Source organism: Haemophilus sp. UMB1048, from assembly GCF_030218125.1.
Taxonomy (GTDB): Bacteria; Pseudomonadota; Gammaproteobacteria; order Enterobacterales; family Pasteurellaceae; genus Haemophilus_D.
In genome coordinates this window covers 57672-115342 of the sequence record NZ_JASOPB010000007.1, presented here as the reverse complement: position 1 = coordinate 115342, position 57671 = coordinate 57672, and the positions used below count along the sequence as shown (strand labels likewise).

The following is a 57671-nucleotide window of genomic DNA, read 5'->3' as shown; positions in this document are numbered from 1 at the left end:
GCGCTCATAAGTATGTGCACCGAAGTAGTCACGTTGTGCTTGCAATAAGTTTGCCGGTAAACGTGCTGAAGTATAGCCATCTAAGAAGGTAATCGCAGAGGCCATACAAGGCATTGGGATACCCACTTCGATCGATTTTGCCACCACTTTACGCCAGTCGCTTAATGCGTTTTCTAAAATGCCTTTGAAGTAGCTATCTGAACCTAAGAAGATTAAATCTGGGTTCGCTTCGTATGCATCACGAATGTTACCTAAGAAACGGCTACGGATAATACAACCTTCACGCCATAATAACGCCGTTGCGCCGTAGTTGATGTTCCAGCCAAATTGTTCAGAGGCTTCACGAATCAGCATAAAGCCTTGTGCGTAAGAAATGATTTTAGACGCCAATAAGGCTTTACGTACCGCTTCAATCCACACTTTTTTATCGCCTTCAACCGGTTGAATTGTTTTGCCAAATAATTGATTAGCGGCAACACGTTGATCTTTAAATGAAGAGACACAACGAGCAAAGACGGATTCAGTGATTAAGGTTAATGGAATACCAAAATCTAATGCGTTGATACCCGTCCATTTACCAGTCCCTTTTTGGCCTGCCGTATCTAAGATTTTTTCAACTAATGGTTCACCATCAGCATCTTTATAACCAAGAATATCGGTGGTGATATCGATTAAGTAGCTATCCAGTTCAGTTTTTTTCCATTCTGCGAAGATAGCTTGCATTTCTTCATAGCTTAAGCCTAAACCTTCTTTTAAGAATTGGTAAGCTTCACAGATTAATTGCATATCGCCATATTCGATACCATTGTGAACCATTTTCACGAAGTGGCCAGCACCTTCACCGCCAACCCAGTCACAGCAAGGCTCACCTTGTTCGGTTTTAGCAGAGATTGCTTGGAAGATTGGTTTAACATATGGCCATGCTTCTTGGTTACCACCTGGCATGATAGATGGCCCGTGGCGCGCGCCTTCTTCACCGCCCGAAACACCCGAACCGATAAAGCGAATACCTTTTTCAGCCAATGCTTTTACACGACGGTTAGTATCTGGATAGTTTGAGTTACCACCATCAATAATGATGTCGCCTTCTTCTAAGTGCGGTAATAATGCCTCAATGAATTGATCCACCACATCACCCGCGCGTACCATTAACATTACTTTGCGTGGTTTTTCCAATTTAGAAGCTAAATCTTCTAAAGAGTATGCACCGATAATATTCGTGCCTTTTGCCGCACCTTGTAAAAATTCATCCACTTTTGAAGTGGTACGGTTATACGCCACCACTTTAAAGCCATGATCATTCATATTTAAAATGAGGTTTTGCCCCATTACGGCTAAGCCGATAACACCGATGTCGCCTTTTACTGACATTGTTTTCTCCTGTTGTAGGGTGAGATTGTCTCACCGTAATAAATTTTTCATACTGTGGATGTAAAATGCAAATATTTCACATGCATTTCTCACTAAAATAATGTAAACATAAAATTTGTATTTTTTATTTCTTGTGTAAAGACATATTTATGATTTATATCTAGTTTTTCATCAATTAACTTAAATAAATAATCTTGTTCTACTTTACGATGTATACCTATAAGCCATAGGTCTCTTTCACTAGGTAACTCAAGTTGTCTGATATTATTATATTTATCTAAATCTTTGATCATATTTCTGATACAAGCAGCTGCCTCCATATTTTGTTTTACTTCTATAGGAATAAAGCTATGGGCACCTTTCTCTCGAACGATAAAATCAATGGCACATAAAGATTTTAATTTCTCTTTTCTTTGATCTATAAAGCATCGTTCTTCACGATAAGCTTCTTGAACATTATCTTGTGCACAGAGAAAAATAAGCATTTCAACTTGTAACCAGATTTCCCATCCTGAAATATTTAATCGTTCAATGTCATTTAAACGATTAATAATATGTTTTTGCTGAAAAAACTTCAAAAAAATCTTTTTAAGAAAATCAAAATCTTTATTTATTTTAAACATTCGTAATATTCTCATTATATCATTAGCAAACGCTATGAAGCGTGTGCTATCAGTAATCCATCTTCTCGCTACACAAAAGTGCGGTTACTTTTCCAAACGTTTTTTAACTCTTCGTCCATGCACTCATATGCTGCGTAAATCCAATATACGGATAATAATCTACAGCTTGTGGAGCCGATAAAAGCACAATTTTAGCTTGTGGATGTAATGCCTGTTTGGTGTGTTCAATTAACTGCAAGCCGATACCTTGTTTCTGATATTCTATAACAAAATTTCTTTTAAATTTCTCTAATTAAAGAGCTGCCTTGCTCTAACGTGTCTAGCCACTGCCATTTTTCATGACCGACGAGTTTACTTTTTTCTAAAGAAAATGTTGTACAGCAACGCCCCAAACGATTTTCTAGAGATTGATTTAAATGTTGATACGTAAATTCAATTTGAGTATCGTCAATCCATTTTCCAATTAAAAAGCCTTTTAAAATTTCACCGCCACCATATTCTGCCCAAATCATTTTACCTTGTTGATGGTAATGAAATTCTGTTTGACTACTGACCTCACCATTTGCGGTATTTTCAACAGCAACAAATTTTTTATTATCTAAATTCAACATTAAAGTCACTCCGCATCTAATGTATCTATATCTTATTTTTGCATAATGTAATGCATTTCTACATTTTTCGCTTTTGCGGCTTTTTCTAGATCTGCTTTATCACTTTGACTATCTCCAACAAGGTATAAAGATACATCCTTACCGACCTTTTCTGCATTATTTAGTCCATACATAGCAACTGCTTTATTCACAGATTGACTGTTCCCTGCAATTCCAATGTGTAAATTATCTGTAGCTAAAAGAGATACGAGTCGTTTTCCTGAAGTACCACCTGCGGTTCTAATCGTTGCTACAAGCATTCCATTTGAAACTGGGTTTCCTGCTTCTGGAACTTGAAGCATTACTGAGCGATTATCTTTTGGCATTTGTGCCGCTAACTGATCTAAAGATGGACCAGATGAACAAGCAAATAACAAAGTTGAAGTAAGTAGTACAAACAGTTTTTTCATTTTTGTCACCATATCATTCTAATAAATTAACTCTTCGTCCACGCACTCATATGTTGAGTAAATCCAATATGTGGATAATAATCCACGGCTTGCGGAGCCGATAAAAGCACAATTTTAGCTTGTGGATGTAACGCCTGTTTGGTGTGTTCAATTAACTGCAAGCCGATACCTTGTTTTTGATATTGTTCATTAACCGCTAAATCAGATAAATAACAGCAGTAGGCAAAATCTGTCACAGAACGTGCCACGCCCACTAATTGTTCACCATCCCAAGCGGTGACTAATAAATTGGCATGATGTAACATCGCCGCCACACGTTTTTCATCTTCTAATGGACGACGTGCTCCTAACGTAGTTTTATTAAGCAGTTCAATAAATTGCTTAACTGAAATAGGACAGTTTATTTTATAGTCAATCATTTGTTACTCCAGGTTTTAAAGGTTAAATAGATAAATTATTTAACCGTTCTATGACTCACAAAAGTCGGTAATCCACCCCATGCACCACCAATAAAGCCTTTACCAGAACCAGAAGTATATTCCGCTGTAGTGATGAAAGTTTTGCCATTCCATGCTGCTTCGTAGCCATACCAGCTCTCAGCAAGGCCACTAGATTTATATGATCCTTCTACAATTAAAGCATTAAGCTTCTCATCATAATATGCAAAGGTGTATTGATCTTCCAATACTTGTTCTACTTTGCTCAATTTATTGTCCATGACCGCATAATAGCCGGTGTAAGCTGCACTACCACTGATACACACTGCCTCAGCTAACACTTTTCCCTGCGTAAGTGAATAAAGTGTAATTGTCTTCTGTTCAGAATCATCATGAAGAGACAAACAGTAATCAATTGCACTACTATCAGCACTTTTACGCAATAATGCTAATACAGCATCAAATTGTTTTTCGCCTCGTTTTAATTCTGTTTTGCTAGGGTTTTTAATATAGGCAACTTGAATTTTGGGTGCGGTTTGTGGTGCTAATACCGCATGTTTCTCTTGTCCCTGACGAATTAACGCTGATGGCGTATTTAAACGCTGTTGGAATTCATCCATCTTAAGCATCGCGGCTTTTGCCCCTTCATTCGACAATTTGCCTTTAAATTGACCAGAAATGAATTCAATATTGGCATTATCTTTTAAAGCAGTTAATAACGCAGCTGTTTGTTTATCATCGAGTGCAGCGATTTGTTTATCATTAGAGTCAATATCGATCATTTTAGGTACGACACTGAGTAATTTGCCATTGATCATAATTTCTACAGGCTTGCCCTTATCGCTCTCATTATTTACCGATATTGCTAAAGAAGATTTTACTGCTGCTTTCTCACCAGCTTCTCGCCTAAATAAAAGTGAAACCAAATCTGAACCATCTTGATAACCCGCCATATTACAAGTACCGGTATTATCACAAATCAAATCCCAGTCTTGATAAGTCTTTTCAAACCCTTTTAACGATGGCGCAGCCATTGCAGTGAGTGGTAATAGTGAGAGAAGAATAATTTTTTTCATGTTATAAATTCCTAAAAGAAAATTTGCAAAAAATTCATCAAATCTAACCGCTTGTATTAAGCGTTGTTTGTTTATTTGACGATGACGTTACTAACAAAAATAGGTAACTGCCACGTACCTCCGGGAAGCCCTTTACAAGAGCCTGTTGTCCACTCTGAAGTACGGATAAAGATTTTGCCATTCCAAACAGCTTCTTGCCCAGCCCAACAATCACCTAATGCCCGACCTTTGTAAGAACCTCTTACAAACGCATAACCTTGTTTTTCATCATAGCCTGCTTCGTTGTACTGCTCCGCTAAGACTTGTTCTACGTTGCTCAGTTTGTCATCGAGTACAGCATAGTAGTTGGTGCTTTGATAAGCACCTTTAAAACAAAGCGCTTCAGCTAATACCTTATTATGCGTTAACGGATAAATCGTTATATCTTGGCTTTCTAAGTCTTCATCAACGCAGCCATCGTGAGCTTTACGTAACAGTGCGAGCACGTTATCGTATTGTTTTTCACCGAGTTTTAATTCTATTGTTTTGCGGTTTTTCACACTTACAGCATCAATTTTGGGTTCAACTTTTGGCGCTAATACAGCATGTTTTTCTTGACCTTGACGAATAAGTGCGGAAGGCGTATTTAACCGCTGTTGGAATTCATCCATTTTGAGCATGGCTGCCGCTGCGCCTTTATCTGATACTTTAAGCGTAGTTTTCCCATAGGTGAGACGAATTTCGCTCTCTTTTTTCAATCCGCTAAGTAATGCCTTAGTTTGCTCTTCAGTCAGCTTATCTGGCGCGTCGTCAGAAATATGCTTGACTGTGCCTAATGATTTGCCATTTAACCAAATTTCAATATCTTGACCGACTTGAACATCACGGTCGGCTTCTCCGAATGGTAAAATAGTGAACTTTCCTTCCACTGCAGCATTTTCGCCTGCCGCACGAGTAAATAAAATAGAAACTGGGTCACTACTTTCATCCTGATAACCTGCCATACGACAAGTGCCCGTGTTATCACATACTAAATCCCAATCTTGGTAGTTTCCAATACCTTTGATTGATGTTGAAGCTGCCATTGCAGTAAATGGTAATAATGAAAGAAGAATAACTTTCTTCATGTTATAAATTCCTAAAAGAAAATTTGCAAAAAAATCGTCAAATCTAATTACTTGTAGTAATCGTGAGTTTTTATTTTACGATAACGTTACTAACAAAAATAGGCAATTGCCATGCACCACCAGTAAAACCTTTACAAGAGCCGGTTGTCCATTCTGAAGTACGGATAAATATTTTGCCATTCCAGGAAGCTTCTTTCCTAATCCAACAATCACCAATCCCCCGCGACTTAAATGAACCTATTACAGCTAAGACGGGGTTTCTATTATCATACATAACATCGTTATATTGACTTGCTAGTACTTGTTCTACTTTGCTGAGTTTTTCATCCATAACAGCATAATAATTAGAGTATTGATAAGGGCCACTCCAACATATTGACTCTGCTAACACTTTGCCATTGGTAAGAGTATGAATTGTTATATCGTCACGCCAAGTATCATCTTTATGCAACTCAGGGCAGTAATTCTCTGAATTTTCATTCGTCCCATTACTTTTACGCAATAACGCTAATACAGCATCAAACTGTTTTTCGCCACGCTTTAACTCTGTTGTTTGGAGATTTTTCACGCTGACAGCATCAATTTGGGGTGCAGCCTGTGGCGCTAATACCGCATGTTTTTCTTGACCTTGACGAATAAGTGCAGAAGGCGTATTTAAACGTTGTTGAAACTCATCCATTTTGAGCATCGCAGCGGCTGCACCTTTATCAGAGACTTTTTCCTTGAACTCACCAAACACCACTTCAATATCTGCATTACCTTTTAGCGCTGTGAGTAATTCTGTTGTTTGTTTTTCACTTAATTTTGCAATTCCCTCTTCTGAGAAATTTTGGATCGTACCGAGTGATTGACCATTTAAGATAATTTCAGCCGTTTTATTACCCAGTTCATCGGGTAATAATGCCAATTGCGCCGTCACAGGTGTTTGCTCCCCCGCACTTCGGGTAAATAAAATCGAAACAGGATGTTCGGAACCATCTCCTTCTTGATAGCCCGCCATATTGCAAGTGCCGGTATTATCACAAATCAAATCCCAGTCTTGATAATTCTTTTCAAACCCTTTTAACGATGGCGCAGCCATTGCAGTGAGTGGTAATAGTGAGAGAAGAATAATTTTTTTCATGTTATAAATTCCTAAAAGAAAATTTGCAAAAAATTCATCAAATCTAACCGCTTGTATTAAGCGTTGTTTGTTTATTTGACGATGACGTTACTAACAAAAATAGGTAACTGCCACGTACCTCCGGGAAGCCCTTTACAAGAGCCTGTTGTCCACTCTGAAGTACGGATAAAGATTTTGCCATTCCAAACAGCTTCTTGCCCAGCCCAACAATCACCTAATGCCCGACCTTTGTAAGAACCTCTTACAAACGCATAACCTTGTTTTTCATCATAGCCTGCTTCGTTGTACTGCTCCGCTAAGACTTGTTCTACGTTGCTCAGTTTGTCATCGAGTACAGCATAGTAGTTGGTGCTTTGATAAGCACCTTTAAAACAAAGCGCTTCAGCTAATACCTTATTATGCGTTAACGGATAAATCGTTATATCTTGGCTTTCTAAGTCTTCATCAACGCAGCCATCGTGAGCTTTACGTAACAGTGCGAGCACGTTATCGTATTGTTTTTCACCGAGTTTTAATTCTATTGTTTTGCGGTTTTTCACACTTACAGCATCAATTTTGGGTTCAACTTTTGGCGCTAATACAGCATGTTTTTCTTGACCTTGACGAATAAGTGCGGAAGGCGTATTTAACCGCTGTTGGAATTCATCCATTTTGAGCATGGCTGCCGCTGCGCCTTTATCTGATACTTTAAGCGTAGTTTTCCCATAGGTGAGACGAATTTCGCTCTCTTTTTTCAATCCGCTAAGTAATGCCTTAGTTTGCTCTTCAGTCAGCTTATCTGGCGCGTCGTCAGAAATATGCTTGACTGTGCCTAATGATTTGCCATTTAACCAAATTTCAATATCTTGACCGACTTGAACATCACGGTCGGCTTCTCCGAATGGTAAAATAGTGAACTTTCCTTCCACTGCAGCATTTTCGCCTGCCGCACGAGTAAATAAAATAGAAACTGGGTCACTACTTTCATCCTGATAACCTGCCATACGACAAGTGCCCGTGTTATCACATACTAAATCCCAATCTTGGTAGTTTTCTCCAATAGCTTTGATTGAGGTGGCCATTGCAGCTACAGGCAATAAAGTTAATAACAATACTTTTTTCATCTCGAAGTTCCTTTTTGGATGGGCGTATTACAATAATGCTGCCGCCACTTTATCCAAATACCATTCCGTCACCCCATTTTTTGCTTTAATTTTGGCAGCAGGGTAAGGCAGATTTTCTGCAGGAGTCGTTTGGATTTCTTTTAAAATATCCGCTTTGCTTTCGCCGGTGACCAAATAGGTAATGCGTTTGGCTTGTTCAATTAGTTTGGCTGTTTTAGAAATGCGGATTTGACCGCTTTCAGGGTGTTTTGCAATGACAGTAAGGTTTTCATCATCAAAATTGGTTTGATGTGGGAAAAGAGATGCGGTATGACCATCAGTTCCCATACCTAAAATGATCCAATCAAAAACACCGTTTGGAATGATCGCACTTAATTCTTCTTCGAAGCGTTTTAATTCAAAGTGCGGTTCATTTTCGCCACGAATTCTGTGGATGTTTTCCGTTGGAATTTGAATATGATCGAATAAGAGTTTTTGCACTTCGCCATAGTTGCTTTCTGAATCGGTTGGTGGAACCATGCGATCATCACCCCACCAAAAATGCAGATTTTTCCAGTTAATTTGTTCCGCATAAGGCGTTTTGGCTAAGGTTTTAAATAACAACTTAGGTGTTGAACCACCAGAAAGGGAAATATGCACAGGATGATTTAATTGGCTATAAATCACAAATTCTTGGGCGATCTTTTCAACCGCGTGTTGAGCCGTTGGGAAGGTGATGGTGTTCATGTTTGCTTCTCTTTATATTGGATATAAGCCTTCTTCCGCTTGTAGGGAAGAAGGCTTGCGATTAATGATTAAACCTTTTTCTTCATTTTGCCGCTTGGTTTACGCCATACGCGACCACTTTTCGCGATAAGTTTTTCCGCCGCAACTGGTCCCCAAGTGCCCGCTTCATATTCATGAACTCGGCCGCCAGCTTCCTTGTAGTCTAAAATTGGTTGAACGAATTTCCATGCAGCATGAACGGCATCGGTACGAGCAAAGAGTGTGGCATCACCTTTCATGGCATCGAGCAATAAGCGCTCATAAGCCGTCAGGACTTGGTCATCGGCTAAATCAGCATAACGGAAATCCATTGAGACTTCTTTGGCTTCAAAGCCTGCCCCAGGTTTTTTCAAGCCGAAACGCATTGAAATCGCTTCATCAGGTTGAATGCGAATGATCAATTTATTTTCTGGTGCATTTTGACTGAATACAGGGTGTGGAGTAGTTTTGAAATGAATCACAATTTCCGTCACACGTGCCGGTAAGCGTTTACCGGTACGTACATAGAAAGGTACGCCCGCCCAACGCCAGTTTTCGATTTCGCAACGTAATGCCATAAAGGTTTCAGTGCGAGAGTTAGAAGGCACGCCTTTTTCTTGTAAATAGCCTTTCACTTCTTTTCCATCAATTTCTGCTGCAGTGTATTGACCAAGTACTAGGTTGTGTTCAACGTCATCTTGCGTTAATGGACGTAAAGAGTGCATGACTTTGGCCACTTCATCACGCATTGAGTTCGCATTAATGATAGCAGGTGGTTCCATGGCAACCATGGCGAGAACTTGTAGTAAGTGGTTTTGGAACATGTCACGCATTGCACCGGAACCATCATAATAGCCGCCACGTTCTTCTACACCAATGGCTTCGGCTCCCGTAATTTCGACATAATCAATGTAATTACGGTTCCAAAGTGGTTCGAATAAGCCATTTGAGAAGCGTAAAACAAGTAGGTTTTGTACGGTTTCTTTACCTAGATAATGGTCGATACGATAGATTTGATGTTCTTCAAAGAAACGATGAATTTGAACGTCGAGTTCTTGTGCTGTTTTTTCATCGTAACCAAAAGGTTTTTCGACGATAATACGTTTCCAACCCTCTTCTTCTGTGTTTAAACCATGAGCTGCAAGACATTCTGGAATCACACCATATAAACTTGGTGGCGTAGACATATAGTAAAGGGTGTTGCCATTCGTTTGATATTTAGTATGTAATTCTTCTAAACGTGGGACTAATTTTCCGTAATCGGCCGCATCAGATGTGTTTACCGCTTGGTAATAGAGATGGCTACAAAAAGCGTCTAGCGTTTCGGGTGTGGTTTCTTCTGTTTCAAGTAACGCTTCACGCATTTTTTCACGGAAAGTCTCATCGTTTAATTCTGTGCGAGCAACACCCAATACAGAAAATTGGTTTAAACGCCCAAATTTGAAAAGATTATAAAGTGCTGGAATGAGTTTGCGGTGTGTTAAATCACCAGAAGCACCAAAAATTACGATACAGTTATTATTTGTTTGCATATTATTCCTTATTGTTCCGAGTAGCGTTTTTAAATAATGCAATATATTACTGCACTTTACCAATCGAACCAATCAATTAAATTGAAAGACAGATGCCCAATTTTGTGTATTATCTGACACCATCACAAAGTTTGGATTAATTAAACTTTCACGCTGGTTATAGGTGAGTGGCTGAAAGTGTGGATCGAAAATTCCCCCATTGATTTCAGCTAATAAGATTTCAGCGCCCGCGGTGTCCCATTCGCCGGTTTTACCGAGACGAACATAGCAATCAACCGCCCCTTCTGCGACCAAACCGCTTTTCAAACTACTCGAACCGACCACCGTAAATTCGCATACCAAATTCTTCGCCAAAATTGACCGCACTTTTTCTTGTGAAGTGGTGGCGCCTACGGCGATTTTTAACGGCTTCGTGAGATCGATTTTTTGTGGTTGTAAGGCTTTTATCTCTTTGTCACTCTGTTTGAATGCCCCAAAACCTTTCATGGCGTAATAGGTGGTATTCAAAATAGGGAAGTGAATGACCCCCAGTACAGGTTGATGATTTTGTACGAGTGTGATCAACACTGAAAATTGATCCGTGCGATCAATAAATTGCTGTGTGCCATCAAGGGGATCGATCAACCAATAGGTTTGCCAAGTTTGGCGTTGTTCAAAGGGAATATTGCAGTTTTCCTCTGAAAGAACAGGGATATTGGGGAAAAGTGCGGTCAGTTTTTCAATTAAAAACTGGCTGACAAATAAATCCGCTTCTGTGACAGGTGTGTTATCCGATTTGGTTTGTATTGCCACATCCCGTTGGTAAAAACGAGCCAAATGTTTTCCCGCTTCATTGGCAAGCGAGCGGACTTGATCGAGAAGAGATTGAGATAATTGCATATTTATTCTCTACTTTGATTTCGGTAATAACAAGGAGAGGAAAATTGTCGTATAGATTGCCATGATAGCAGAGCCGCCTAAGATGAAGGATATACGGTCAGTGAGGTATTTCGTATTCGGTGCGATCGCGACATTACCGATACTCCAATAACAAAAAATAATGATAAATGAAAAAAGGAGAATTTTCTTCCAATGATGGCGTAGATAGCCTCGGCATTTGGCAACGTAAGCATTGATTATTGCCGGAACAGTAAGTGGCCAAAATGTCAGCAAGAAACCAAATAACGCAGAGTCGAAATAACCTTCTCTGTAGTCGTCTAGGTCGAAAAGGACATAAGCGATAACACTGCCTATCAGCTGCGTAACTAGTGGGAAGATAATAATCGCTTTTAAATAAGGGGATTGAGTTGACACCTTTAACTCCTAGAAAAATAGGCTATCCGAGGACAGCCTATTTTCATCCATTATTTCGATTTCTTCGCACGCAATACACGAGAAACGAAAATAAAGACACCGAAGATAAACACGGCAAGACCGAGTAATTCGCCTATATTATCCCAGTTTTCTAACGCTAAGGCTAATGGTGCTTCAGATCCGCCAGATGTTACAGATGCCGCGATAATGAAGGCTAAGATAACGCCCATTAAGCTTTCACCGACAATTAAACCTGCCGCGAAAAGTGTACCGAAACGTTCTGCTTTTTTCTCTACTTCAGTATCGTTAGTGCGTTTTGCATAGCGCTTAATATTGCGTGTGAGAAGCCATGTCATCACCGCACCGACCACAACCGGCATATTGATTGATGGTGGAAGGTAAATACCAATACCAACCGCTAATACTGGTAGCGCGAAGCGGCTGTTACTCGTTTTACGCATAAGCGCATCAATAATGATTAATACTACACCCAAACCTACACCACTTAAAATGTAAGTCCATTCTAATTGATTGGTGAAAATACCTTTTGAAATGGTGGTCATAATGGTTGCTTGTGGCGCTGAAAGTGCTTGTGTTGGATCCATGTCTGGACGTGGTAATGCACCCGTGAAACCATAAGCATGGTATAAAATTTCTAATACCGGCGCAATCACTAATGCACCAACGAAACAACCAATGATTAACGCAACCTGTTGTCTCCAAGGTGTTGCCTCAACTAAAAGACCGGTTTTTAAATCTTGTAAGTTATCGTTTGAAATAGTAGCTGTGGTTAATACGATAGATGCAGTGAACAAGGTCAATGCGGTTAAGAATTTTTGACCGTCTGCCGTTTCAAATAAGCCACTGCTTTTACCAATGGTCACTAAAACAAGTGAAATGACGATAACGGAAATAATCCCGATACCTGAAATTGGGCTGGAAGATGAACCAACTAATCCCGCCATATAACCAGATGCCGCTGCAACGAAGAAGCCAATTAACACCGCAAGCAGAGTACAAACCACGACTAATAACACGGCAAGTTCAGCAGAAATTGGTGCGGCTGCAACGAAGTGATATAAGGAAATCACGATTAACCCAACAGTCGCCAATAAAATATAAATAATGGTTTTTGGTGATAAGTCGATATCAATACGATTTTCTGATTCAGCTTGTGAGCCTTTTAACATACGGAAAGAATGAACCATCCCTTCAATCATAGGTTTGAGAAGGATTAATAATGTCCAAATCGCTGCAATACCGATAGTGCCCACACCAATAAAGCGCACTTTGGTTTTCCATTCGGTCATCGCGTAGCTCACGATGGACGCATCGGTTGGCATATCACCGGTTGCGGTGAAATAAGGTACAGCCACACCCCAAGCGAGGAATGTACCGAATAACATTGCAAGACCGCCTACGATACCAATTAAGTAACCCGCACCGACTAATGCAAGAGAGAATCCCATCGGTAATTGGAAAACGGCTTTACCGTTAGAGAACCATGCACTTGCGCTATCAGACATGACACGTAATGCGTTGGTTAGGAACGCAACGGTTCCTGCAAAAATACCGCCATAAGCGATATCTTTTACACCACTGTCACTTTCGTCATTATTACCCGCTTTTAAGATTTCGGCTGCAGCCACACCCTCAGGGTAAGGTAAGTCGCTGTTTACCACCATCGCACGACGTAGTGGAATAGTGAATAGTACGCCCAACGTACCGCCAGAGGCACAGATAAGCACAGTTTGCCAGAATGGGAATTCCTGCCAGTAACCCATCATTAATAGACCTGGAAGAACGAAAATCACAGAAGACAATGTCCCCGCTGATGAAGCTTGGGTTTGCACCATGTTGTTTTCTAAGATACTGGAATCCTTGAAGAATTTTAAAATTGCCATAGAAATTACGGCAGCTGGAATGGAGGAGGCGAAAGTCATCCCCACTTTAAGACCCAAATAAACGTTAGATGCAGTGAAGATCACTGTAATTAACGCCCCAAGGAACATTCCTCGGAAGGTCAATTCTTTTAAATTATCATGAGACATAAATTTTCCTATTTATTTTTGAAAAATGACTATACATTCTCAAAAAAAGAATAATTATTCAAGTTTTATTTAAAGTTAATCGCTTACAATTAGAATTTATCTAAATTTTTTCGATTTATTTACGTTTTTTTAAATAATCTCGTAAGGTATAAAGTGCGGTTAAGTTTCTTGCCTCATTAAATTCATCACTATCCAACAGGGCGTCAAGTTGAGATAAAGGGTAACGCACGATTTCTAGTGGTTCGGGTTCATCCCCTTCCTGTTGATTTGGGTATAGATCTTCACCTAATAAAACGTGCATTTTATGCCCCATGATTTGTGGATTGATCTTCATCGTGCGTAAAAACGTCCATTTTTTTGCCTCAAAGCCAATTTCTTCCTGCAATTCGCGATTCGCACTTTGTTCGGGCGTTTCTCCTGTATCCATTCCACCTTTTACAAAGCCTAATTCATATTGTTCCGTTCCGACGGCATATTCACGAACCAGGAGGAGAGCCTCTCCATCAATTGCGATCACCATGACAGAATCGCGATTAAAAGGGCGGAAACGTTCGTAAGTGCGGTCAATGCCATTAGAGAATTTGAGATCGACAGCTTGAATTTCAAACAAGCGGGATTTTGCCACCGTGGAAAGGGAGAGAATGTGTGGAAGTTGTTTTTTCATGATATTAGCCCTATTATCTTGTTATTGGCTCATCATACGCAAAGTGAGAGAAATAGGAAGAGTTATGGCTGAAAATAACGAAGTACGGTTAGATAAATGGCTTTGGGCAGCACGTTTTTACAAAACCCGTAGCATTGCGAAAGCAATGATTGAAGGAGGGAAAGTACATTACAACGGTCAGCGTGCTAAAGTAAGCAAAAATGTAGAAGTCGGCGCTATGATTAAGCTTCGTCAAGGTAGCGATGAAAAAGAAATTGAAGTGATAGCTTTGAGTGACCAACGCCGTGGCGCCCCTGAAGCCCAACTGCTTTACCGAGAAACGACTCAGAGTGTGAAAAAACGCGAAGAAATGGCATGGGCAAGAAAAAATAATGCACTTTCGATGCCACATCCTGATCGTCGTCCAAACAAAAAAGAACGTCGAGATTTATTGAAATTTAAACACCAAGATGAATTCTAGAAAACAAAAGTGCGGTCAAATTTGACCGCACTTTTTTGTGATTAATGATTTTTGTGACTTGTACTGTATAAGATTTTATCGGTATAAGCCATTGCAATCGCTGAAATCAAGAAAGAAAAATGAATAATCACTTCCCACATAATCGTTTTTTCAGGAATTTTTGAGGCATTCACAAAGGTTTGCAATAAGTGGATAGACGAAATACTGATAATTGACATAGAAAGTTTGACTTTCAGCACTGTCGCATTCACATGGCTCATCCATTCAGGTTGATCAGGATGATTTTTCGTACGCAGTTTTGAAACAAAAATCTCATAACCGCCTAATGTTACCATTACTAATAAGTTAGCAATCATTACCACATCAATGAGATTGAGTACGGCGAGCATAATGGTATCTGCATCCATTTCATTGACATTAGTTATGAGATACCACAAGTTTTTCATAAACTTGTAGGCATAGATGCCTTGTACAACAATTAAACCTAAATAAATAGGCACTTGTAACCAACGACTTGCAAAAATCGTTTTGCTTAGAAAGTTAGTCTGTTCATTATATTTTGCACATGGATCCGAGATTTCTTTTTGTTCCGTTGCCATAAAATTCCTCATAAATAAAAATTCAAATAAAAAAGCGGCAAGAAAATAGCCACTTTTAAAGAAAAATTCAACCAATGTTTTTTATTTTACCTCATTCTCGGTAGTGATAAGGGATAGGCGCGTTAAATCCACGTCATTATTGAGCAATTCAACGTTTGGCATGCTCTTGTTAGCTTTCGCTGACAAGTCTTTAAAGCGTTCCACTTTCCCCACTAAACCTTGTTGCCCCACAAGGGCAGTAACGGTGCTGTTGTATTGATTGCTCACTGTGGAAAGGGTGTTGCCCAGTTTGTTCAAGCGTTCTGCCACCAAGCAAATTTGGTTGTAAATTTCACCTGCTTTTTCTGCGATTTCTTTGGCTTCGGCATTGCCTCGTTCGATACGCCATAAATTTGCCACTGTGCGTAAAATTGGCATGAGGGTCGTGTGCGAAACCATAATCACATTTTTCTCATAACCATAATTAAACAGGCTTGGGTCTAATTTTAAGGCTTCAATATAAGCCGGTTCTACGGCAATGAACATCAAGACAAAATTAGGACTGCGCATGCCAATCAAATTGCTGTAATCCTTGCGGTGCAAGTCATCAATGTGATTTTTCAGGGCTTTAATATGCTCCCTTAGTAAACGCTCACGTTCAAATTCATCCTCAGAATTGACCGCACTTTCGTAAGCATTCAATGACATTTTGCTATCGATGATAATATTTTTCTCATCAGGTAAATTGAGCACAAAATCAGGATAGTTTCGTCCGCCCTGCTCATCTTTAAAATGGGCCTGCGCACTGTAATGCACGTTTTCAATCAAGCCTGCCAACTGGAGTGCGCGCTCAAGTTGTACTTCTCCCCAGTTGCCTAGGGTTTTCTTTTCACCTTTTAAAGCTGAAGTTAAATTATTGGCCTCTTGTGACATATTTAAGCCAATTTCCAACACCTTTTTGATTTCTGCTTCTAAGCCCGCATTGCCTTTTACGGATTCCGAATGGATTTCATTCACTCGTTTTTGGAAGCCTTCGATTTGTTCTCGGAAAGGCTTCAACAAGGTTTCCAATGCAGTTTGATTGGTTTGATTAAAGGATTGGCTTTTTTCTTCCAAAATGCGGTTGGCCAGATTTTGGAATTCCACGCCTAGCTGTTGTTTGGATTGCTCAATATGCTGTTGCTGTTCAGCAAAATGTTTTTCTTTTTCGGAAAGGGTGGTTTTGAGCTCCGTTAATTCTTGTGAAAGTACGGTCAATTTTTCCTGCGTTTTTTGCTGCTCTTGTTCTTTTCTAAGTACATTTTCTTGCGCTTGTTGTAATTGACCTTGCAAACTGTCGGCTTGTGCTGACGCTATCCCAAATCGTTCTTTTAATGCCGTAATTTGCCCGCCAATTTGATCGTGGCGAAGTTGTTCTTCATCCAATTCTTTTTCTAAATATTGGATTTTTTCATCACGTTCATTAAGGCGAGTTTGCAAACCTTCTGCATGAGTTTGTGCTTTAACGGCTTGTTGTTCTAATTGATTTTTGACCGCACTTAAGGAATCAAAACGCTCCGCTAATTGATTGTAATCTTCGATAGTTTTATTGAGATCTTGTTGTAATTCTTGCGTATCTCGTTTGCTGCGGCTTAATAGAAAAAGCATCACAATGCTGATAAAAACCAGCACGGCAATGATGATTAAATATTGATTAGACGTGAGTTCTGACATAAATAGGCTCCTGGAAACAGAAAAATTTTAGCATATTCCCAGAAACTTTTTAAAAATTAAGATTGTTAATTAGATAAGAAAAGTGCGGTCAAAAATAACCGCACTTTTTTAGGAAGATTAGTAGTTTGAGTTAATCAATACTTCTTCACCGTAGCCACCAAGGGTTGGCATCGGTTGGTAAGTTGAGTTTGCTGCACGCATTAAGCGGATGCCGCGAATACCCGCTTCTTTTGCGGCTAGAATATCGTCATCACTGTCACCATAGTGAATACTCACTTTGTGCTCAATAATACCCGGTGTTTTGTTATATTTAGTTGGAAGTTTGCGACCGCCCATGAATTCTACAGGGTGCATATCTTTAATATTAAAGGCTTTTTGTAGCACAGGTGTCACACCATCTTTATCGCCCGCTGTACGACCGGTAATAAAATAAATTTGGTCACCACGTGCTTGGTGCATATTAATTAAATCCACCGCAATTTGTTTTGGAATGGAATATTGGTCACAACCTGCATTCACTTCATTCCAGAAATCTTGATTTTTTAAGTAATCATTTTTACCTGGAGAGTATTTTTCTTGGCCGTGATAGAAACAAGGGCTACTGAAAAGTACAGTATCGTCAATGTCGAAGCTCACATTAATTGGTGCTTTGCCTTCTAATTCTTTTTTCAACTGCTCAACAGAGATCCAGTGAATTGGTTTTTGCTCTGTCATTTCACGAGCATTCGTACCTTGTTCAGTGTAAGGTTCTTTGTTTGATGCAAAAGTAGAGACTGCGCTTGCCGCTAAAATTGCAATGGCAGAAAGTTTAAGTAAATTTTTCATGTTTTCCTCATTAAGTAGTTTGTTTTATTTGTAACAAATCATATTCCTTTAAAATTTTGGAGTAAAACTTTGGCAAACGTTTGCTATTTTGATTTATGATCTTTGTCACATTTTTTTTAACTGATTGTCTAATAAATCATCAAAGAAAAAATTCCCCTTGAATTTGTCGGAATCGATCGCCATATAACGAGTAACTTTTCTTAAAAGAAGGATAAAAAGAATGACAACAATTGTAAGCGTACGTCGTAATGGCCAAGTGGTTGTTGGGGGCGATGGACAGGTTTCATTAGGCAACACCGTCATGAAAGGGAATGCCCGTAAAGTACGCCGTTTATATAATGGCAAAGTTCTAGCCGGTTTCGCAGGTGGTACAGCCGATGCGTTCACCTTATTTGAATTATTTGAGCGTAAATTAGAAATGCATCAAGGGCATTTGTTAAAAGCCGCCGTGGAATTAGCCAAAGATTGGCGAACCGATCGTGCGTTACGCAAGTTAGAAGCGATGCTGATTGTGGCGGATGAAAAAGAAAGTTTAATCATTACCGGTATTGGTGATGTAGTTCAACCAGAAGCTGATCAGATTTTAGCCATTGGTTCAGGCGGTAATTATGCATTATCGGCAGCCCGTGCGTTGGTAGAAAATACCGATTTATCAGCTCGTGAAATTGTAGAAAAATCTTTAAAAATTGCGGGTGATATTTGCGTGTTCACCAATACGAATTTCACTATCGAAGAATTACCGAATAAATAAGGAAGAATTATGTCTGAAATGACCCCTCGTGAAATTGTTTCCGAATTAGATCAACATATTATCGGTCAAAAAGAGGCGAAAAGAGCGGTTGCGATCGCGTTGCGTAACCGTTGGAGAAGAATGCAGTTGCAAGAGCCACTTCGTCATGAAGTGACCCCTAAAAATATTTTAATGATTGGGCCAACGGGTGTGGGTAAAACCGAGATTGCGCGTCGTCTTGCAAAATTAGCCAATGCACCTTTCATTAAAGTGGAAGCGACGAAGTTCACCGAAGTGGGCTATGTGGGAAAAGAAGTGGACTCCATTATCCGTGATTTAACGGACAGTGCGATGAAATTAGTTCGCCAACAAGAAATTGCGAAAAATCGTGCGAAAGCAGAAGATGCGGCGGAAGATCGTATTTTAGATGCGTTGCTACCACCACCAAAAAATCAATGGGATGAAGTGGAAAACCACGATACCAACAGCAGCACTCGCCAAGCGTTCCGTAAAAAATTACGTGAAGGGCAATTAGACGATAAAGAAATCGAAATTGATGTGTCGGCGGGCGTGTCAATGGGTGTGGAAATCATGGCACCTCCAGGCATGGAAGAAATGACCAATCAGTTGCAATCCATGTTCCAAAGTTTAGGTTCGGATAAAACCAAAAAACGCAAAATGAAAATTAAGGATGCGTTAAAAACCTTAATTGACGATGAAGCAGCCAAATTGATCAATCCAGAGGAATTGAAACAAAAAGCCATTGATGCAGTTGAGCAAAATGGTATCGTGTTTATTGATGAGATTGACAAGATTTGTAAAAAAGGTGAATACAGTGGTGCGGATGTTTCACGTGAGGGTGTGCAACGTGACTTATTGCCATTAGTGGAAGGTTCAACGGTTAATACCAAACACGGAATGGTGAAAACCGATCATATTCTCTTTATTGCATCGGGTGCATTCCAAGTGGCGCGTCCATCGGATTTAATCCCAGAGTTGCAAGGTCGTTTGCCAATTCGTGTTGAATTGTCTGCATTAACGGCAGAAGATTTTGAGCGTATTTTAACTGAGCCAAATGCCTCTTTAACGGAGCAATATAAAGCGCTCATGGCAACAGAAGGTGTGAGCATTGAATTTACACAAGATGCGATTAAGAAAATTGCCGAAGCCGCTTTCCGTGTGAATGAGAAAACGGAGAATATCGGTGCAAGACGCTTACATACCGTTATGGAACGTTTAATGGATAAAATCTCATTTGATGCGAGTGAAATGGACGGACAAACCGTGAATATCGATGCCGCTTATGTGATTGATGCTTTAGGCGAAGTGATTGAAAATGAAGATTTAAGTCGATTCATTCTGTAATTAAGTATCAGATAAAGAAAAAGTGCGGTTATTTTTAACCGCACTTTTTTTGTCTCTAGATTAAGATTAGTGACCGCCACAACCACAGCCGCCATGACCGTGTCCGTGATCATGACCGTGTTTATGACCGCCGCCACAGCAACCGCCGTGTCCATGATCGTGATCATGGTCATGGTGATGATGACCGTGACCACCACAACCGCAGCCGTGACCACCTTCATCATCGTGATGATGGTGATGATCATGTTCACCATGCACGTGACCGTGAGCAATTTCTTCTAATGTTGCTTCACGAGTACCAACAACTTCAACAGTGAAGTGTAATTCTTGACCCGCTAACATGTGGTTACCATCAACCACCACTTCATCGCTATCCACTTCAGTGATCACAACAGGAACTGGGCCGATATCTGTATCTGCTAAGAAACGCATACCAACCACCACTTCATCAACGCCTTGGAATACTTCTTTAGGTACACGTTGAACCATGTTTTCATTGTATTCGCCGTAGCCTTCTTCTGGTTGAACACGAACTTCAAATTTGTCGCCAACTTCTTTACCTTCTAAGGCATTTTCAAGACCAATGATTAAGTTATTGTGGCCTTGTAAATATTCTAATGGTTGATTTGCTGGTGCTTCATCAACTAATACACCGTCTTGAGTACGTACTTGGTAAGCGATACTCACAACCGTATTTTTTGCTACTTTCATATTGTTTTCCTTATTAAAAAAATCGTCGTTCATTGTATAGAAAATTATTCTTTAAGCAATGCAATTCGTGCATTCACACTGACTTTAATTTTCTCTTTGCCACTTTGAGTGTAAGTTTCATCTTTCCCACTCGAGTATAAACTTTTAGAGCTTAGTTCGGCTGCAGCATAAGGGCGGAAATCAGCGACTGAATCATTAGCTGAGGAAATTTCAAGGTTCTGTATGCGATAACCTTTCACCTGCAAGGATTCTTGAACTAAGAGTGCTTTATCTTTAAGTTTTGCTAAAGCTTCTTTGGTTAATTCATTTTCTAAACTACTTAATTTTTCACGAGAAACAGAGGCATTGACCTGAGCAATGGCCAATACGCCATCTAGTTCATTTACTAATGTTGATAATGCTTGAGAGTCTTTACTTTCTAAAGTTAATCCTGCATGCGCAATCCAACCTTGCTGTTTGCCTTTATTATCGTAACGAACCATGGTATTACGAGAATTATCAGTAATTTCGACCGAGCTCTGTGCTTTCGCTAATTCAATGGCTTTATTCATTTTTTCTGCCATGGTTTTATTGAGCGCGGATAGATCATTGCCTTCCGCTTGGTAAAAAAGGGAGACTTGCAATAAATCACGTTCTACTACTTTTTCTGCTTCAACAGTAAAGGTTACATCAGCTGGATAATTCGGTACGGGTTCTTCTGCAAAAGAAGCGATAGGTAAGGCAAGTAATGCCAAAGAAAGTGCTTTGAGTTTCATTTTTTCATTCCTATTTGGGTAAGATAAAAATTAAGGGCGATTAACTCCCCCCACATTATTAATGATTAATGTAAACGTTCGTTGTCGTCTTCGACATCTTCATCGTCAAAAAATTCGCCGTCATCGCCGTATTCATCGTCCTCTGCATTCGGATCTTCAAAATACGTGCCCCAGCCATCATAAATACCTTTGTATTTTTCGACTAATGGTAAAATTTCTTTTTGTTGTGCATCGATAATTTCAGGCTTTAATTCCACTTCACTGATGATGTCAAAACAGAAAATGACCTTGCCATTTTCATCTTCAAATTCTTCTGCTTCTGACACTTCATAGCCTGCTTTGAAAGCATCCACGGCAATTTTTTCTAAGGTATCAAAATCATAATGGGCGATGTGATGTTCGATAATATAAAGCGCATCCGGATCGCTGCCGTCATTTAATAAATCCGTAATGATTTCACGGGTTTCTTCTTGAAGTTCGTTAAAGTTCGTCATAAGGCATTCCTTTTGTCAGAAAAAGTGCGGTCATTGTAGGGGATAAAGATGAAAATGTCGCTAAAAATTTATGCTCATTTCAGTTTGCCTTGAAGGGGCGGAAAGGTTAAAATTCTGCGCGAATAAATTGTGCTTAACATGCCCAGCTGATCACGCTATTTATTGCAGCGAAAAAAGTTGGGCTTTCTTATTTTAGAACGAAAAAAATGGTCAAACATCTCCCTTATTTCACCTTAAAAACACCGCCAAAAACAACCGCACTTTTAAAGCAAGAATTTGCTGATTTTATTGTTAAAGAAGATCTTGGCTATGAAATGTCAGGCGAAGGCGAATTTGTGGCGGTAAAAATCCGTAAAACGGATTGCAATACATTGTTTGTGGGCGAAAAACTTGCCAAGTTTGCGGGTATTTCTGATCGAAATATGGGGTATGCCGGTTTGAAAGATCGTCATGGTATTACAGAACAATGGTTTTGTTTGCAAATGCCGGGGAAAGAAACGCCTGATTTTAGCCAATTTCAATTAGAAGGCATCGAGATTTTAGAAGTGACTCGCCACAATCGTAAAATTCGTACAGGTAGTCTTCAGGGGAATGCTTTTGAGATTTTATTGCGCGGAGCAAAAGAAAGTGACGAGTTAAATGAACGCTTAAATTTTGTGGAGAAATACGGTTTCCCTAATTACTTCACTGAACAACGTTTTGGGCGTGATGGTCATAATCTGACTCAAGCGATTCGTTGGGCGAAAGGGGAGATTAAGGTCAAAGATCGTAAAAAACGCAGTTTTTACCTTTCAGCGGCTCGCAGTGAAATTTTTAATTTAGTTGTGGCAGAACGAATTGAACAAAATGTGGCAGATCGGGTTCTAAGAGACGATATTGTGCAATTAAACGGATCGCACAGTTGGTTTAAAGCCGATGAAAATGAAGATTTAGCGGTCTTACAGCAACGTTTGAACGCGCAAGATATTTTATTGACTGCGCCTTTAATTGGCGAAGAAAATTTATCTGCAAGTGCGGTCGAAAATCAAGTGGTTTTGGAACATCAGGTTTTCCAAGAATTAATGAAACAAGAAAGAATGAAAGCCGCTCGCCGCCCTTTATTGATGCAGGCAAAAGATTTCCATTGGACGTTTGTTGAAGAAGGATTAAAGCTCTCATTTTATTTGCCGGCGGGGAGTTACGCGACCGCATTAGTGCGAGAGTTAGTGAATATTAAGGAAGAAGAATAATGCGAATTTTAGTCAGCAATGATGACGGTTTTCACGCCGAAGGGATTCAAGTTTTAGCAAAAGAATTACGAAAAATTGCCGATGTGGTGATTGTAGCGCCTGATCGGAATCGCAGCGCAGCATCAAGCTCATTAACGCTTGTTGAGCCGCTTCGCCCTCGTCATTTAGATTGCGGTGATTACTGCGTGAATGGCACACCGGCTGATTGTGTGCATTTGGCCTTAAATGGTTTTTTATCTGGTCAAGTGGATCTTGTGGTATCAGGTATTAATGCGGGTTGTAATATGGGGGATGATACGATTTATTCCGGTACTTTGGCCGCTGCATTAGAAGGGCGTCATTTAGGATTACCAGCCATTGCCGTCTCTTTAGATGGTCGTCAGCATTATGAAACAGCCGCTCGCGTGGTGTGTGATTTAATTCCGAAATTACATCCTCAATTATTGAACAAACGCGAAGTGATCAATATCAATGTGCCAGACTTGCCTTACGAAGAACTCAAAGGCATTAAAGTCTGTCATTTAGGCTATCGCACATCTGCAGCTGAAGTGATTAAACAAGAAGATCCTCGTGGCGAAAATATCTATTGGATTGGACCATCAGGCTTGCCGGAATATGATGGTGAAGGCACCGATTTCCATGCAGTAAAAAATGGTTATGTTTCCATTACGCCAATTCAGGCAGATCTTACGGCTCATCAGTCAATTGCTGCTTTACAAGATTGGCTGGAAAGTGAATAATGTGCCATTTTGAAACGAATTTTTCCCCATTGAACCCATGAAGGATAAGTGAATGAATATTTTTGGTGCGATGTACGATAAAACGATGCAATGGTCAAAACATCGCTTTGCCGTGTTTTGGTTATCCTTTGTGAGTTTTATTGAGGCTATTTTTTTTCCAATTCCACCCGATGTGATGTTGATTCCAATGTCAATGTCAAAGCCCAAAAGTGCGTTTCGTTTTGCGCTTTATACAGCGGTCGCTTCTGTAGTGGGGGGAATGATTGGTTATGCTATCGGCTATTATGCCTTTGATTGGGTTCAAGGTTATATTCAACAATGGGGCTACCAAGCCGCTTGGGAACAAGCTATGGCGTGGTTTAAAGAATGGGGCGTGTTAGTGGTCTTTGTCGCTGGTTTTAGCCCGATTCCTTATAAAGTTTTCACCATTTGCGCGGGCGTGATGCAAATGGCGTTTATCCCCTTTGTGATTACCGCGTTTGTGTCGCGTTTTGCTCGTTTTATTTTAGTGGCGAAACTCGCCGCATGGGGCGGAGAAAAATTCGCCGCGAAATTACGTAAATCCATTGAAGTCATTGGTTGGAGTGTCGTTGCTTTAGCTGTGATTATTTATATTATTTTAAAATAACAGGATGACCTTTTTTATGAATAAATTACTCTTTATTATCTCGAGTGCATTGCTGGTTTCAGCTTGTACGGGAGAGCCGAAAAAACAAGATCCCGACGCATTGCCAGATGGTATTATGCAACCAGTAGAAGGAACGGGAGCTGTTGCCGGTGGTAGCTTTATGCCGGAAATTGAAAAGAATTCAATGCCAAATCAAATGAAATAAATTTAATTTTAAAGGAAGAATAAATGAAAAAATCGTTTTTATTGCTCCCTGTGAGTATCGCTATTTTAACGGCTTGTAGTTCAAATAGCCCTGCACCAATCGAAAATGTGGATGGCACACTTTCTCCAGGTGTAATGCAACCTGTTGATAATAACTCTAGCGGTACATGGCAGCCAGAAATCCAACAAAATACCATGCCAAGTACAATGGGCAGCAGCGTGCCAACGGGAACTCAAACACCACAGCCAAGTTTCCAACCGACTTATCAACCAGTACAACAGCCAGCAGCAACTCAACCACAGCCCGCTCCTGCACCGGTTCAGCCGCAAACTAAGACGGTAACTAAAACAGTTTCTGATTGTACCAGCTCAGGTGCAATCAACGTGCCACGTAATCCAAATACCAATGCACCAGATTACAGCCAAATTCAAAAAGGTTCATACAAAGGAAACACCTATAAAGTAAACAAAGGCGATACCATGTTCTTAATCGCTTACTTGACGGGTATGGACGTAAAAGATTTAGCGAGCATGAACAATATGAAAGAGCCTTACAGCTTAAGTGTGGGTCAAACATTAAAAATTTCAAATTGTTCAACCAAAACAATCACCACAACAGTTCCAGTGAAAACTACCGCACCAGCGGCACCTGCTGAGCCAGAAGTGACTTATACACCAGGTGCAAATGGCACACAAATTGGTTCTGATGGTACAGTAATTGGCCCTATTAAATCAGGTGTGGGTAACGGTGAACCTTCAAAACCAGTTTTCACAAACAATACGCCTAGCACACCAGCAACGACGACAACACAAGTAGAAACTACAAACAATACACCAGTTAATGCAAATGTTGTGGCACCAGTTGCGTCGAATATTGCATGGCAATGGCCAACCCAAGGTAACGTGATCCAAGGTTTCTCTAATACCGATGGTGGTAACAAAGGGGTTGATATCAGTGGTTCACGCGGCCAAGCAGTTAAAGCTGCTGCGAATGGTCGTGTTGTGTATGCGGGTAACGCATTACGTGGCTATGGTAACTTAATCATCATCAAACATAACGATGATTTCTTAAGTGCTTATGCGCACAACGACAAGATCCTTGTGAGCGATCAACAAGAAGTGAAAGCGGGTCAAGAGATTGCGAAAATGGGTAGCACAGGAACCAATGCTGTGAAACTTCACTTTGAGATCCGTTATAAAGGTAAATCTGTCGATCCAGTTAGATACTTACCGAGAAGATAATCTTTTCTCAGAAAAAAGTGCGGTTAAAAATGACCGCACTTTTTGTTATACTCTCACCAATTTTTTCTCAATGCTTAGAATCTAAGGTTAATTTAATGCGTACAAGTCAATATTTATTCTCAACACTAAAAGAAACCCCGGCTGAAGCGGCCATTGTGAGCCATCAATTAATGCTTCGTGCGGGGATGATTCGTCCTCTTGCTTCAGGTCTTTATAACTGGATGCCAACAGGCTGGCGTGTGCTTCGTAAAGTAGAAAAAATCATTCGTGAAGAAATGGATAAAAGTGGCGCACTTGAAATCAAAATGCCAGTAGTGCAACCAGCAGAATTATGGGAAGAATCAGGTCGTTGGGAACAATATGGCCCAGAATTACTACGTTTTGTGGATCGCGGAAACCGTAACTTTGTATTAGGTCCAACACATGAAGAAGTGATTACGGATTTAGTTCGTCGCGAAGTGTCATCATACAAACAACTTCCGATCAATTTATACCAAATTCAAACCAAATTCCGTGATGAAGTGCGTCCTCGTTTTGGTGTAATGCGTTCGCGTGAATTTATCATGAAAGATGCGTATTCTTTCCATGCGGATCATGCTAGCTTGCAACAAACTTATGATGTGATGTACCAAACTTATAGCAATATTTTCAATCGCTTAGGTTTAGATTTTCGTGCAGTACAAGCGGACACTGGTTCTATCGGTGGTAGCGCCTCACATGAATTCCAAGTGTTAGCAAACAGTGGTGAAGATGATGTGATTTTCTCTACGGAATCTGATTACGCAGCAAACATTGAATTAGCGGAAGCGGTGGCAATTGGTGAACGTGCCGCGCCAACGAAAGCGATGGAATTAGTTGATACTCCAAATGCAAAAACGATTGCAGAGTTGGTGGAACAATTTAATTTACCAATTGAGAAAACAGTTAAAACCTTAATTGTAAAAGGGGTAAGTGAAGAACAACCGTTAGTGGCATTAGTCATTCGTGGTGACCATGAATTAAACGAAATCAAAGCGGAAAAATTACCGGAAGTGGCTTCACCATTTGAGTTTGCGGATGAAGCTGTTATTAAAGCAAAAATTGGTGCAGGTGTGGGCTCATTAGGTCCTGTTAATCTCAATATTCCAGTGATTATTGATCGTTCAGTGGCATTAGTGTCTGATTTCAGTGCGGGTGCAAACATTGATGGTAAACATTACTTCAATATCAACTGGGAACGTGATGTAGCGTTACCAAAAGTAGCCGATATTCGTAACGTAGTTGAAGGTGACCCAAGCCCAGATGGTAAAGGTACCTTATTGATTAAACGTGGTATCGAAGTCGGCCATATCTTCCAATTAGGTAAAAAATACTCAGAAGCGATGAACGCGACTGTTCAAGGTGAAGATGGTCGTCCAATGGTCGTAACCATGGGATGTTACGGTATTGGTGTAACGCGTGTGGTCGCTGCGGCGATTGAACAACATTTTGATGATCGCGGTATTGTATGGCCAACAGATGAAATTGCGCCATTCACCGTAGCTGTCGTGCCTATGAATATGCATAAATCTGAAAGCGTTCAAGAATATGCCGAAGAATTGTATCGCACTTTACAAGCACAAGGTGTAGAAGTGATCTTTGATGATCGTAAAGAACGCCCAGGTGTGATGTTTGCAGATATGGAACTTATCGGCGTGCCACACATGGTAGTGATTGGTGAGAAAAATCTCGCAAACGGCGAAATCGAATACAAAAATCGCCGCACTGGTGAAAAACAAATGATTGCAAAAGAGCAGTTGTTAGATTTCTTGAAAGGACAAATTAAAGCTTAATCGAAAGCTAAAATTCATGGCATAGCTTTAATGGCTATGCCAAGGATGTATTTAATTTATAATAAACAAAAAGGTTGTTGAGTTTGTCTCAGCAACCGTTTTTTGTGGTTAAAATGTTTTACTCATTTCTAAGAATACACGATTTTTATCGTAACCATAGAAAGGATGATTACTTTTCACTTTTTGATAAGACCATGTAATCTTAGGCGTAATACCCCAGAAATAGAGATCACGATGCCACAATGTTAATGTTGAAGCATATTCTCTATTTTTCTGACGAATGTTAAAGAAATCAGCCGCTTGATAATGACGTTTAGCATATGAAAGCGTGACTCGGCTTGATATTCCCCATGGCCATTCTTGTCCCCAACCAAGGCGTCCACCTACTCGTTGGTAGGCGTTATCTTTGTCCCGAGTATTTTCACGAGAATAATCTAGCCCAGCAAACCAATGTTGTCCGCTTTTCGGAACATAGAGTAATGTGTTGGAAAATAAATAATTGTTGCCGTTTAAATGTTTTCGCCAATCATAGCGTTGTTCGCCATATTCCAAAGCAGATGAAATTTGCCAACGAGGATTAAGCCAGTAGCTAATATCAAAACGTACGCCAGAGTTTTTAGAGTATTGTTTGAGTGCATCGCTACCGTTTGAGCCACCACTATACCAACGTTTTTCGGTAAATGGTGTTAAAGCCAATTCTAAATGGGAAGTTTGATAACCTAATCCCCAACCTAAGCGCGCATTTAATTCGTTATATTTTTTGTTATTCCAGTAGTATTTACCATTTCCATCTAAGCCTAATTTGGTGAAAAAGTTATGTGCAAGAGACCATTTTTTCTCAACACCTAATGAATAAGAAAGCCCTTGTGCACTTTCTTTACTCCAAGCTTTCCAGTTACCAATATGAGTACCTGCTTTGGGCGCATTGTTGATATTGCTTTCATTGAGGTAACTTACACCACCATAAAATTTCCATTGATCGCGTTGATTTAATGCAGATAAATATTGATCAATAACGGCAGTCATTTCAGGCGTCATTTGCTCCGCACGTAATTTTTGGAACTGATCTTTTGCTGCTTCGTTATCATTATTTAAAAAGAGTGCTTGAGCAAGCTGATAACGTAATGGAAGGCTATCAGAATGTTGGGTGAATAGCGTACGATAGCGTTGTGCAGCTTCACTATAATTGCCTTTATGACGCGCATCAATAGCTTCAGCCCAACTCAATAATACGGGATCTTTTTTTGGAAGTTCTCGATATAAAGGCAACAGAAGTGAAACTGCTTCTTCGTTATTTTGTAATACAGAAGGAATCATCCCACGTACGATTAAATCAGGATGACGAGCGAGCTCTTCTTTAGTCATCGAGACTGAGCCTTCATTATTTGTCTTCGGCTGGATCGCAGGTGCTTGAAGCTTTGGCGCCGCGACCTGAATATTTTTGTCTAACGTGTCATTTTTAGATTGTGCTACCTCGGCATTTGCCCACTGAGCACATGTTATGCTTAATACTGTATATAAAAAAGTTTTTGTAAATTTCATTTGTTATCAAAAGAGAAATAAAGCAAGCACAAGGCTTGCTTTATTATGTCAGGATTAAAACTAATTATTTTTTTTGAGCGCCGAATACGCCAATGTAAGAGGCTTTTTCATTTACATAACTACCAGCTAACTCACTAGCGTTATTTCCGTAGAAACGACCGACAGCTTCTGTACCTTCAGCAGTTTTACCGTTAAATTGATTACCATCAATTTTCGCAGAAAGTTTAACCTCGTTGATATTGCCAAATGCTTTTCCATCATCTGGAGTAATAGAGCCTTCAAATGATTTATCAGCAAAATTTACATTAAATTTTGCGTTACTTAAGCGATACGTATCAATAGCTGAACCACTATCTGCATAACCGTGTACACCTTGTCCTACATAGGTAGCGCTACCGCTAGTTGGCATGTCGGTTGTAGGATTGATACCGTAAGAGACTAAGTAATAATTATTTAAGCCATCCTCTGTAATTAATCCCCAACGCACATTTTTATATAATGAACCGTTAACTATGCGGGTAATATTGTTGGCAGTGATTTTGAGAACCTTTCCAGCCCCCATTCCAGTAGGAATTATATTAATACTTTTACCTTCAACATCTAGCACATAAAGATTTGGATTGCCAGAAATGGATGCGGTTTGAATAGTTCCACCTTTTTTAGGTATGACGAAACCAGCATGTTTATCTTTGAGTGCTCGATTAGTATTACCACTCTGAGTATTAGGGGTTGATGGTTGAGCCACATTTTCAGCTGGAGTAGATTGGCTTGGTGTTGTCTGATTGTTTGTAGATGTAGTAGTACTTGATTGCTGAGTCGTATTATTGGCAGTAGTACTTGGTTTCTGAGTCGTATTATTGGCAGTAGTGCTTGGCTGAGTTTGCTTAGTTTTATTGGTTGGAGCTGAAACATTTGGGTCATCACTACCACCGCCACTGCTACCACACGCAGATAATACTAAAGCAGCTAATGCTGTTGTACCAAATTTAAAAATATGATTTAAAGAAGACATACTAATATTCCTTATTTAAAAAGTAGAAGTAAAATACCTTTAAAAAGTATCTCCCCAAGACTATCATTTCAGTACTATCTTGTCTATAAAGTTAGTGAACTTTTAAGGTTAAATATTTTGTTGTATTAAACTTCCCACCAAATTAACGCCCATTTACGTTGTCCGTGTTTTATTGGGTCGTTATTAGTTTGTTTTTGTTGATAGAATTGAGCCAAATCTTGTTTTTCTTTTTCAGTGAGATTGCCGAGAGAAAACTCCACAGAATTTAATAAATCCTCAAAGGTTTCACCTTGGAAATGGCCTGATTCGGTTTCAATAAAACTCACATTCGCGTGAATGCCTTTTTGGTAAAGACGATTAACTAAATAAATATAAGTTGGAAAGCCCACATCATCACGACCAATGGCTTCAAATACACCTTCATCGAGAAAATGGCGTTGTGTCACCGAGGTTAAAAAGACGCGTTTTTTTGCCTTACTTTGCAGCTTTTCAATCATGTCATCTAAATCATCCACAAGCGTCGAGCGAGAGGCGAGTATTACATCTGCTTGAGGTACATCATCCCAGTTATCCGACCATGATTTATGTAGAAGCGTAATATTATTCAGTTGATGCTTCTCTTTATATTGCTGCACCATATCCAACATGCCTTGGCTGTAATCGAGAGCATACACAGCTTGGCATTGTTGGGCTAAAGGAATCACAAAGGTGCCGGGGCCACAGCCGATATCTAATACAGTTTCATTGGGTTGCACATTCATGGCTTTAAGCAACATCTCGTTATAACGGCTTGGCTTGCCCACTAAATTCTCAGCCATTTTAGACGCTTTTTTATCCCATTTTGTTGGTGGAAGATTATAGTGATTACAGGCTTTTAGATGTTGTTGGTAGAGATCGTTGAAATTGATGTCGTTGATGATCATAGTGACGCCCCAAAGTGCGGTTAGTTTTCAGATTGTTTTGAATTACTTGCTGATTATATGCTTTCTCCCATTTAAAATCATTTGAAAATGATTGACGCAAACGTTTTCTTTTTGGTGTGTTTTCCTTTATAATAGCCCGCGATTTTCATCTCAAACACAACTCAAAGGTACCCGTATGTTTCAAACTTTTCGTGGCTCACCCGCCCTTTCTGAATTCCGTATTCAAGGCTTAATGCAAAAATTCCAACAAAATCAATTACCGGTAAAATCGGTTTATGCGGAATATTTGCATTTTGTGGAATTAAATCGACCGCTTGTTAGCGAGCAGGAAGCAAAACTAAAAGCATTGTTACATTACGGCCCAACCTTGGCAGAGCATGAAGCCAAAGGCGAAACTTTTATTGTGATTCCACGCGTTGGCACGATTTCTTCTTGGTCTTCTAAAGCGACCGATATTGCGCATAACTGTGGTTTAAGTGAAGTGGAGCGTATTGAGCGTGGTTTGGCGTATTATTTTGAGTTAAGCCAACCGCTTGATGAAAAAACAACTGAAAAATTGACCGCACTTTTACATGACCGAATGATGGAAACCGTGGTGCGTAGTCCTGAAGATGCAGAGATCTTATTCCGTCATCAAGATCCGAAACCGTTTAAAACGGTCGATATTTTAAAAGGTGGACGTGAAGCTTTGGTGACAGCCAACGTAGAATTAGGTTTGGCACTGGCAGAAGATGAAATTGATTATTTGGTGGAAAACTTCACCCAATTAGGGCGCAATCCACACGATATTGAACTTTATATGTTTGCGCAAGCCAACTCTGAACACTGCCGCCATAAAATCTTTAATGCCGATTGGATTATTGATGGCAAAAAACAGGATAAATCCCTGTTTAAAATGATTAAAAATACCTTTGAGAAAACCCCTGATTTCGTGCTTTCAGCCTATAAAGATAATGCTGCAGTAATGGAAGGTTCAAAAGTCGGCCGTTTCTTTGCGGACCAAGATGGACAATATCGCTATCACAATGAAGATGCACATATCTTAATGAAAGTGGAAACTCACAACCACCCAACCGCAATTTCACCATTCCCTGGCGCTGCAACGGGTTCGGGCGGTGAAATTCGTGATGAAGGTGCAACCGGTCGTGGTGCAAAACCAAAAGCAGGTTTAACCGGTTTCTCGGTATCAAACCTTGTCATTCCAAGCTTTGAGCAACCTTGGGAAAATCCACTTTCCAAACCAAACCGTATTGCTTCAGCCTTAGATATTATGATTGAAGGCCCATTAGGTGGCGCAGCATTTAACAACGAGTTCGGTCGCCCTGCGTTATTAGGTTATTTCCGTACCTACGAAGAGAAAGTCAACAGTTTCAATGGGGAAGAAGTGCGTGGTTATCATAAACCAATTATGTTAGCGGGCGGTATCGGTAATATTCGTGGTGAACACGTTCAAAAAGGTGAAATTCCAGTGGGTGCGAAATTGATCGTATTAGGCGGCCCAGCGATGAATATCGGCTTAGGCGGTGGAGCTGCTTCTTCCATGGACAGTGGGAAATCAAAAGAAGACTTAGATTTTGCCTCTGTTCAACGTGAAAACCCAGAAATGGAACGCCGTTGCCAAGAGGTGATTGACCGCTGCTGGCAATTAGGTGATGAAAACCCAATTCTCTTTATTCACGATGTGGGCGCAGGCGGTTTATCCAATGCGATGCCTGAATTAGTGCACGATGGCGAACGTGGCGGTAAGTTTGATTTGCGTTCCATCCTTTGCGATGAAAAAGGCATGTCGCCATTAGAAATTTGGTGTAACGAATCGCAAGAACGTTATGTCTTAGCGGTTGCGCCAGAAAAACTCGAATTATTTACCGAACTTTGTGAACGTGAGCGTGCGCCATTTGCGGTCATTGGTGAGGCAACGGAAGAGAAACATTTAACCTTGCACGATAGCCATTTCGACAATAACCCAATTGATTTGCCAATGAATGTGTTATTGGGCAAAACCCCGAAAATGACGCGCGAGGTTTCGTCAAAAACTGTCGAAAATCAACCGTTTGCAACAGAAAATATTCAATTAAAAGAAGCATTCCATCGCGTATTACGTTTACCTGTGGTGGCAGAAAAAACCTTCTTAATCACCATTGGCGACCGCTCGGTAACGGGTATGGTAGCGCGTGATCAAATGGTCGGTCCATGGCAAATTCCAGTGTCTGATGTGGCCGTCACAACTGCATCATTAGACAGCTATCATGGTGAAGCCATGGCAATGGGCGAACGCGCACCCGTGGCATTATTAGACTTTGGAGCATCTGCACGTTTAGCGGTGGCTGAATCCATTACCAACATTGCGGGCACCAACATTGGCGATATTAAACGCATCAAACTTTCTGCAAACTGGATGTCTGCAGCGGGTCATAGTGGTGAAGATGCCGGGTTATATGAAGCGGTGAAAGCAGTCGGTGAAGAACTTTGCCCAGCATTAGGCATTACCATTCCAGTAGGTAAAGACTCTATGTCGATGAAAACCACTTGGGAAGAAAATGGCGAGAAAAAATCCGTTACTGCACCGCTTTCTTTAGTGATTTCATCTTTTGCCCGCGTGGAAGATGTCCGCAAAACCGTGACACCTCAATTACGCACAGACAAAGGCGCAAGCCGTCTATTGTTAATTGATTTAGGCGAAAGAAAAAATCGCTTAGGCGCGACCGCACTTGCGCAAGTGTATAAACAATTAGGTGATAAACCTGCCGATGTGGTAAACGTAGCCAAACTGAAAAACTTATTCGATGCAATGCAAGCATTAGTAGCAGAACGTAAATTATTGGCTTACCACGACCGCTCAGACGGTGGTTTAATTACTACGCTTGTAGAAATGGCATTTGCGGGTAACTGTGGCGTGGATGTGGATATTTCTGCATTAGGCGACAATGATTTAGCCGTGTTATTCAATGAAGAATTAGGTGCGGTGATTCAAGTATCAGAAAGTGAATTAAGCGCCGTGCGTGAGGTATTAAAAGCCCATGACTTGCTTGGCTTAACTTATGAACTCGGTTCTGTAAGCTTAGAAGATCGTTTTGAAATCACACGCGGTAGCAAAAAACTATTAAGCGAAAAACGCTCTGAATTACGCAGTATTTGGGCAGAGCTCACTCACCAAATGCAACGCTTACGCGATAATCCAGAATGTGCTGACCAAGAATTTGAAACGAAAAAAGCAACAGACAACAAAGGCTTATCAGCTCACTTAACTTATGATGTGAATGAAGATATTGCCGCACCGTACATCAGCAAAGGCGTGAAACCAAAAGTAGCAGTATTACGTGAACAAGGCGTAAACAGCCATGTTGAAATGGCGGCTGCTTTTGATCGTGCAGGCTTTGCGGCGATTGATGTTCACATGAGCGATTTAATGGCGGGGCGTTACAACTTAAACGACTTCAATGCGATGGTCGCCTGTGGTGGCTTCTCTTACGGTGACGTATTAGGCGCGGGTGGCGGCTGGGCGAAATCCATTTTATTTAACCCACAATTACGCGATCAATTTAGCCAATTCTTCGCCAATGAAAACACCCTTTCATTAGGTGTATGTAACGGTTGTCAATTTATCTCCACCCTGGCAGAAATCATCCCAGGTGCAGAAAACTGGCCACGTTTCGTGCGTAATAAATCAGAACGTTTTGAGGCGCGTGCTGCGATGGTGAAAATTAACGACACCAACTCATTGTGGTTTAAAGGCATGGCTGGTTCACATATGCCGATTGCGGTTTCTCATGGTGAAGGTCGCGTAGAATTCAAAACACCTGAGAATTTGACCGCACTTCAAGCGCAAAACTTGATTGTGGCACAATATATCGACAGCCATTTGAATGTAACTGAAACTTACCCTGCTAACCCGAATGGTTCGGCATTGGGGATTACTGCCATTTCTAACGTGGACGGTCGTATTGCTGCGATGATGCCACACCCAGAACGTGTATTCCGTGCCGTGAGCAACTCATGGTATCCAGAAGATTGGTCTGAAGATGGCGCTTGGATGCGAATTTTTAGAAATGCGAGAGTGAATTTTAAATAATGTGAGATTGATCACAGAAAATTAATCAAAAATAAGAGATACTACTAAATTGGTATCTCTTTTTTATTGCATAAACCTGAGTAATAAAAAAATGCCAACAATATTAGAGAGTAATATTGTAAATAATTTATATAAAAATTCTTGGGCATTATGCTCGTAATATCAATTGAACTATATGAGGAGTTCTACATGAGTGCATTAGTTACATTGCTAGCTAATATCGTTGCGCCATTGCAACGTCAATTTATTAACTTTATCCGCATTGCGATTTGTGTCGTGATGGTTTGGATTGGAGGTTTAAAAGTTTGCCAATATGAGGCAGATGGTATTGCACACTTTGTGTCAAATAGTCCTTTCTTAAGCTTCCTTTACAAAAACGGTGCAAATGAAGTGACAAATGATAAGGGTGTTTTAGTAAAAGAATATACCTTATATAAAAACCCTGAAGGCAAAATGGTCGCAAAAAATATTGAATGGCATAAAGCCAATGGCACCTATACCGCTTCTTATATTATTGGCGCAATCATTGTGACAATTGGTATTTTAGTATTAGCGGGCATTTGGTCTCCAACATTAGGTTTATTCGGAGGCTTACTCACGTTTGGTATGTCGATAGTCACGCTGTCGTTCCTGATATTTACGCCAGAAACCTGGGTGCCTAATTTAGGTGGGGACTTCCCAACACCTAATTATGGCTTCCCATATCTCTCAGGTGCTGGCCGACTCGTTATTAAAGATATTATTATGATGGCGGGTGGCTTAGTTGCTGCAGCAGAATGTGCGAAACGCTATTTAGAGAATAAAAAGCAGTTTGCTTAATTAGTTTATTTAAAAGGCTTGCTGAGAGAAATAGCAAGCCTTTTTTGTTATTAACTAAATATTTAGTCGCTTAGAATATAAAAATTAGGAGAATTTATCTAATTCAATATAGATAAAATATAATTCATAGAACTATTTTAGAATGGTAAATCTTTTCTTAGTTCTAATGCAATCCATATATTTTCCATTATTCCAATATATTATCTAAGATTTTCAAAACTTCTATCCCTGATTTATAATATCCCATTATCGTTCCTATGGATTCAGTACAATTTGTACCATGAGCTATCTGATTTCTTAGTTGGACTAACGAATTTAGATCATAACTAAGATCTTTAGTGTTCTCTTTTTTATATTCACTTAACTTTTTAGATAATCCTTTTTTCCATTCTTTTTCAAATTTAGCTAGAAAGTCTAAGATATTATCTGGAGACGGGTTAGTAGAACTTTTTATAATCATTTTTTCAAAGAATTGATGTATTCTCTGATGACTAGTTTGGCAATTATGTTCAATTATTTGTTTATATAATATTGATTTGAAAGTTGATTCAATGCTACCTGAAGCTTTAATAACAGCATAATTTGTTAAAAAACTAGATATTCTAGATATTTTATTTTTATTTATTTCTTTCTCTACTTCATTAAGCTCAAATAAATCATCATTAAGTTTTTTCTCAACATCAAAATTCATAGTCTATTCCATATAAAATCTGTGATGCTATTGATATTCTTTTTCTTATATTCTCTACTTTTGTTGTTCTATTAGATGTGCTATCTATGAACTGTTCATTCTGTAGTAAATTTTTATAATTAGATGTGTAATCTTTCGTACTATCTTTTTGAAATCCCTTTTCTTTAGCATATAAAGTTGCAGAGCTAATTGCATCAAATGCTGCTGGGGTTATTCTTCCAACAAAAGATTGCTTGTTGATATCAAATCTTTTAAATGCATTTTCTCCCAAGATATCTTTAATAAGATTAATCATATTCATGAAATTATTTCTAAAGATATGTTCTTGATTTTCCTCAAGGTTTCTATGTTTTCCCATGTAGTTATTCAAGTACTTTAAGAGATTAATACTATTTTGTTCTTTTTCTGGGTTATTTCTTAAATCGCTTATTGCAAAAAATCTAAGAATAAGTTCTAGATCATACATTCTTTGATCCTCGATCTCTGACCCAAACATATTTCTCCAGGAAGTTTCCTTGTTTAGCTCAAAGAGTAAAGAATTAAATTTTCCTTGATATACACAATTACGTATTTCTTGTGGTTTTAATGCAGCCCCACTTGTATTTATACGTTCAAAAATCTGATACATACCAGTATCATCTTGAGGATGTTTTTGTTCGAAAATAATGGCATGAATAGTTGTTGATTTTATCTTTCTTTGTTCTTCTAATGATAATTCTGAAAACTGTTTTCCTCTCCAGCGTTGATTAATAATATCAGAATTGAACAAGCTAAAGACTTTATCATCCCCTTGGAATTTATTTCCTTTCATAAAATCATAAATAGTCATTATTCTTTGATAGCCATCAATAATTAACATTCTCTCATCATCCTGTTTTGCGAGGAAAATGCTAGGTATAGGTAATCCTAACAAAACAGAATCAATAAATCTGCTTGCTTCTTTTTTAGTCCAAACATATTTTCTTTGTAATTCGGGTTTTAATAATTCACCTTCATCATACATCATTGCTAGCTCTCGAAAAGATAAATCAGCTCCCCAAGATGTAATGTTAAATAAATCATCATTTGAATATGTTTCCAACTCTTCTTCGTTAATGGTTATTGTATTTGACATGTAGATCCCCTTACCTTTCTTATGTTTTTTAATTTTAATATATATATAATAAATATTAAAGGAAAATATATTAAAATTAAGATAAATTGGTTAATGTTCTATTTTCTGGATGCTATTAAAATAATTAAGTGAATAGTAAATTATGAAGAATAGTCAGTATGAATGTACGGTAGAATTTCGGGAAAAATATAGATTATATTTCAAGCAGTAGTGAGAGGATATTTCTAGGCAAGTTTTAGTTTATTTGTTTACTTAATACAAAACGGTCAAAAATCACAACGAATTTTGACCGCTCTTTTTATTACTTTTACTTACGTATTATTTTTGTTTTTTCAAAAACTCAACGCCAGTGTCTGGGAAGTCGGTAAATACACCAGTTGCACCAGATTTATTCAATAATGCATCGTACATTTGATTTACATCAGTGAAGAATTCAGGTAAAGCATCTTTACGCACGGTGTATGGGTGTAATTCCACTTTGTATTGTGCGAGTTCTTTCACTAATGGGGTATACACGATGTTGCCTGGTTTAGATTTTTCTTTATCCACTAACATGTACCAGCCTGGACCAACGCCGTCAGCATATTTCACCACTTCAGCCATTGCACCTGGTTTGAACATCCAATCGTAATCGTAGTTCACCCATTTGCCTTTCGCATCTTTTTCTTCAGTTTCATGCCAGTCGGTGTATGCCACTAATTGAACAAGTTTTAAATCCATGCCCATTTTTGGTAGCAATTCGTTTTTGATACGTTTTAACTCATTGAAGTCGAAGGTTTGTAAGTAAACCATGTCTGATTTCTTGTCGTAACCGTATTTTTTCAACACTTTAAGGGTTTCAACTGCAATGTCTTTGCCATTTTGGTGGTGGAACCAAGGGGCTTTGATTTCAGGGTAGATACCCACTTTTTTACCGGTAGATTTTTCTAAACCTTGGATGAATTCGATTTCATCTTCAAAAGTGTGAATTCTGAAATGCGATTTCCAAAGTGGGAAACGTCCTGGGTAAACTTGAGCTTGTTTGCCGTCTTTGGTTTCAAAGTTTTCAGTCATTTCTAAACTTTGAATTTCTTTTAAGGTGAAGTCGATTACGTAGTAACGACCATCTTTACGATGACGATTTGGGAATTTTTTCGCCACGTCAGTTAAGCCGTCTAAGAAATGGTCATGAATGACAATTAAGCGACCATCTTTTGTCATCGCTAAGTCTTGTTCTAAGTAGTCTGCGTGCTGTGCAAATGCAAGCGCTTTAGATTCAAGTGTATGCTCTGGTAAGTAACCACTTGCACCTCGGTGCGCAATGATAATTTTGTCTGATTTCATAGTGTCCACAGAAGAGTGTGCGCTACATCCTGCAAGTACGCCTGCAGCTAATAAAGAAAGCGCTAAAGTTTTGAGTTTCATAAGCATTTCTCCTTGAAAGTGCGGTTAAAAATTCAGTTGTTTTTTTGTAATAAAAAAGGCGGCAAGTCTTCGCCTGTCGCCTTTAATTTATAGATTATTTAGTACCGTAGGTATCGCCTAATCTTGCTTTGTGTTTGCCTTCTTCAACCATTACGATGAAGAGTAATAACACCGCTAAGACACCACCACCGATCATAACGTAGAAACCGCCGTCCCAGCCATAGTGTTGTGCTGCCCAACCGATAACAGCTGAAGCTGACACAGTACCACCTAAGTAACCGAATAAACCGGTGAAACCTGCTGCTGTACCTGCTGCTTTTTTCGGTGCAAGCTCTAGAGCGTGTAAGCCGATTAACATTACAGGACCGTAGATTAAGAAACCGATTAAGGTCATTAATACGAAGTCAGTTAATTGATATGGGTTTTCATACCAAGCTGAGTAGTTTGCAAGCTCTGCTTCAGGTGTAGCTGGGTTCATCCAGTATGCTACAACTGCTGCGGTAGTTAAGATCATGAAGATGAAACCGGTTAAACCACGTTTACCTTTGAAGACTTTATCTGATACCCAACCACATAATAATGTACCTGGAACTGCTGCTAATTCATAGATTGTGTATGCCCATGCGGTACCTTTGATATTGAAGTGTTTTACTTCACTTAAGTAAACAGGAGACCATTTCAATACGCCGTAGCGGATTAAGTATACGAATACGTTAGCAATCGCGATGTACCATAACAATTTGTTTTTCAATACATAAGTTACGAAGATTTCTTTTGTGCTTAAATCGTTTTCGTAAGTTTTTTCGTTATAGTCATCTGGGTAGTCATTACGCCATTTTTCGATTGATGGTAAACCACAAGATTGTGGAGTATCACGCATCACGAAGTAAACTGGAATTGCACAGATCATTGCCGCAATACCCGGATAGTAGAGGGATTGTTGCCAAATGTCTTTTGCTTGTGCTTCGATACCATGAGTGCTGAAGAACACGGCACTTGCTAATAGCACCATTGCACCCGGCATCATACCACCGATGTTGTGTGCAGTATTCCAGATAGATACGATAGTACCGCGTTCTGATTTAGACCACCAGTGTACCATTGTACGACCACATGGAGGCCAACCCATACCTTGGAACCAACCATTTAAGAAGATCATTACCCACATGATGGCAATGCCTGAAGTTGCCCATGGGAATAAACCCATCATGGTCATACAAAGACCAGAAAGCAATAAACCAAATGGTAAGAATACACGAGGGTTCGAACGGTCAGACATACCTGCCATTACGAACTTAGATAAACCATAGGCAAGACCGGCCGCTGAGCCGATAACACCTAATTCCGCTTTTGAGTACAAGCCGGCTTGAATTAAACCAGGTTGTGCCAAGTCAAAGTTTGCACGTACAAAATAGTAAGCGGCATAACCAAAGAAGATCCCTGCAAACACTTGCCAACGTAAGCGTTTATACGTGGAATCAATTTTCTCCGCTGGAAGTTCCGCAATATGCGGAGCGGGTTTAAATGGTCCAAACATAATTTCTCTCCAAAATCATTTTAATTATGAGTCCACCCCGACAATGGGGATAGCGTGCATGATAAAATAAAAATAGAAATTAAAAAGAGAAATAATTCAAAAATGTGATGTATTTCACAAAAAAAATTTTAACAAATGAGCGAATACGAAAATTATGTGATCTACTTCACAAAATGGCTTTCTTTTTCGCTCAAAATGTTGTGAATTTAACCGCTCTCCCATACAATAGCCATGGAATTTGTAACAGTTTTTACGTTTCTTTTTATTAATATTTTGGCTTTGGGGGTAACAATGGGATTATCGCCTAATATGTATCGTGATGTGGGTGATTTTTCACCTATCTCGACGGATGTGATTATCATTGGTGGCGGTGCAACAGGTGCGGGGATTGCTCGTGACTGTGCATTGCGTGGAATTAACTGTATTTTATTAGAGCGTCGTGATATTGCGACAGGTGCAACAGGTCGTAACCACGGTTTGTTACATAGTGGTGCGCGTTATGCCGTAAACGATCAGGAATCAGCAGAAGAATGTATTAAAGAAAATAAAATTCTGCGCAATATCGCTCGTCACTGTGTGGATGAAACAGAAGGTTTATTTATCACCTTACCTGAAGATTCCCTTGATTATCAAAAAACCTTCATCGAAAGTTGTACCAAATCTGGTATTGAAGCTGTCGCCATTGATCCTAAACTTGCCCAAATTATGGAACCATCGGTAAACCCAGATTTAGTGGGGGCCGTTGTGGTGCCTGATGGTTCAATCGATCCTTTCCGTTTAACCGCCTCCAACGTGATGGATGCCACTGAAAATGGCGCGAAAATGTTCACTTATTGCGAGGTGAAAAACTTAATTCGCGAAGGTGGCAAAGTAATCGGTGTAGATGTTTACGATCACAAAAATCGTGTAAACCGTAAATTCTTTGCACCATTAGTTGTTAATGCAGGCGGTATTTGGGGACAAGGCATCGCAGAATATGCGGATCTTAAAATCAAAATGTTCCCAGCGAAAGGTGCATTACTTGTCATGGGGCACCGTATCAACAAAATGGTGATTAACCGTTGTCGTAAACCGGCGGATGCGGATATTCTCGTTCCAGGTGATACCATTTGTGTTATTGGCACAACCTCTAGCCGTATTCCTTACGATCAAATTGATAACATGGAAGTGACCCCAGAAGAAGTGGATATCCTTTTCCGTGAAGGGGAAAAACTCGCACCAAGCTTACGCCATACTCGTGTATTACGTGCTTATGCGGGGGTTCGTCCATTGGTAGCAACAGATGATGACCCATCTGGTCGTAACGTAAGTCGTGGTATCGTGTTACTTGACCACGCAGAACGTGATGGCTTAGATGGCTTTATCACCATCACTGGCGGTAAATTAATGACTTACCGCTTAATGGCAGAATGGGCAACGGATCTCGTTTGTAAAAAACTCAACAAAACAGCACGTTGTACGACTGCAGAGCGTCCATTACCGGGCTCAAGTGAAAGCCGTGCAGAAACCAATCAGAAAGTCATTTCACTTCCAAGTCCGATTCGTTATTCAGCGGTGTATCGTCATGGTTCTCGTGCAACTCGTTTATTAGATAAAGAACGTCTTGATCGTTCAATGGTGTGTGAATGTGAAGCAGTAACAGCGGGTGAAGTACGTTATGCTATTGATGAATTAAATGTGAATAACTTAGTGGATTTACGTCGCCGTACTCGTGTGGGTATGGGGACTTGCCAAGCTGAGCTTTGTGCATGTCGTGCAGCAGGTTTAATGCATCGTTTTGAAGTAGCAACGCCTCGTCAATCTACCACGCAATTAACCTCTTTCATGGAAGAGCGTTGGCGTGGTATTGAGCCTATTGCATGGGGTGAAGCGATTCGTGAAGCCGAATTTACTTCATGGATGTATGGTAGTGTGTTGGGCTTAAATGATGTTCAACCGCTTGAAACTGACAAACAGCAAGGGACGGATAACAATGAATTTTGATGTAGTGATTATTGGTGGTGGCCTTGCAGGTTTAACTTGCGGCATCACCCTACAAGAACAAGGCAAACGTTGTGTCATTATTAATAACGGCCAAGCGGCGATTGATTTTGCATCTGGCTCATTGGATTTATTAAGCCGTTTACCAAATGGTGCGTTTGTTAAAAATATTCCTGAAAATTTGACCGCACTTTCCGCTCAATTACCGCAACATCCATACAGCATTATGGGTGCAGAACGCGTATTAGCGAAAGCGCAAGATTTTGAAAAATTGGCTGAGTCATTAAATTTGGATTTAATTGGCTCAAGTGCAGAAAATCATCTTCGCGTAACGGGTTTAGGTAGCTTACGTGGTGCATGGCTTTCACCAAATAGCGTACCAACTGTACAAGGCGAAACGCCATTCCCGTATAAAAAAATTGCGGTTTTAGGCATTGAAGGCTACCACGATTTCCAACCAGAATTATTAGCGGATAACCTTACACTCAATCCACAGTTTGCACATTGTGAAGTAAAAACAGGCTTTTTAAATATTCCAGAATTAGATCAGTTACGTGCAAACTCTCGAGAGTTCCGCAGTGTGAACATTGCACAAGTTTTAGAATATAAACTGAAATTTGATGATCTTGTGGCTGAAATGAAAGAAGCCGCGAAAGGCACCGAAGCAATTTTCTTACCCGCTTGTTTCGGGTTAGAAAATCAAGAGTTTATGGAGTCACTTCGTAAAGCAACTGGCTTGCCATTATTTGAATTGCCAACTTTACCACCGTCTTTATTAGGTATGCGTCAACGTATTCAATTACGTTATCGTTTTGAGAAGTTAGGTGGACTCATGATGAATGGTGATAGCGCATTAAAAGCACATTTTCATGGCAACAAAGTTCGTGCTATTCAAACGCGTTTGCACGAAGAGGAAGAAATCACGGCTGAGCATTTCGTCTTAGCTTCCGGCAGCTTCTTCAGTAAAGGTTTAGTCTCTGAATTCGATAAAATCTACGAGCCCGTATTCCATTCTGACATTATCGGTGTGGAAGGCTTTAACGATACCGATCGTTTTACTTGGACAGATCACCGTTTCTCAAATCCACAACCATACCAATCTGCAGGCGTGGCGATTAATGCGCAATGCCAAGTGAAAAAGAGCGGTCAATTTTTAACAAATTTATATGCGGTGGGTAATGTGATTGGTGGTTTCAATGCGTTAGAGCTTGGTTGTGGTTCTGGCGTGGCAGTGGTAACAGCGCTTGCTGTTGCGGATGAAATTCTTCACAACACACATTAAGGAGGCGTTATGAACATTCAACAATTAATTGAAAATGCAAAACAATCCCTTAATGCACCACAACATCATCATGCCCTTGATGAAAGCTTTGAGAGCTGTATTAAATGTACGGCGTGTACAGCGGTATGCCCGGTTTCGCGTCAAAATCCAAACTATCCAGGTCCAAAACAATCAGGCCCAGATGGTGAGCGTTTACGCTTAAAATCAGCCGAGCTTTATGATGAAGCATTGAAATACTGTACCAACTGTAAACGTTGTGAAATTGCGTGTCCGTCTGATGTAAAAATTGGGGATATTATCGTTCGCGCAAGAAACAAATACCTTGCTCAACAACACAAACCAGCAGTGCAAAAATTACGTGATGCGATTTTAAGTAACACCGATATTATGGGTTCACTTAATACACCGCTAGCACCGATTGTTAATACCATCACAGGTTTGAAAGCAACCAAATTTGTGTTGGAAAAAGCATTGAAAATTAGCCGCCATCGTACGTTACCAAAATATTCTTTCGGCACGTTCCGCAGCTGGTATATGAAAAAAATGGTGGAAAGCCAACAAAAATTCGAACGCAAAGTAGCGTATTATCACGGCTGTTATGTGAACTACAATAATCCACAATTGGGTAAAGAATTTATTCAAGTGTTCAATGCTATGGATATTGGTGTGGTCTTATTGGAAAAAGAAAAATGCTGTGGCTTGCCATTGAGCGTCAACCAATTCCCAGAACGAGCGAAAAAAATCGCACAATTTAACACCGATTACATCAGCAAAATGGTGGATGAAAATGGCTTAGATGTGATCAGTGAAGCATCAAGTTGTTCCCTAAATTTACGTGATGAATATCATCATATTTTGGGTATCGATAATGCGAAGGTTCGTCCGCATATTCACATGGTGACACCATTCTTATATCAACTCTTTAAAGAAGGTAAAACCTTACCGCTTAAACCATTGAAATTGCGTGTGGCTTATCACACTGCATGTCACGTGGATAAAGCAGGTTGGGCACCATACACCTTGGAAGTGTTAAAACAAATTCCAGGGTTAGAAGTGGTGATGTTACCATCACAATGTTGCGGTATCGCAGGGACATACGGTTTCAAAGAAGAAAACTACGAGGTTTCCCAATCTATCGGTAAAAACTTATTCGATAACATCAATGCAGGCGGATTTGATTACGTGATCTCTGAATGCCAAACTTGTAAATGGCAGATCGATATGTCATCTAACGTGACTTGTATCCATCCATTGACGTTATTGTGCATGTCTATGAATCAAGCTTAGTGAAAAGAGCGGAAACTGATAAAAAAGTGACCGCTCTTTTTGTTATTCAATCCAATATGGAGAATCTATTATGCAAAAAATCTTCAAGGTTTCCTTACTTGCTGTGCTTTCATCTCTTGCAGTAAACAGCTTTGCCAGCACGGCAGAAGTGAAAGTGCTTGAGCCGCAATTAAATTATCAACAACTTCTTACTCAAAGACAGGTTGTGGATGAGTTGCTTGAACAAGCGGTGAAAATCCAAAACTCACCGGCTCGTGTTTCAAATGCAGGTTTTACCGCGAAACTTCCTTCCAATATGGAGCGTATTGCGGATCTTTTATTAGAAGCGTATAAGCTTGAGCCTTATCGTGTAGATTTTTTGTTTGGTGCAGCGAATGCCAATATTTATAATGGCAATACCGATAAAGCCATTGAGCTTTATCAAAAAGTGCTTGATGTGGCGCCAGATGATGTGAAAGCACATACTTATTTGGCTGCATGGAATCGTTTTAAAGGCAACCAAGCGGAAGCGACAAAACATTTAGATCGCTTAAAACAACTTTCCCCAGAAAGCGCAAGCAAATTAGAAAAAGTCTTTGCAATGATTGATAAAGCGGCTAATCAGCCAATTACCGATAAACTCGAAACCAAGTTACCGGCGCAATCGGCGATTATTACGTTGGGGTACGCTTTAAATCCAGATGGCAGCATGCATGATATTTTGGTGCAACGTTTAGAGAAAACCTTAGAAATTGCGAATCAAAATCCAGATGCGTTAATTATTGTGACGGGCGGTGTGCCACAAAACAATAAAACAGAAGGGGATTTGATGAAGCAATGGTTGATTGAGAAAGGCGTTGATGCAAGCCGTATTTATTCGGATAACTATGCACGTTCAACAGTCGAAAATGCGCTTTTCTCTCGTTACTCTTTAGCGAAACACAAAATCAAACATGCCGTGTTGATTAGCTCGGGTAGTCATGTTCGTCGCGGACAAGCGTTATTTGAAATTGCAACGCAAGAATCTGGTCCACAAGGTCTTGTGATTGAAACGGTAGCAGCATTAGATAAACCGTTAGATGAGTTACAAAAAATTACGGAGAAAGACTTGCTGGGTATTTATCGCGATAGCTTAAAAACAATGGGATTACCAATGTTTAACAGTGGTGCATTACAAGATTAATTAATTTCCTAAAAACAAAAGTGCGGTGAAATTTCACCGCACTTTTTATTTTCTCTTTCGATTAAAGAATATGTTGATATTGTTCTAACATTTCTTTTGGCCATACGCTTGATTGCACTTCACCAATGTGTTTTTTGTGAAGTAAAAGCATTGCCATACGAGATTGACCGATACCACCACCGATGGTGAGAGGTAATTTGCCGTTTAATAAATCTTGGTGCCAATCCATTTTTAAGCGATCTTCATCACCGGTTAAACCAACTTGTAAACGTAGTGCAGATTCATCCACACGAATACCCATTGAAGAAAGTTCAAACGCTTTACCTAACTCAGCGTTCCATACCAAAATATCGCCGTTTAAACCTTTGTAGCCGTTTTCTGATTCAGTTGTCCAGTCATCGTAGTCTGGTGCACGACCATCATGTGGTTTGCCGTCTGATAATTTGCCACCAATACCGACTAAGAACACTGCACCATATTCTTTACAAATGGCGTTTTCGCGCTCCTTGCTTGAAAGATCTGGGTAGCGTTTCACTAAATCTTCACTGTGAACGAAGGTGATTTCTTTTGGTAAGCTTGATGGGATGTCAAAGCGAGCTTCTACGGCTAATTCAGTTAAACGGATTGCACGATAGATAGAACGTACAGTTTCTTTTAAATAAGCAAAGTTACGACGACCTTCAGGAATCACTTTTTCCCAGTCCCATTGGTCCACATAAACAGAGTGAGTTTGATCCAATGAATCTTCATCTGGACGTAATGCTTTCATATGAACAAATAAGCCTTCACCTTCTTTAAAGTGGAAACGTGCGAGAGTATGACGTTTCCATTTAGCCAATGAGTGAACGACTTCATAAACGGCGTTTGGGATACATTTCACGTTTACTTGAACAGCTTTCTCAATGCCTGATAAGTTATCTTGCATACCGTTGCCAACTTCACTAAGGATTGGACCTTGTACTTCGATAATGCCAAGTTGTTCAATCAAGTTTTGAGTAAAGGTGTTCTTCACAAAGCTGATTTCTTGTTGTTGTAAAATAAACGTCTTTTTCATATTTATCCTTCTTTTTATAATAACTGGTAAGATTTGTTGTGTATTATTTAATAAAATTGCATTTTGTTTCAAGTAATTTCTTTACATTGTTTTAAATATTGAATATTATCAAAAATAAAGAAGATATTTTAAAAAAGATCTAACAGGGGGCTATATGCACAATATCGATACGCTCGATCGACAAATTCTCCGAGTACTGACAAAAGATGCCCGTACACCTTATGCAGAAATGGCAAAGAGCTTTGGGGTGAGTCCAGGTACAATTCATGTTCGCGTAGAGAAAATGCGTCAGTCTGGTTTGATTGAAGGCACAAAAGCAATTATTGATGAGCGTAAACTGGGCTATGATGTATGTTGCTTTATTGGTATTATTTTGAAAAGCGCAAAAGATTACGAAAAAGTGATTAAAAAACTCGACACTTTTGATGAAGTGGTGGAAGCCTATTACACCACGGGAAATTATTCTATTTTTATCAAAGTGATGACGCACACCATTGCTGAATTACATTCTGTGTTGGCGACTAAGATTCAGCTGATTGATGAAATTCAATCGACGGAAACCTTGATTTCCATGCAAAATCCTATTTTACGAGACATTAAACCTTAAATGTCATCGAAACAATAAAGGCGTGTATTTAACACGCCTTTTGTTTTTTAATTAACGATAACGATCGAGGAATTTGTAATAGAGTACGCCGATCTTGGTGGCTAAGTTTTTAAGATATTTTCCACCGTAAAACGAAGGGACTTTCAATTCTTCAAAAATTTTCAAGCGTTCGTCATTACCTAAAATCGCTTCAGCAATAATGCGTCCCGCAAGCCCTGTTAGTGCGACGCCATGCCCAGAGTAACCTTGTGCAAAGTAAATATGCGGTGAGATACGACCAAAATGCGGGCTTGCATTCAGTGTCATATCAATCGGCCCTGCCCAGCCATAGTCAATTTTGACATTTTCTAACTGTGGGAAAACATGCAACATATTGCCACGCATAATTTGCACCATATCTTTTTCTGAGCTTGAGTCACTACCAAATAACAAACGGTTATCCGCACTCAAGCGATAGTAATCGAGCAAGATATTGTTATCGCAAACAGACATGCCATTGTTGATCACTGAGTCAGCCGTGGCTTGATCTAAAGGTTCGGTCGCAATAATAAAGCTCTCGACCGGTAAGATTTTTCGATTAATACCATGATGAATAGATTTCGGTAGCGCATCAATATAAGCATTGGTGGCTAAAATAACATCTTGAGAAATGACCGCACTTTTATCGGTTTTGACTTCAATGCAACCTGATTTTTCCACTAAATCCACAACAGGCGATTGTTCATAAATCTGCACGCCTAAATCTAAGCAAGCTTTTGCTAAGCCTAAGCAATAGTTTAATGGGTGTAAGTGGCCAGAATTACTATCGTATAAGCCGCCTACATAAATATCACTGCCTAGATGTTGTTTAAGTTTGGCTTTATCCCAAAGTTGCATCTTGTCATAGCCAAAAGTCGCATGGCTAGCTTTTTCCATTTCAATGAGCTCGTCCATTCGACGTTTATTTAACGCCAATGTGGCATAACCTTTTTTCCAATCACATTGAATACCATATTTTGCAATGCGTTCATCAATAATATCAATGGCTTCTAGCGACATATCCCAAAGTTTTTTCGCTTTATCAAAGCCCACTTGAGCAATATATTCATCAATGCCTTCTTCAAAACCATTGATAGCTTGACCGCCACTTCTGCCGGATGCGCCAAATCCTACTCTTGCGCCTTCTAATACAATGACTTTCTTGCCTTTTTCTGCTAATTCAAGGGCTGCTGATAAACCGAAGAAACCCGCACCAATAACACAAACATCTGATTCTTCTTGCTGAGTGAGAGGCGGCAATTCGAAGGTTTGGTTTCGACTGTCGAAATAATAAGATTTGATATGTTCTTGATGAGCGAATTCGAGCATGATTGATGCCTAATTAATTAACATAAAATTGAAATTGAGGGAATCTTACCCTGATGGGAAAATATGTCAAACCTTTTGCTAAAAAGGTGCTATACTCCCCCAAGTTTATACAAGTAAACGATTACTTAAGGTTTATTTTGATTGTCCTGAGGAGGTCAATAAATTGAAAAAAAATGCTGTTCAATACATCAAATCACTTTGTCTTTCTGCCGTTGCATTTGCTGCAACTTCTGCTGCATTTGCTGCTGAAAAACTTTATGTTTACAACTGGACTGACTATGTGCCATCCAATTTGGTTGCAGAATTTACCAAAGAAACCGGCATTGAAGTGATTTATTCTACGTTTGAAAGTAATGAAGAAATGTATGCTAAATTGAAACTGACCTCCAGTACAGGCAGTGGTTATGATTTAGTTTTCCCATCAAGCTATTACGTCAATAAAATGGCGAAAGAAAATATGTTACAAGAGCTTGATCACAGCAAATTAAGTAATTTTAAACAAATTCCAGCAAACTTATTAAACAAGGAATTTGACCCAAATAACAAATATTCTCTGCCTTATGTTTATGGCTTAACCGGTATCGGTGTGAATGCGGATGATGTTGATCCAAGTAAAATCACGAGTTGGGCTGATTTATGGAATCCAGAATATAAAGGTAAAGTATTATTAACCAGTGATGCGCGTGAAGTGTTCCACATTGCATTACTTTTAGATGGTAAATCACCAAACACCACGAATGAAGAAGATATTAAAGCGGCTTATGAGCGTTTAGTGAAATTGTTACCAAACGTGGTGACCTTTAACTCTGACTCGCCAGAAGTGCCGTTTGTTCAAGGTGAAGCCTCTATTGGTATGTTATGGAATGGTTCGGCTTATTTAGCCCACAAAGAAAATCCAAGTATCCAATTTGTGTATCCAAAAGAAGGCGCGATTTTCTGGATGGATAACTACGCGATACCAAAAGGTGCGAACAATGTTGAAGGAGCTTATAAATTTATCGACTTCTTACTTCGCCCTGAAAATGCAAAATTAGTCGTTGAAAAAATGGGTTTCTCTATGCCAAATGAAGGCGTGAAAGCGTTACTTTCACCAGAAATGGCGAATAACCCAACCTTGTTCCCATCAGCTGAAAATATTGAAAAAGGCATTATGCAAGGCGATGTGGGTGAAGCAGTGGACATTTACGAAAAATATTGGAATAAATTAAAAACCAATTAATCCAAATATTGATGAAAAGTGCGGTGAATTTGACCGCACTTTTTCTTTGTAAAGGATGACAAATGAGTTTTCTTGAGCGACTTTTTCACGCAATCTTGTTTGAAACCACGGTTGTGTTGCTTTCCGTTTTCGCTTTGTATTTCTTTACAGAAGAAAGTGTGTCTATTCTATTTGGTTCCATGGTGCTGGTTTCCTTAACAGCCATGCTATGGAATCTCATCTTTAATTATTTCCTTGATAAAGTATTTACGGGGCCGCGAGAAAAGCGAGGCGTCATATTTCGTACTTTACATGCCATTTCATTTGAAGGTGGTTTGCTTATTTTCACTGTGCCGATCATTGCTTACTTTTTAAAAGTGGATTGGATTACAGCTTTTATGATGGATTTCAGTTTAACGGTGATGGTGACAGTTTATACCTTTATTTTTAATTGGGTGTATGATCACGCACGATTGCTATTTATTAAGCGTGAATGATGAAACGGGAAATAGTAAAAAAAGAATAAAAAGTGCGGTCAAAATCTCTGGTGTTTTTGACCGCACTTTGATTTTTTAGGGCATAAAAAGATGCTCTTTTATTTATTAAAGTTTTTCTACTAACTCAATGGCTGCACCGATGTAGGTGGCAGGGGTGAGTTGTTGTAAACGGGCTTTTTCATCAGCCGGAATATCCAGTTTTTCGATGAATTCACGCATTGCTTTTTCATCAACGCGTTTACCACGAGTGAGCTCTTTTAATTTTTCGTATGGTTTTTCAATACCATAGCGACGCATCACCGTTTGAATTGGCTCAGCTAAAACTTCCCAGTTTTGGTTGAGTTCATCACGGAGATGTTGTTCATTCACTTCTAATTTGCTGATACCTTTACGCGTTGCAGCATACGCAATTAAACAATAACCTAAACCCACACCTAAGTTACGTAATACAGTAGAGTCGGTTAAGTCACGCTGCCAGCGAGAAATTGGTAATTTTTGACCAAGGTGAGTCATCACAGCATTCGCTAACCCTAAGTTACCTTCTGAGTTTTCGAAGTCAATTGGATTCACTTTATGCGGCATGGTGGATGAACCAATTTCACCCGCGATAGTGCGTTGTTTAAAGTGATTTAATGCAATGTAGCCCCATAAATCACGGTCGAAGTCGATGATGATGGTATTAAAACGTACCACGGCATCAAAGTATTCAGCAATGTAATCGTGAGGTTCAATTTGCGTGGTGTATGGGTTCCAATCTAAACCTAATGAGGTGACAAACTCTTCACTAAATTTGTGCCAGTTGATATTTGGATAGGCAGATAAATGAGCATTGTAGTTACCCACAGCACCATTAATTTTCCCCAAGATTTCATTTTGTTGGAGTTGTTTGAATTGGCGTTTTAAGCGGTAAACTACGTTTGCCATTTCTTTACCCACAGTACTTGGTGAGGCAGGTTGGCCGTGTGTACGAGAAAGTAATGGAATGGTTTTGTATTCGTTCGCTAAACGGATGATTTCATTAATCAGTTTTTGCCATTCAGGTAAGATCACCTCTTCACGCGCTGTTTTTAACATCAAGGCATGAGAAAGATTGTTAATGTCTTCCGAGGTACAGGCAAAGTGAATAAATTCAGAGACTTTGGCTAATTCTGGTAAAGCTTCACTTTTTTCTTTTAAGAAATATTCAACCGCTTTGACATCATGATTCGTGGTGCGCTCAATTTCTTTGATACGTTCAGCATCTTGAAGACTGAATTCTTCCACAATTTTATTAAGGTAATCGTTTGCTTCTTTAGACAAAGAAGAAACTTCTTGGATTTCAGCGGTTGCCGCCAATTTTTGTAACCAACGTACTTCCACGGTGACACGGAATTTGAGCAAGCCAAATTCACTGAAAATACCACGTAATGCGGTGGCTTTATCTTGATAACGACCGTCAATCGGGGAAAGAGCGGTTAATGCGGAAAGTTGCATAAGAGTTCTCCAAGGATTAATTTAAAGTTGAGTAGAGTTGTCGTGCCGCTTGCACTAATTTTTTACGATGAAATAACAGTTGCCATTTGCTGCCACCTACTTGACGCCACAAAACGGCAGAACGAATGCCGGCAAGCAAACACGCACGAATTTTGTCTTGTACATTTTGTTGCTGTAAATGATATGCCGAACCAATAATATGAATGCGTTTGCCTAAAGGGCTAATTGTATCGACATAAATATTTGCCATGATAGAAAACATCTCATCATCAAATTGATTGTCGTGATAAGAAAGTTGTTCTGGTAAACGAGCAATACGGCGACCAAGTTCTTGTTTGATTTCAGGTTGCTTGTTTAATTTGCTCTCTAACGCTAACAGGCTGCCCCAATAATTCAATAAATTTTTGTCATTTAATTGAGTGAGTTGCTCAATAAGTGTGTTTAATCCCACTTTAAGATGTTGAACATCACCGCCAAATACGGCTAATGTATCTTCGGGTTGAGTAATGAGAAGAGAATGAATGGTGGTTTGGAATGCATCTTGATGATCAACTTCGCCTTTTTGTGCTAATTGACTGATTAATAAGACAGATTGACAAACACCGGCAAGTGCCAGAGCCATATCATTATAATTTTTCATTGGGACTATAGATTGTAAGCTGTAGAAATTTTGGGCGTAATATAGCATTTTTACACATTGTTTTGAACTCAATCATTAAAAAACGCCCTATCTTTTGTTATCATAGCGCCAATTCATTTTACAGAATAAAAGGATAACCAATGACAAAACCAATTGTATTCAGTGGCGTGCAGCCTTCCGGCGAATTAACTATCGGGAATTATTTAGGCGCACTTCGCAACTGGGTAAAAATGCAAGAAGATTATGAGTGTATTTTCTGTGTGGTGGATTTACATGCCATCACTGTACGTCAAGATCCTGCGGCGCTTCGTAAGGCTACTCTTGATGTACTCGCCCTTTACTTGGCTTGTGGCATTGATCCGAATAAAAGCACGATCTTCGTGCAATCTCATGTACCAGAACATACTCAACTAAGCTGGGTATTAAACTGCTACACTTATTTTGGTGAAATGAGCCGTATGACTCAATTTAAAGATAAATCAGCACGTTATGCCGAAAATATTAACGTGGGTTTATTTGATTACCCGGTTTTAATGGCAGCAGATATCTTACTTTACCAAGCAAAAAGCGTGCCAGTAGGGGATGACCAAAAACAACATTTAGAAATCACCCGTGATATTGCGGCTCGTTTTAATGCCCTTTACGGTGATATTTTCACGATCCCTGAAATCTTCTTAGGTAAAGCGGGTGCGCGTATTATGTCTTTGCAAGATCCTGATAAAAAAATGTCAAAATCAGATGATAACCGTAATAACGTGGTGACCTTGCTTGAAGATCCTAAATCGGTAGCGAAAAAAATCAAACGCGCGGTAACAGATTCTGATGAACCACCTGTTGTACGTTATGACGTAAAAAACAAAGCGGGTGTGTCTAACTTATTAGATATCCTTTCTGCAGTAACCGATAAATCTGTGGCAGAACTTGAAAAAGAATTTGAAGGCAAAATGTACGGCCACTTAAAAACAGCCGTTGCAGATGAAGTGTCAAACTTACTTGCTGGTTTACAAGAACGTTTCTATCAATATCGTAATGATGAAGCACTTTTAGACGAGATTTTACGTCAAGGTGCGGAAAAAGCCCGCGCAAGAGCAAAAGCAACCCTTGATAAAGTGTACGAAGCCGTCGGCTTTGTTGCAGCAAAATAATTTTAAACTTAATAAGCCGTGTTCTATCACGGCTTTTTTAGATAAGGAGAAAAAGATGGCCATTCAAACTGAAAAACCAATTGAATGTGTAGGTTGTAATACTTTCGATATGAAATCATTGTTTGATAACAGCGATTGTAGTTTACCTATCGAGCAGTTTTACGCGACTCGTCAAGATGCAGAAGGTGCATTGGAATATTTCACGTTAAAAGCACGTGATATCGAAAGTGAACCTTGTCAAATTCACTCTGAAATTCAACAGGTTGAAGAGGGATACTTGCTTAAAGCGGTTTTCACATTCTGCTGCCAAGCGGAATTAGTGATTTTCCAAATGAAACTTTCGTAAGTGATGACTTACTCTAGAAAACAGCGTTTTTTGTGACTGCACTTTCTGATATTTATGTTCCCCTGCATCGTATTATTCCTTTTTCTAATGTAGAAGGGCAGGGGAATCGCACCAGTATTTTCTTACAAGGCTGTAAGTTAAACTGCCTTTATTGCCATAATCCAGAAACCATTCCTCGTTATGCGGAAGGGGCTCATCAAGTTAGTCTGCATTATTTGTATGAGCAAGTGATGGATGCGGTACCTTTCATTCGTGGCGTGACGGTTTCTGGTGGGGAACCCACTATTCATCATAAAAAGCTCGTTCCGTTGTTTCAAAAGCTACGTGAAGAAGGGCTAACTTGCTATTTAGATAGCAGTGGTTTCTTTGAATTTGAAGCAATTCGACCTTTAATTGATGTGACAGACAAATTTCTCTTTGACCTAAAAGGAGAAGGGCTTGGCTTACAAAGTTTGTGCTTTGATAGACAAAATCGCCAAGGCATTGTCCCTCAAAACATCATTCCTACTCATCAACATATCAAGCAAGAAAATTTAGATCGCAATTTGAAGAACTTGGCGCAATTATTGCCATTAAATAAAGTGGAAGAAGTGCGGTTAGTTTATGTGGCGAATTTTTTTGATGCAGAAAAGTTGGTGGAAAAAGTCGCTTCCTTATTGAAAGATTATCCGGATGTTTTGTTCAAAATTATTCGAATGCACACAAAAGGTGCACGAGACGCTGAAGGGCTCAGCCCTTATGTCCCAACTGTTGAGCAGACCCAAGAACTTGAAAACTATGCGAAATCTTGTGGTCTGACCAAAATTGTGACCATTTTATAAGCAAACATATCGAAAAGTAGCAAAAATATTCCGACTTTTTACCGAAAAACAAGTAGAATAGGACAATTTTATTCACTTACTTATCTAACCAACCTAGGGGAAAAAAAATGGGTATTTTAGGTAGCGTTTTAGGCATTGTCGTATTACTGGTCATTGCCGTATTATTTTCAAATAATCGTAAGGCGATTAATTTACGTACTGTATTAGGGGCTTTGGCGATCCAAATCGGATTTGCGGCCCTTATTTTGTATGTGCCGTATGGCCGTGATGCATTACAAGCGACAGCAAATGGAGTGTCAAATGTTATTGCGTATGGTAACGAAGGGATTAATTTCGTCTTTGGTGGATTAGCAGATCCTTCAAATGTCGGCTTTATCTTTGCAGTGAAAGTGTTACCAATCATCGTCTTTTTCTCCGGTTTAATTTCTGTGCTTTATTACTTAGGTATCATGCAAGCCGTCATCAAAGTGATCGGTGGTGCATTACAAGCGGCATTAGGCACATCAAAAGCAGAATCAATGTCTGCTGCAGCGAACATCTTCGTTGGTCAAACAGAAGCACCGTTAGTGGTTCGTCCTTACATTAAAAACATGACCCAATCTGAATTGTTCGCCATCATGGCGGGTGGTACAGCCTCTATCGCGGGTTCTGTAATGGCGGGTTATGCAGGAATGGGCGTGCCGTTGACTTACTTAATTGCCGCATCTTTCATGGCTGCACCTGCAGGTTTGTTATTTGCGAAAATTTTATTCCCACAAACTGAACAATTTACTGATAAACAACCTGATACAGACGATAGCGAAAAACCGACTAACGTGCTTGAAGCCATGGCTGGTGGTGCGAGTGCAGGTATGCAATTAGCGTTAAACGTTGGTGCAATGTTACTCGCTTTCGTCGGTTTAATTGCTTTAATTAACGGTATTTTAGGCGGCGTAGGTGGCAAGTTAGGTTACGACGACTTAACTTTACAATCAATCTTCGGTTGGGTATTCAAACCATTAGCATACTTAATCGGTGTATCTTGGGAGGAATCTGCTGTTGCAGGTCAAATGATCGGGCTTAAATTGGCAGTAAATGAATTCGTGGGTTACTTAGAATTTGCGAAATACTTACAACCAGATGCAGCAGTTGTATTAAGTGAAAAAACCAAAGCCATCATTACTTTCGCATTATGTGGTTTCGCTAACTTTAGCTCTATCGCAATCTTAATCGGCGGTATTGGTGGTATGGCACCAAATCGTCGTGGTGATGTGGCTCGCTTAGGGTTAAAAGCAGTTGTTGCAGGTACATTAGCTAACTTAATGAGTGCGACTATCGCAGGTTTATTCATAGAGTTAAGCGGCGTAGCAATGTAATTAAAATGTGGTGAATTTTGACCGCACTTTATCTCTCAACACCACGAATCGTTCGTGGTGTTGTATTTTAAAGCAGGCGAAAACGTTTGCTTAAATGATTTTTTATTTATCAACAAGAGGAAAAAACAATGACTCCACATATTAACGCTCCTGAAGGTGCATTTGCAGATGTTGTATTAATGCCAGGCGATCCGCTTCGTGCAAAATATATTGCTGAAACATTCTTAGAAGATGCGAAAGAAGTGACTAACGTTCGCAATATGTTGGGTTATACCGGTACTTATAAAGGTCGTCGTATCTCTGTTATGGGTCACGGTATGGGTATCCCATCTTGCTCAATTTATGCGAAAGAATTAATTACTGAATACGGCGTGAAAAAAATCATCCGTGTTGGTTCTTGTGGTGCCGTACGTATGGACGTTAAATTACGTGATGTAGTTATCGGCCTTGGTGCATGTACTGATTCAAAAGTAAACCGTATCCGTTTCAAAGATAACGATTTTGCTGCAATTGCTGATTTTGATATGGCACAAGCAGCGGTTCAAGCAGCGAAAGAAAAAGGTAAGCAAGTTCGCGTAGGGAATCTTTTCTCTGCAGACCTATTCTACACGCCAGATTTTGAAATGTTTGATGTAATGGAAAAATACGGCATCTTAGGCGTAGAAATGGAAGCGGCTGGTATCTATGGCGTAGCAGCA

At 39.7% G+C, this 57671-nt stretch carries 55 protein-coding genes and 1 pseudogene (2 of these 56 cut by a window edge); 23 read left to right on the top strand and 33 right to left on the bottom strand.

Annotated features, from left to right (window positions below):
- The 16 genes and pseudogenes from gnd to nudE form a co-directional block, all read right to left on the bottom strand.
- Positions 1–1371, bottom strand: partial view of a decarboxylating NADP(+)-dependent phosphogluconate dehydrogenase gene (gene gnd, locus QP437_RS07835; protein WP_049364697.1) — the 5' portion only. It extends 84 nt beyond the left edge of the window; 1371 of the gene's 1455 nt are visible here — the first part of the coding sequence; the start codon lies at positions 1369–1371; its stop codon lies beyond the left edge, outside the window.
- Between the two features lie 92 nt (positions 1372–1463).
- A complete protein-coding gene (locus tag QP437_RS07830) occupies positions 1464–1994 on the bottom strand; it encodes a hypothetical protein (RefSeq protein ID WP_285267492.1) in 531 nt (176 codons plus the stop codon).
- Between the two features lie 103 nt (positions 1995–2097).
- Positions 2098–2256 (bottom strand): annotated as a pseudogene (locus tag QP437_RS07825) (GNAT family N-acetyltransferase); the annotation flags it as partial.
- 16 nt (positions 2257–2272) lie between these two features.
- Positions 2273–2605: a hypothetical protein gene (locus QP437_RS07820; RefSeq protein WP_005630565.1), complete on the bottom strand. Its 333-nt coding sequence runs from the start codon at positions 2603–2605 to the stop codon at positions 2273–2275.
- A gap of 32 nt (positions 2606–2637) precedes the next feature.
- The gene (locus tag QP437_RS07815; protein ID WP_032822542.1) at positions 2638–3054 is read right to left on the bottom strand and encodes a hypothetical protein; all 417 of its coding nucleotides are present in this window, start codon (positions 3052–3054) and stop codon (positions 2638–2640) included.
- A 26-nt stretch (positions 3055–3080) separates the two neighbouring features.
- Positions 3081–3473, bottom strand: coding sequence for a GNAT family N-acetyltransferase (locus tag QP437_RS07810; protein ID WP_178165139.1), 393 nt, complete (start codon positions 3471–3473; stop codon positions 3081–3083).
- A gap of 35 nt (positions 3474–3508) precedes the next feature.
- Positions 3509–4567: a DUF1176 domain-containing protein gene (locus QP437_RS07805; protein ID WP_285267491.1), complete on the bottom strand. Its 1059-nt coding sequence runs from the start codon at positions 4565–4567 to the stop codon at positions 3509–3511.
- Positions 4568–4638: 71 nt separating this feature from the next.
- Positions 4639–5673: a DUF1176 domain-containing protein gene (locus QP437_RS07800; RefSeq protein ID WP_285267490.1), complete on the bottom strand. Its 1035-nt coding sequence runs from the start codon at positions 5671–5673 to the stop codon at positions 4639–4641.
- 70 nt (positions 5674–5743) lie between these two features.
- Positions 5744–6796, bottom strand: coding sequence for a DUF1176 domain-containing protein (locus tag QP437_RS07795; RefSeq protein WP_285267489.1), 1053 nt, complete (start codon positions 6794–6796; stop codon positions 5744–5746).
- Positions 6797–6867: 71 nt separating this feature from the next.
- Positions 6868–7899, bottom strand: coding sequence for a DUF1176 domain-containing protein (locus tag QP437_RS07790; RefSeq protein ID WP_285267488.1), 1032 nt, complete (start codon positions 7897–7899; stop codon positions 6868–6870).
- A 27-nt stretch (positions 7900–7926) separates the two neighbouring features.
- Positions 7927–8625, bottom strand: a complete 699-nt coding sequence (gene pgl / locus QP437_RS07785) for a 6-phosphogluconolactonase (RefSeq protein ID WP_285267487.1) — start codon at positions 8623–8625, stop codon at positions 7927–7929.
- Positions 8626–8693: 68 nt separating this feature from the next.
- A complete protein-coding gene (gene zwf, locus QP437_RS07780) occupies positions 8694–10175 on the bottom strand; it encodes a glucose-6-phosphate dehydrogenase (protein ID WP_285267486.1) in 1482 nt (493 codons plus the stop codon).
- A gap of 72 nt (positions 10176–10247) precedes the next feature.
- On the bottom strand, positions 10248–11054 hold the full coding sequence (gene cysQ / locus QP437_RS07775; protein ID WP_285267485.1) for a 3'(2'),5'-bisphosphate nucleotidase CysQ: 807 nt from the start codon (positions 11052–11054) through the stop codon (positions 10248–10250).
- A 9-nt stretch (positions 11055–11063) separates the two neighbouring features.
- A complete protein-coding gene (locus QP437_RS07770; RefSeq protein ID WP_285267484.1) occupies positions 11064–11468 on the bottom strand; it encodes a hypothetical protein in 405 nt (134 codons plus the stop codon).
- Between the two features lie 50 nt (positions 11469–11518).
- The gene (locus QP437_RS07765) at positions 11519–13519 is read right to left on the bottom strand and encodes an OPT family oligopeptide transporter (RefSeq protein WP_285267483.1); all 2001 of its coding nucleotides are present in this window, start codon (positions 13517–13519) and stop codon (positions 11519–11521) included.
- Between the two features lie 115 nt (positions 13520–13634).
- The gene (gene nudE / locus QP437_RS07760; RefSeq protein WP_285267482.1) at positions 13635–14183 is read right to left on the bottom strand and encodes an ADP compounds hydrolase NudE; all 549 of its coding nucleotides are present in this window, start codon (positions 14181–14183) and stop codon (positions 13635–13637) included.
- Between the two features lie 64 nt (positions 14184–14247).
- Between nudE and hslR the strand changes: the two genes are divergently transcribed.
- A complete protein-coding gene (hslR, locus tag QP437_RS07755) occupies positions 14248–14643 on the top strand; it encodes a ribosome-associated heat shock protein Hsp15 (RefSeq protein WP_285267481.1) in 396 nt (131 codons plus the stop codon).
- A 41-nt stretch (positions 14644–14684) separates the two neighbouring features.
- On the opposite strand, the gene QP437_RS07750 is transcribed toward hslR, so the two are convergent.
- The 3 genes from QP437_RS07750 to aphA all read right to left on the bottom strand — a co-directional run bounded on the left by QP437_RS07750 (position 14685) and on the right by aphA (position 17759).
- Complete coding sequence (locus QP437_RS07750) at positions 14685–15242, bottom strand: TIGR00645 family protein (protein ID WP_049368085.1); 558 nt, start codon at positions 15240–15242, stop codon at positions 14685–14687.
- A gap of 81 nt (positions 15243–15323) precedes the next feature.
- Complete coding sequence (gene rmuC / locus QP437_RS07745) at positions 15324–16934, bottom strand: DNA recombination protein RmuC (protein ID WP_285267480.1); 1611 nt, start codon at positions 16932–16934, stop codon at positions 15324–15326.
- A gap of 117 nt (positions 16935–17051) precedes the next feature.
- Entirely contained in the window at positions 17052–17759 is a 708-nt protein-coding gene (aphA, locus tag QP437_RS07740; protein WP_014064597.1) for an acid phosphatase AphA, read from the bottom strand.
- A gap of 220 nt (positions 17760–17979) precedes the next feature.
- Here aphA and hslV point away from each other — a divergent pair, with 220 nt between their 5' ends.
- Together hslV and hslU are read left to right on the top strand one after the other, a co-directional pair.
- Positions 17980–18510 carry an ATP-dependent protease subunit HslV gene (hslV, locus tag QP437_RS07735; protein WP_005695137.1) on the top strand — a complete coding sequence of 177 codons (531 nt, stop codon included), beginning with the start codon at positions 17980–17982 and terminating at the stop codon, positions 18508–18510.
- A 9-nt stretch (positions 18511–18519) separates the two neighbouring features.
- Complete coding sequence (gene hslU, locus QP437_RS07730; RefSeq protein ID WP_285267479.1) at positions 18520–19854, top strand: HslU--HslV peptidase ATPase subunit; 1335 nt, start codon at positions 18520–18522, stop codon at positions 19852–19854.
- 66 nt (positions 19855–19920) lie between these two features.
- On the opposite strand, the gene slyD is transcribed toward hslU, so the two are convergent.
- The 3 genes from slyD to rraB all read right to left on the bottom strand — a co-directional run bounded on the left by slyD (position 19921) and on the right by rraB (position 21814).
- Entirely contained in the window at positions 19921–20565 is a 645-nt protein-coding gene (gene slyD, locus QP437_RS07725; protein WP_285267478.1) for a peptidylprolyl isomerase, read from the bottom strand.
- Between the two features lie 44 nt (positions 20566–20609).
- Positions 20610–21320: an SIMPL domain-containing protein gene (locus tag QP437_RS07720; RefSeq protein WP_285267477.1), complete on the bottom strand. Its 711-nt coding sequence runs from the start codon at positions 21318–21320 to the stop codon at positions 20610–20612.
- Between the two features lie 65 nt (positions 21321–21385).
- Positions 21386–21814 (bottom strand): ribonuclease E inhibitor RraB, encoded by a 429-nt coding sequence (gene rraB / locus QP437_RS07715; RefSeq protein WP_049363970.1) that lies wholly within the window; start codon positions 21812–21814, stop codon positions 21386–21388.
- Positions 21815–22020: 206 nt separating this feature from the next.
- On the opposite strand from rraB, the gene truD reads away from it, so the two are divergent.
- From truD to proS, 6 genes are all read left to right on the top strand, one after another.
- The gene (gene truD, locus QP437_RS07710; protein ID WP_285267476.1) at positions 22021–23043 is read left to right on the top strand and encodes a tRNA pseudouridine(13) synthase TruD; all 1023 of its coding nucleotides are present in this window, start codon (positions 22021–22023) and stop codon (positions 23041–23043) included.
- Positions 23043–23783: a 5'/3'-nucleotidase SurE gene (gene surE / locus QP437_RS07705; protein WP_014064604.1), complete on the top strand. Its 741-nt coding sequence runs from the start codon at positions 23043–23045 to the stop codon at positions 23781–23783. Before truD ends, surE begins: the two co-directional genes overlap by 1 nt.
- A 52-nt stretch (positions 23784–23835) precedes the next feature.
- Positions 23836–24411, top strand: coding sequence for a YqaA family protein (locus QP437_RS07700; RefSeq protein ID WP_014064605.1), 576 nt, complete (start codon positions 23836–23838; stop codon positions 24409–24411).
- Between the two features lie 16 nt (positions 24412–24427).
- On the top strand, positions 24428–24616 hold the full coding sequence (locus QP437_RS07695) for a hypothetical protein (RefSeq protein ID WP_014064606.1): 189 nt from the start codon (positions 24428–24430) through the stop codon (positions 24614–24616).
- Between the two features lie 23 nt (positions 24617–24639).
- Positions 24640–25857: a murein hydrolase activator NlpD gene (nlpD, locus tag QP437_RS07690; protein ID WP_265470148.1), complete on the top strand. Its 1218-nt coding sequence runs from the start codon at positions 24640–24642 to the stop codon at positions 25855–25857.
- 95 nt (positions 25858–25952) lie between these two features.
- Positions 25953–27668: a proline--tRNA ligase gene (proS, locus tag QP437_RS07685; protein ID WP_285267475.1), complete on the top strand. Its 1716-nt coding sequence runs from the start codon at positions 25953–25955 to the stop codon at positions 27666–27668.
- A 108-nt stretch (positions 27669–27776) separates the two neighbouring features.
- Here proS and QP437_RS07680 read toward each other — a convergent pair whose 3' ends face one another.
- The 3 genes from QP437_RS07680 to QP437_RS07670 form a co-directional block, all read right to left on the bottom strand.
- Entirely contained in the window at positions 27777–29210 is a 1434-nt protein-coding gene (locus QP437_RS07680; protein WP_285267474.1) for a surface lipoprotein assembly modifier, read from the bottom strand.
- A 64-nt stretch (positions 29211–29274) separates the two neighbouring features.
- Entirely contained in the window at positions 29275–30222 is a 948-nt protein-coding gene (locus tag QP437_RS07675; RefSeq protein ID WP_285267473.1) for a transferrin-binding protein-like solute binding protein, read from the bottom strand.
- 125 nt (positions 30223–30347) lie between these two features.
- Positions 30348–31145: a cyclopropane-fatty-acyl-phospholipid synthase family protein gene (locus QP437_RS07670; RefSeq protein WP_285267472.1), complete on the bottom strand. Its 798-nt coding sequence runs from the start codon at positions 31143–31145 to the stop codon at positions 30348–30350.
- Positions 31146–31320: 175 nt separating this feature from the next.
- On the opposite strand from QP437_RS07670, the gene purL reads away from it, so the two are divergent.
- Positions 31321–35214 (top strand): phosphoribosylformylglycinamidine synthase, encoded by a 3894-nt coding sequence (gene purL, locus QP437_RS07665; RefSeq protein WP_285267471.1) that lies wholly within the window; start codon positions 31321–31323, stop codon positions 35212–35214.
- 189 nt (positions 35215–35403) lie between these two features.
- A complete protein-coding gene (locus QP437_RS07660) occupies positions 35404–36033 on the top strand; it encodes a YkgB family protein (protein WP_005697450.1) in 630 nt (209 codons plus the stop codon).
- Positions 36034–36220: 187 nt separating this feature from the next.
- Here the strand turns inward: QP437_RS07660 and QP437_RS07655 are convergent, their stop codons facing one another.
- The 4 genes from QP437_RS07655 to glpT form a co-directional block, all read right to left on the bottom strand.
- Positions 36221–36724: a HEPN domain-containing protein gene (locus QP437_RS07655; RefSeq protein WP_285267470.1), complete on the bottom strand. Its 504-nt coding sequence runs from the start codon at positions 36722–36724 to the stop codon at positions 36221–36223.
- On the bottom strand, positions 36714–37838 hold the full coding sequence (locus tag QP437_RS07650) for a DUF262 domain-containing protein (RefSeq protein WP_285267469.1): 1125 nt from the start codon (positions 37836–37838) through the stop codon (positions 36714–36716). The genes QP437_RS07655 and QP437_RS07650 overlap by 11 nt, the downstream gene beginning before the upstream one ends.
- A gap of 318 nt (positions 37839–38156) precedes the next feature.
- The gene (glpQ, locus tag QP437_RS07645) at positions 38157–39242 is read right to left on the bottom strand and encodes a glycerophosphodiester phosphodiesterase (protein WP_285267468.1); all 1086 of its coding nucleotides are present in this window, start codon (positions 39240–39242) and stop codon (positions 38157–38159) included.
- A gap of 94 nt (positions 39243–39336) precedes the next feature.
- Entirely contained in the window at positions 39337–40779 is a 1443-nt protein-coding gene (gene glpT / locus QP437_RS07640) for a glycerol-3-phosphate transporter (protein ID WP_285267467.1), read from the bottom strand.
- 291 nt (positions 40780–41070) lie between these two features.
- On the opposite strand from glpT, the gene glpA reads away from it, so the two are divergent.
- The 4 genes from glpA to QP437_RS07620 all read left to right on the top strand — a co-directional run bounded on the left by glpA (position 41071) and on the right by QP437_RS07620 (position 46490).
- Positions 41071–42762: an anaerobic glycerol-3-phosphate dehydrogenase subunit A gene (glpA, locus tag QP437_RS07635; protein WP_285267466.1), complete on the top strand. Its 1692-nt coding sequence runs from the start codon at positions 41071–41073 to the stop codon at positions 42760–42762.
- Positions 42752–44041 (top strand): glycerol-3-phosphate dehydrogenase subunit GlpB, encoded by a 1290-nt coding sequence (glpB, locus tag QP437_RS07630; protein WP_285267465.1) that lies wholly within the window; start codon positions 42752–42754, stop codon positions 44039–44041. Before glpA ends, glpB begins: the two co-directional genes overlap by 11 nt.
- Positions 44042–44050: 9 nt before the next feature.
- The gene (gene glpC / locus QP437_RS07625; RefSeq protein ID WP_197542698.1) at positions 44051–45328 is read left to right on the top strand and encodes an anaerobic glycerol-3-phosphate dehydrogenase subunit GlpC; all 1278 of its coding nucleotides are present in this window, start codon (positions 44051–44053) and stop codon (positions 45326–45328) included.
- A gap of 70 nt (positions 45329–45398) precedes the next feature.
- Positions 45399–46490, top strand: a complete 1092-nt coding sequence (locus tag QP437_RS07620) for an ElyC/SanA/YdcF family protein (protein WP_285267464.1) — start codon at positions 45399–45401, stop codon at positions 46488–46490.
- Positions 46491–46551: 61 nt separating this feature from the next.
- On the opposite strand, the gene asnA is transcribed toward QP437_RS07620, so the two are convergent.
- Positions 46552–47544, bottom strand: coding sequence for an aspartate--ammonia ligase (gene asnA, locus QP437_RS07615; RefSeq protein ID WP_054420329.1), 993 nt, complete (start codon positions 47542–47544; stop codon positions 46552–46554).
- Positions 47545–47698: 154 nt separating this feature from the next.
- Between asnA and asnC the strand changes: the two genes are divergently transcribed.
- Positions 47699–48151, top strand: a complete 453-nt coding sequence (gene asnC / locus QP437_RS07610) for a transcriptional regulator AsnC (protein WP_049357122.1) — start codon at positions 47699–47701, stop codon at positions 48149–48151.
- A gap of 51 nt (positions 48152–48202) precedes the next feature.
- Here asnC and QP437_RS07605 read toward each other — a convergent pair whose 3' ends face one another.
- On the bottom strand, positions 48203–49498 hold the full coding sequence (locus QP437_RS07605; RefSeq protein ID WP_285267463.1) for an FAD-binding oxidoreductase: 1296 nt from the start codon (positions 49496–49498) through the stop codon (positions 48203–48205).
- A 187-nt stretch (positions 49499–49685) separates the two neighbouring features.
- On the opposite strand from QP437_RS07605, the gene QP437_RS07600 reads away from it, so the two are divergent.
- Together QP437_RS07600 and QP437_RS07595 are read left to right on the top strand one after the other, a co-directional pair.
- On the top strand, positions 49686–50717 hold the full coding sequence (locus QP437_RS07600; protein ID WP_285267506.1) for an extracellular solute-binding protein: 1032 nt from the start codon (positions 49686–49688) through the stop codon (positions 50715–50717).
- A gap of 62 nt (positions 50718–50779) precedes the next feature.
- Positions 50780–51193, top strand: coding sequence for a PACE efflux transporter (locus QP437_RS07595; protein ID WP_014064625.1), 414 nt, complete (start codon positions 50780–50782; stop codon positions 51191–51193).
- Positions 51194–51298: 105 nt separating this feature from the next.
- Here QP437_RS07595 and purB read toward each other — a convergent pair whose 3' ends face one another.
- Together purB and hflD are read right to left on the bottom strand one after the other, a co-directional pair.
- Positions 51299–52666, bottom strand: a complete 1368-nt coding sequence (purB, locus tag QP437_RS07590; protein WP_285267462.1) for an adenylosuccinate lyase — start codon at positions 52664–52666, stop codon at positions 51299–51301.
- A 16-nt stretch (positions 52667–52682) separates the two neighbouring features.
- Positions 52683–53306, bottom strand: a complete 624-nt coding sequence (gene hflD / locus QP437_RS07585) for a high frequency lysogenization protein HflD (RefSeq protein WP_032803925.1) — start codon at positions 53304–53306, stop codon at positions 52683–52685.
- 140 nt (positions 53307–53446) lie between these two features.
- Here hflD and trpS point away from each other — a divergent pair, with 140 nt between their 5' ends.
- From trpS to deoD, 5 genes are all read left to right on the top strand, one after another.
- Positions 53447–54451 (top strand): tryptophan--tRNA ligase, encoded by a 1005-nt coding sequence (gene trpS, locus QP437_RS07580; protein WP_065243612.1) that lies wholly within the window; start codon positions 53447–53449, stop codon positions 54449–54451.
- A gap of 55 nt (positions 54452–54506) precedes the next feature.
- Complete coding sequence (locus tag QP437_RS07575; protein ID WP_285267461.1) at positions 54507–54797, top strand: YfcZ/YiiS family protein; 291 nt, start codon at positions 54507–54509, stop codon at positions 54795–54797.
- 32 nt (positions 54798–54829) lie between these two features.
- Complete coding sequence (locus tag QP437_RS07570) at positions 54830–55618, top strand: 4Fe-4S cluster-binding domain-containing protein (protein WP_285267460.1); 789 nt, start codon at positions 54830–54832, stop codon at positions 55616–55618.
- Between the two features lie 107 nt (positions 55619–55725).
- Complete coding sequence (locus QP437_RS07565) at positions 55726–56973, top strand: NupC/NupG family nucleoside CNT transporter (protein WP_054420336.1); 1248 nt, start codon at positions 55726–55728, stop codon at positions 56971–56973.
- Positions 56974–57101: 128 nt separating this feature from the next.
- A protein-coding gene (deoD, locus tag QP437_RS07560; protein WP_049365725.1) for a purine-nucleoside phosphorylase crosses the window boundary here: on the top strand, positions 57102–57671 show its 5' portion. The gene runs 147 nt beyond the window's last position; the window shows 570 of its 717 coding nt (coding positions 1–570); its start codon is at positions 57102–57104; its stop codon lies off the right edge, out of view.

Coding starts and splice junctions, on each gene's coding strand:
- hslU (WP_285267479.1), top strand. CDS start 18,520: ATGTCTGAAATGACCCCTCGTGAAATTGTTTCCGAATTAGATCAACAT.
- QP437_RS07655 (WP_285267470.1), bottom strand. CDS start 36,724: ATGAATTTTGATGTTGAGAAAAAACTTAATGATGATTTATTTGAGCTT.
- pgl (WP_285267487.1), bottom strand. CDS start 8,625: ATGAACACCATCACCTTCCCAACGGCTCAACACGCGGTTGAAAAGATC.
- asnC (WP_049357122.1), top strand. CDS start 47,699: ATGCACAATATCGATACGCTCGATCGACAAATTCTCCGAGTACTGACA.
- QP437_RS07650 (WP_285267469.1), bottom strand. CDS start 37,838: ATGTCAAATACAATAACCATTAACGAAGAAGAGTTGGAAACATATTCA.
- QP437_RS07815 (WP_032822542.1), bottom strand. CDS start 3,054: ATGAAAAAACTGTTTGTACTACTTACTTCAACTTTGTTATTTGCTTGT.
- QP437_RS07620 (WP_285267464.1), top strand. CDS start 45,399: ATGCAAAAAATCTTCAAGGTTTCCTTACTTGCTGTGCTTTCATCTCTT.
- trpS (WP_065243612.1), top strand. CDS start 53,447: ATGACAAAACCAATTGTATTCAGTGGCGTGCAGCCTTCCGGCGAATTA.
- QP437_RS07830 (WP_285267492.1), bottom strand. CDS start 1,994: ATGTTTAAAATAAATAAAGATTTTGATTTTCTTAAAAAGATTTTTTTG.
- nlpD (WP_265470148.1), top strand. CDS start 24,640: ATGAAAAAATCGTTTTTATTGCTCCCTGTGAGTATCGCTATTTTAACG.
- hflD (WP_032803925.1), bottom strand. CDS start 53,306: ATGAAAAATTATAATGATATGGCTCTGGCACTTGCCGGTGTTTGTCAA.
- purL (WP_285267471.1), top strand. CDS start 31,321: ATGTTTCAAACTTTTCGTGGCTCACCCGCCCTTTCTGAATTCCGTATT.
- nudE (WP_285267482.1), bottom strand. CDS start 14,183: ATGAAAAAACAACTTCCACACATTCTCTCCCTTTCCACGGTGGCAAAA.
- QP437_RS07680 (WP_285267474.1), bottom strand. CDS start 29,210: ATGAAATTTACAAAAACTTTTTTATATACAGTATTAAGCATAACATGT.
- QP437_RS07790 (WP_285267488.1), bottom strand. CDS start 7,899: ATGAAAAAAGTATTGTTATTAACTTTATTGCCTGTAGCTGCAATGGCC.
- QP437_RS07810 (WP_178165139.1), bottom strand. CDS start 3,473: ATGATTGACTATAAAATAAACTGTCCTATTTCAGTTAAGCAATTTATT.
- slyD (WP_285267478.1), bottom strand. CDS start 20,565: ATGAAAGTAGCAAAAAATACGGTTGTGAGTATCGCTTACCAAGTACGT.
- QP437_RS07800 (WP_285267490.1), bottom strand. CDS start 5,673: ATGAAGAAAGTTATTCTTCTTTCATTATTACCATTTACTGCAATGGCA.
- QP437_RS07695 (WP_014064606.1), top strand. CDS start 24,428: ATGAATAAATTACTCTTTATTATCTCGAGTGCATTGCTGGTTTCAGCT.
- hslR (WP_285267481.1), top strand. CDS start 14,248: ATGGCTGAAAATAACGAAGTACGGTTAGATAAATGGCTTTGGGCAGCA.
- glpQ (WP_285267468.1), bottom strand. CDS start 39,242: ATGAAACTCAAAACTTTAGCGCTTTCTTTATTAGCTGCAGGCGTACTT.
- asnA (WP_054420329.1), bottom strand. CDS start 47,544: ATGAAAAAGACGTTTATTTTACAACAACAAGAAATCAGCTTTGTGAAG.
- QP437_RS07820 (WP_005630565.1), bottom strand. CDS start 2,605: ATGTTGAATTTAGATAATAAAAAATTTGTTGCTGTTGAAAATACCGCA.
- QP437_RS07675 (WP_285267473.1), bottom strand. CDS start 30,222: ATGTCTTCTTTAAATCATATTTTTAAATTTGGTACAACAGCATTAGCT.
- QP437_RS07765 (WP_285267483.1), bottom strand. CDS start 13,519: ATGTCTCATGATAATTTAAAAGAATTGACCTTCCGAGGAATGTTCCTT.
- QP437_RS07700 (WP_014064605.1), top strand. CDS start 23,836: ATGAATATTTTTGGTGCGATGTACGATAAAACGATGCAATGGTCAAAA.
- cysQ (WP_285267485.1), bottom strand. CDS start 11,054: ATGCAATTATCTCAATCTCTTCTCGATCAAGTCCGCTCGCTTGCCAAT.
- QP437_RS07750 (WP_049368085.1), bottom strand. CDS start 15,242: ATGGCAACGGAACAAAAAGAAATCTCGGATCCATGTGCAAAATATAAT.
- QP437_RS07575 (WP_285267461.1), top strand. CDS start 54,507: ATGGCCATTCAAACTGAAAAACCAATTGAATGTGTAGGTTGTAATACT.
- QP437_RS07720 (WP_285267477.1), bottom strand. CDS start 21,320: ATGAAACTCAAAGCACTTTCTTTGGCATTACTTGCCTTACCTATCGCT.
- zwf (WP_285267486.1), bottom strand. CDS start 10,175: ATGCAAACAAATAATAACTGTATCGTAATTTTTGGTGCTTCTGGTGAT.
- hslV (WP_005695137.1), top strand. CDS start 17,980: ATGACAACAATTGTAAGCGTACGTCGTAATGGCCAAGTGGTTGTTGGG.
- rmuC (WP_285267480.1), bottom strand. CDS start 16,934: ATGTCAGAACTCACGTCTAATCAATATTTAATCATCATTGCCGTGCTG.
- aphA (WP_014064597.1), bottom strand. CDS start 17,759: ATGAAAAATTTACTTAAACTTTCTGCCATTGCAATTTTAGCGGCAAGC.
- QP437_RS07795 (WP_285267489.1), bottom strand. CDS start 6,796: ATGAAAAAAATTATTCTTCTCTCACTATTACCACTCACTGCAATGGCT.
- truD (WP_285267476.1), top strand. CDS start 22,021: ATGGTCAAACATCTCCCTTATTTCACCTTAAAAACACCGCCAAAAACA.
- surE (WP_014064604.1), top strand. CDS start 23,043: ATGCGAATTTTAGTCAGCAATGATGACGGTTTTCACGCCGAAGGGATT.
- glpB (WP_285267465.1), top strand. CDS start 42,752: ATGAATTTTGATGTAGTGATTATTGGTGGTGGCCTTGCAGGTTTAACT.
- proS (WP_285267475.1), top strand. CDS start 25,953: ATGCGTACAAGTCAATATTTATTCTCAACACTAAAAGAAACCCCGGCT.
- purB (WP_285267462.1), bottom strand. CDS start 52,666: ATGCAACTTTCCGCATTAACCGCTCTTTCCCCGATTGACGGTCGTTAT.
- QP437_RS07565 (WP_054420336.1), top strand. CDS start 55,726: ATGGGTATTTTAGGTAGCGTTTTAGGCATTGTCGTATTACTGGTCATT.
- rraB (WP_049363970.1), bottom strand. CDS start 21,814: ATGACGAACTTTAACGAACTTCAAGAAGAAACCCGTGAAATCATTACG.
- QP437_RS07670 (WP_285267472.1), bottom strand. CDS start 31,145: ATGATCATCAACGACATCAATTTCAACGATCTCTACCAACAACATCTA.
- glpT (WP_285267467.1), bottom strand. CDS start 40,779: ATGTTTGGACCATTTAAACCCGCTCCGCATATTGCGGAACTTCCAGCG.
- glpA (WP_285267466.1), top strand. CDS start 41,071: ATGGGATTATCGCCTAATATGTATCGTGATGTGGGTGATTTTTCACCT.
- QP437_RS07805 (WP_285267491.1), bottom strand. CDS start 4,567: ATGAAAAAAATTATTCTTCTCTCACTATTACCACTCACTGCAATGGCT.
- glpC (WP_197542698.1), top strand. CDS start 44,051: ATGAACATTCAACAATTAATTGAAAATGCAAAACAATCCCTTAATGCA.
- QP437_RS07605 (WP_285267463.1), bottom strand. CDS start 49,498: ATGCTCGAATTCGCTCATCAAGAACATATCAAATCTTATTATTTCGAC.
- QP437_RS07595 (WP_014064625.1), top strand. CDS start 50,780: ATGAGTTTTCTTGAGCGACTTTTTCACGCAATCTTGTTTGAAACCACG.
- QP437_RS07660 (WP_005697450.1), top strand. CDS start 35,404: ATGAGTGCATTAGTTACATTGCTAGCTAATATCGTTGCGCCATTGCAA.